The organism is Mucilaginibacter sp., assembly GCF_036568825.1.
In the GTDB taxonomy this organism is placed as follows: domain Bacteria; phylum Bacteroidota; class Bacteroidia; order Sphingobacteriales; family Sphingobacteriaceae; genus Mucilaginibacter.
This window is the reverse complement of the sequence record NZ_DATCRU010000060.1, coordinates 1-57,671: the sequence shown is the minus strand read 5'-3', so window position 1 is coordinate 57,671 and position 57,671 is coordinate 1. Positions and strand designations below refer to the sequence as shown.

Genomic DNA, 57,671 nt, shown 5'->3' with positions numbered 1-57,671 from the left:
ATTCCATTTAGAGGTATCAACGGTTGTGCCATCAAACTCATCCGACCATACCAGCGAGTAAGTTGGCTTTGTGGTTGTTTTTGTCGTATCAACCGGTTTAGTAGGAGTCGGATTATTTGGCGAAGTATTATCCTTTTTGCTGCAGGATATTAATGCAAAAAGCAACGCAATTGCTATCACTGCAATGATCCAGAATTTCTGTTTGTGGGGTAATAACATGTTGCTCAACCAAATAATATACAATGTATAAATAAATTGAGTTGCCGTTTTATTTTTTACCTAAACCCAAAGCCTCGATATAGCCTTTATTCGGCCTGCAATTTTCAAAGCGGCTGTTATTGATAAAATCATACAATGCCTTTTTGATCAGCTCGCGATCAGCGGGCGTGGCTTTGCGGATCTCCTCAAAACTTGCGCGTGGTTTTTCAGTATATTCAATGATCTTATCATATCCGGCAGGTACGTCAAAAGTGACAAAGCCCGCTGCATTATCCATCTTTTTATAAGGCCAGTAATGCCAGCCGATATTGTTTTCTTCCAGCACATTCTTGAAAGCGCCTACCCAGGCATCTTTGTTTTCGCCAGTTTCGCCGCAATAGATCGGCACATTGTATTTGTCGCGGAAATCGATATAATCCTGTATTACTTGTTTGGTTGGGTCGGTCCAGTATTTATGGAAGGTATATACCGCTTTTGAATCAAAAGGAGCACCAAATGCTTTAAAATTACTGTCCCATTGTGCACCGCCTAAAATCACCAGGTGATTTTTATCGACCGTCCGGATTGCTGCGGTGATTTTTTTATAAACAGGCTCGAGGTATGGATTTAATTCAGCTGCGTTAAAGTAGGTAGCAATAGGCTCATTTAATAAATCGTAGCCCATTACGATCGTTTCATTTTTATAATGATCGGCAATGCGTTTCCAGATATCAGCTACCAGTTGCTGACTGTCTTCGCTCTTAAACAGGAATGGATAACCATAACCATCGTCAATATTATCCCCGGTTTGGCCGCCCGGTGCACTGTGCATGTCCAATATTACATAAATGCCTTCGTGCTTGCACCAGCCGATTACACGATCAAGCAGTTCAAAACCCCTGTCGGGATTATTTTGACCGAGGTAGTTCTCTTTAGTAAATAAGCGATAACTGAATGGTATACGGATAGAATTAACACCCAGAGTTTTGAGATAATGAATATCACCTTCTTCAATATAAGTATGCAGGTATTTTTCCCAGAAAACTTTGGCTTCATCAGGGCCGATCAGCTCGGTTATAGCTTCATTGATCAACCGTGGAGAGTTCACACTTTTGAACTTGAACATATACCCCTCGGGGATAAGCCAGTTGCCCAGGTTGGTGCCACGCATCAGGAAATTTTTACCATCAGGGGTGACGATATCTTTACCTTTTACTCCAATAAAACCATTGGTTTGGGCACCCGAAAAGAGTGGAAAACAAAGCATCGCCAATAAGATAAGGCGTACGATATGTTTCTTCATGACTGGTTTTTAAAATCAATATGCCTGTTTTTACGCAGGCATATCTCAGGTTTGCAATTGGTTGATTAGTTGTTTGCAGATGCAATATAGGATTAATTTTACTTAGTGTACAAAATACATAGTAAAAAATATTTCTTTTTTGCCGAAATGTTAATTCAGGCTCGTATTTTTAAAAAGAAATGAAAAAATAATATCATTTAATAAGTCTATGAAAATAAAAGCTGCCTTTATTATAGTCCTATTTTTTCTTTTCGCCTCGATAACATCCTTTGCACAAGAGCTAAAAGTGGCGGTCGCCGCTAATTTGCAGGGAGTTATTAAAGTATTAGGAAAAGACTTTAAGCAGAAGACAGGTATTGACATACAGCCGATTGTCGGTTCATCAGGTAACCTATCGACCCAGATAAAAAACGGAGCCCCGTTTGACCTGTTTCTTTCCGCAGATATGGGTTTCCCCGAAAGCCTGGCTAAAGAGGGTTTCAGCACAAAAGAGCCGGTTGTTTATGCTTATGGCAGTCTGATCATTTGCAGCTCGCAGAATATTGGGTTTGAAAATTGGGAAAGACTGCTGTTAACCCGCCGCATTAAAAAAATTGCTATTGCGAATCCTGCCATTGCTCCTTACGGAAAAGCAGCGGAAGAGGCACTGAAATTAAAGGGCGTTTTGGATGATATACAATCGAAATTAGTGACGGGCGAAAGTATATCGCAGGTAAACACCTACATCACAACCGGTACTGTAGATGTTGGCTTCACAACCCGCGCGTTGGTAAAAGATGTAGAAGGAAAAACAACTATTTACTGGAAAGAAATCGACCCGAAAAGCTATACGCCGATAAAACAAGGCATGATTATCCTGAAACAAAGTAAGGAAACGGTTAATGCCGAGAAGTTTTATGAATACATGCTGAGCCCGGCTGCGAAGAAGTTATTGAAGGAATACGGGTATGGTGTTTAATAATAACTGGGAATTATTTACAGGTAGCGATGGTTTTACAGTCATCGCTATTATTTTTAATAAATGGACTTAACCCCGATATGGCTTACTCTAAAACTGGCGGCTATCACCACCGTGATATTGCTCATCATTGGTCTGCCATTGGCCTACTGGCTGTCAAAAGGCAGATCGATAGCTAAGATCATATTGGAGGCTATTATTACGATGCCGTTGGTTTTGCCGCCATCGGTGCTGGGATTTTATTTGCTGATGGCCTTTAGCCCTAAACATGGAATTGGTGAATGGCTGCATAATGCATTCGATATTCAGCTGGTATTTTCTTTTAAAGGATTGGTACTGGCTTCTATAATTTACAGCATGCCGTTCATGATCGGACCGATAAAATCAGCTTTGCAGCAATTGCCATTATCGCTTTCGCAGGCTTCGTATACCTTGGGTAAATCAGAAAGAGAAACTTTTATTAAAGTGTTATTGCCCAATATCCGGGCATCCGTATTAACGGCTGCCATCCTTACTTTTGCGCATACGTTGGGTGAATTTGGGGTTGTATTGATGATCGGTGGTAATATACCGGGAGTAACCAGGGTGGCGTCCATTGCAGTGTATGATTCAGTAGAGAATATGGATTATAGTTCTGCGAATGCCTATTCGTTGATTCTATTCTGCATCACATTTATCATGGTGATATCGGTGTTTGTGTTCAATAAATATAAAGCCAAAAGTCCTTTAGAATGATCAGCATTGATATACAGAAAAAGCTAAAGGCTTATCGTGGCGAACAAGTGCTGAAAATTGCAGCGCAGTTTGACAGCGGCAGCATCACCAAAATATATGGCCCTTCAGGTGCAGGGAAGTCTACCTTTTTAAAGATCATTGCCGGGTTGGTTGAACCTGAACGCGGTAAAATATTGGTTGATGATGCGGTTTGGTTAGATACCATATCGAAAATTTCCCTTTCACCACAAAAAAGAAAAGTGGGTTTTGTGTTTCAGAATTATGCGTTGTTCCCCAATATGACGGTACAGCAACACCTGGAATATGTATCGGATGATGCACAATGGATCAATCGCCTGCTTACTATAGGTAAATTGGAAACCTTTACTTCGCATAAACCTGAATATCTATCAGGCGGGCAGCAACAACGTTTGGCTATTCTAAGGGCAATGGCTATCCGGCCAAAACTAATGCTGATGGATGAACCATTCTCAGCGCTTGATCCTAAAATGAAATCGGAATTGATACCCGGATTAAAATCAATATGGGATGAGTTGAGAACGACGGTGCTTATTGTGAGTCACAATCCGCAGGAATTGGAAGGGGTGACGGCGAGGGAAATGTACGTGGAAAGTCAGTAGTCTTAAGTCGAAAGTCATAAGCCATTTGGTTCAACGATTTGTGACTTTCGACTTAAGACTTCCGACTTGAGACTTCTTTAATAAAATCCTTGCAACCCAATTCAATCAATTCAAAAACCGGTTCAAACTGGCTGTCGTCATAATATGGGTCGGGTACTTCCCTGTTGCCCAGCAGTAATTTTACTTTTGCAGCAGATTCTTCATCAGGAGCCATGTTCAACACATCCGACAGGTTGTATTTATCCATTACCAGGATATGATCGAAATCGCTGAAATCACGTCTCCTGAATTGACGGCACACCTGTTTACTAATATCAATACCATGATTACGGGCAGTACGGACTGAGCGTCCATCCGGTCCTTCACCCACATGCCAGCCACCCGTACCGGCTGAATCAACCTGCCAGCCAAGGCCCTGCTCATCAGCCAAATGCTGCATAACACCCTCCGCCAAAGGCGAGCGACAGATGTTTCCGAGGCAGACCATTAGTATTTTCATTTTGTTTGTTGTAAAGTTGAAAAGTTGGAAGGTTGTAAAGTTCACTTACCAACCTAATAAAATAACTTTTCAACTTTACAACCTTCCAACAGTATTAACCAAATATCTGATTCAATATCCCCGCCAGACGAACACCTGCTTTCAGCAATTGCTCATTAACAGTGGCTATATGCTCAAAATTGTATTTGTAGCCGTTTAGCGCATCACCGGTTTTGGTTTCGGTGTATAGTTTATTGGCAATTTGACTTGATTCAAATATCCACTGGCTGATCGGCGCTTTTTGCCATTCGGCGCGCTGTTCAGCAGTAGTATGATTGATCATTGCGGTATATTCGGTATAGCTTAATTGCTGAAACTCGATCAGCTGCGAATCCCATACCGAGTGCAGGTTGGTCGGATTATTGAACCAGGTTACTTTGATGTCATTGCCGCCTTTATCCTCGGTATGACCGACATGCAAAGGCTGGTGTACATCCTCCACAATATGGATTAGCATACGCAGATATAATAGCTTATTCTCTTTGCTAATATCTTTTTTCTTTAACTCAGCGATCAGAAAATTCAGTTTGGTGTAGGCGTCTGCTTTGGTATCCTGGTTTAAAAAGTCCTGTAATTCAGGCAAGGTGTATTCCTTGTCAAGGTCGACATAATGCCAGGCAGATAAGTAGTTGTAATTGGGATCAGATTTGATAAAATCGGCCCAGTTGCTGGTGATGGCAATGCTCTCATCGCCCAGGATAGCTTTGATGGCAGCGCGGGCTTTTGCGGTTAAATAGCTGTCGGCAATTTGTCCGGCTACGCGGTGGCCTTCAGTTCCCCACGCCATAGACTGCAGAGGTGCGTAGATGATAGCAGCGCCGATGATCAGTTTCTTTAGGAAATTCAGTTTCATTTTACAATGGTTTTGGATTACAGGTAGTATGTTTTATTAGATGTGCGTTGATAGGTATAATGTTGGATGTACTGGCAAATTGAATAAGTGAATCACTTTTTTTGCTCACCTTGAAGGCTTCTTCGTAAACTCCTATGCGGAGACACCCTGCATCTTCTTTTAATGAATAATCAGGGTCGCAGAATTGGCCTTTTATGAATAAAGTGTCGTTGCGCTGCCGGTAAGTACCTTTAAGGTATTCGGACCAATGCCCCGAATGCACACAAGTATCAGCGCTATTATTCACTTTACTGAATTCATTAATCTGAATAAAAAATGAATCGCAGCTAAACTTTAAATGATGCAAGGAATATTCGAGTAATCGTTTTTGGTTCGGAACAGAATCCTGTTGCCATTCGCCTTGCAGATAAACTTCACCTTTACCCTGAACATTTGGATTGAACCAGCAGCCGTTTAGTAAGGTGAAAGCTGAAAGGCAAAAGGCGAAAGGTAAAAGCCAGGAACTGAAGGTTTTTTGCATTATTATTTTTTAAAACAGGGTGTCATGCTGAGGCCCTCGAAGCATGGTGGGCAGGCCTTTACGCGCCGCACTTCGACTGAGCTCAGTGTGACACCCATCTTGTATGTTGTCGTATTTGCGAACCCTTATTTCAAACTTCCGATCATATCTTCAGGACGTACCCACTGGTCGAATTGCTCGTTGGTGAGTAAGCCTAAGCCAATAGCGGCTTCGCGAAGCGACGTGTTTTGTTTTAATGCGGTTTTGGCAATTTTAGCAGCATTCTCATAACCGATATGCGGGTTCAATGCAGTAACCAGCATCAGTGAATTTTCAAGATGTTTTTTGATACCATCGTAATTCGGCTCAATGCCTTTTGCGCAATGATCATTGAACGAAACACATGCATCACCAATTAAACGGGCAGATTGCAGGAAGTTAGCCGCCATTACCGGTTTAAATACGTTCAGCTCATAATGGCCGTTTGCACCGCCAATTGAGATGGCTACATCATTCCCCATTATCTGAGCAGCCACCATGGTTACCGCTTCGTTTTGTGTAGGATTAACCTTACCCGGCATAATGGATGATCCCGGCTCGTTATCCGGAATGTGGATCTCGCCGATACCGGAACGCGGCCCTGAAGCCAGCAAGCGGATATCGTTAGCGATTTTCATCAAAGAAACTGCGATTTGCTTCAAGGCGCCGTGGCTTTCTACAATAGCATCGTGAGCGGCTAACGCCTCAAATTTATTTTCAGCAGTGCGGAATGGCAGGTTGGTGAATTTGGCTATGTATTCAGCCACCTTCACATCATAACCTTTTGGCGTGTTGATGCCGGTACCGACAGCGGTGCCACCCAATGCCAGTTCTGAAAGATGATCCAATGTGTTTCTTAAAGCTTTCAGTCCATGATCCAATTGCGATACATAACCTGAGAACTCTTGTCCCAAAGTAAGCGGAGTGGCATCCATCAGGTGTGTACGGCCGATCTTCACAACACTTTTAAAAGCTTCTGATTTTGCTTTCAAGGTATCGCGTAGTTTTTCAACGCCGGGGATGGTCACATCAATCAGCATTTTGTAAGCTGCGATGTGCATAGCAGTGGGGTAAGTATCGTTTGATGACTGCGATTTATTCACGTCATCATTCGGGTGGATGAAGGTTTTGCCTTCGCCTAATTTATTGCCTTGTAATACGTGTGAGCGGTTAGCCACAACCTCATTCACATTCATGTTTGATTGCGTACCGGAACCGGTTTGCCAGATCACGAGCGGGAACTCACCGGCCAGTTTACCAGTCAGTATTTCGTCACATACTTGGGCGATCAGGTCGCGCTTTTCAGCAGGCAATACGCCCAGGTCAGTATTGGTGTAGGCTGCTGCCTTTTTCAGGTAGGCAAAAGCAGCTACAATTTCCTTCGGCATAGATGCCTCCGGACCAATTTTAAAATTATTGCGTGAACGTTCGGTTTGTGCTCCCCAGTATTTATCGGCAGGTACTTGTACCTCGCCCATGGTATCGTGTTCAGTTCTGAAACTCATGGTATTTGTATGAATTATTTGCAGGGCAAAGTTAGGGTTTTATACGAAGTGCGGGAATGGAAACCGTAATATTCTTGTGGTGATTCCTCCAATGCCTGTATCTTACCCTCCAATGTCTGTGTCCTCACAGACATTCCGTTAACTGATAGCAAAAGTTGGCTGTGGGGACACAGCCAACGGGAAGGAGTTAAAAATTTCTCTCCGTTGTTGCCAGCCAGCTATCCAGTGCTTTCACCTGATCGTCGTGCTCGCTCATCCATTTGATATTTTCATCTTTTTTGGCACTCAGGCTTACCAAACGGGTAAAGGCAGGCATATTATCGCTTTTGGCCAGTTTGTAGAAATAATCAGCAAAGAATCTATTATAAAAATCCTTATCGGTTTTCTTTTCAGAGGCTTCCCCGGCCATGGTAAATATGCTTTTCAGCTCATATTCCAGCAGATCCATTCCTGTCAGCTTCTTGTTTTGACCCGACAAGACGACCATAGATATAGCAAGATTTAATGCTCCGTTTTCTTTTTCATCGTTGGGGGAAAGCATAATCGTATTTTTTCCGCTGGCATCCTTCAACACACCACCCTGCAAAATGTGCTGAATATTGCCAAAAGCCTCAGCAGCCTGTGGTCCCTGCGGGTTTAATAACAAAAAACTGCAAAATCCCATCAAAGCATTTACACGTTTGTTTTGGTGAAAAGTAACCAGCGCATACATACGCAGACTGCTGCCATGCTTTGGATCGAGTTTAATAGCTTCGATGGCATTTGTTTCCGCTTCAGCAAATTGTTTGTTCCTGAAATAAGTAAGACCCAGGTTGTAATATAAGCGCTGATATTTTGGGTTGACCTGTATGCCATTTTGGTAAGCCTCAATTGCCCTTTGCGTTTGATGATCGTTATCATAAATACTGCCCAGCATATCATAACAAGCCGCTTTAAGCTGCGGACTATTGCTTTTTTCAATCGCTTTCTCTGTGTACGGGATCCCATCATTCCCTTTGCCTGATTGTACAAGCGTAAATGCCATTTTATAATTGGCCTGTGCATTCTCCGGGTCGAGTTTTAGTGCCTCGTTGTACTTGGCTATGGCATCGGCATACTTGCCCTGGTCGTTCAATTGCACGCCTTCTTTTATCAGATCGGGTACTGAACCTTTACCCTGTGCTAATACGTTTAAGGTAATTACGGTAAGTGCTAAAGTGACCAGGTTTTTATATAATCGGTTCATAATTTAAAAATATGTAAAGGTTATTAACTAAAACAACAAAAATGTTTAAAACTTTAATTTCTTACCGGTCGATAATTTACAAATTTCGCAGGCGTTAAAGTGTTTAGAATATATTTATGAGATTAGTGTTAAGAAAACTCCTGATAACTTCCGCACCCCTGTTAATGATAATGGCCTGCGGTAACAACAATGCAAAACCGGCAACTTCTACCGCACCAAAATACAGCAGTAAACCCTTTAATCCTTCTAAACTTTTAGAATATAACCCCAAAAATGCCGACAAACGCGTTGATGAATTCTTTCACAAGTTACATTCAAAAAGCGGATTTAACGGTAATATCCTGGTGGCCAAACATGGCAAAATAATTTATGAAAACGCTTTAGGCTGGGCCGACCACCTGAGACGTGACAGCCTGAAGATCAACTCGCAATTCCAGCTGGCGTCGGTTACCAAAACCATGACATCCACAGCGATAATGCAACTGCTGGAACGTGGCAAGATCAAATTAAACCAGGATGTAAAAGAGTTCTTCCCGAATTTTCCATATGATGGTGTGACGATCAAATTGTTGCTTACCCACCGTTCGGGAATGATGAACTATGTTTATTTTATCGATGACATCTATCGTAAACAGCATTTAAATCAACGCAAAGGCATCACCAATACGGAAGCGATGAATATGATCGCTCAATATAAACCAAGGCCTTTTAGCAAGCCTGACGCACATTTTTTATATAACAACTCTAACTTCATGGTGCTGGGCTCTATCATCGAGAAAGTAACCGGCATGAGCTACGCCGACTACATGAAGGAAAACATATTTAAGCCTGCCGGCATGACCCACACGGCTGTTTACTCCAAAGCAGCTTATGATAAAATCCCGGTGGATGTAGTTGGACACGACCGTAATAGCTGGAAATATTCTGTCGCTCCAAATTTCCTGGATGGCCCTGTTGGCGATAAAGGCATTTACAGTACCGTCGGCGATCTTTACCTGTTCGACCAGGCATTACGAGCCGGCATGCTGATCAAACCTGCTACTCAAGATTCTGCATATACACCGCGCAACCCGATGGTACGCGGCCACTTTAACTATGGCTATGGCTGGAGAATATTTGAAGCTCCGGGCCAGAAAGTAGTTTACCACACCGGCTGGTGGCATGGTTTCCGCCACATCTACGTGCGCGATTTGAAAAATGACGTAACAATTGTACTACTTGGCAACCTGGTTAACGGAAGCCTGCTACATTTGGACGAACTTTTTAAGCTGGAAGACATGCCGGTTATCCGCAAAGGCGCCTACAATGGTGCCGGGGATACAGCTGAAGATTAATTTTTGTTGGAAGGTTTTAAAGTTGAAATTTGCAATGTTGTTTAACTTTGCGGCCATAACTTTGTTATATCTGTAAGGTTGAATCGCTATAACTTTTCAACCTTAAAACATTTCAACTTTACAACAAAAGAAACATGTTCGATAAACTATTAGAAGCACAGCAAAAGGCAGGTGAGGTAAAGAAACGCCTGGATGGTATCACTGTTTGGGGTGACGCCGAAGGCGGCAAGATCAAGGTTACCTCCAATGGTAACAAAGTGATCCAATCCATTACGATTGATGAGGAGTTCCTGAAATCTGCCGATAAAGAAGAACTGGAAGAGCTTTTACAGGTCGCTGTAAACAAAGCACTAACCCAGGCCGAGAATGTAAGCCAAACCGAAATGGCTGCACTTAGCAAAGAGATGCTTGGCGGATTGGGTGGCATGTTTGGTAAATAATCGCCAAAAACAAGTTCGGCTTTGTAATTTTAATATGCATTTGTACTAAATTTAGGTTGACGTATCTTAATACTGCCACGTCACAGATACTTGACCTTAAACTTAGAATGCATATGAGTACGAAAAATTTTTTACGGATCGGCGTCTTTTATGATGGGACCTTCTTTATCAAAGCCCAAAATTATTTTTGGGGAAAGAAATACGGTTGGCTATCATTTCAAGAGTTTCATAAGCTTTTAGAGAATTTTATTCGAACAAAAGAGCAAGGGCATGTTTCTTACAAAGTAGTTTATTCTGCATGGTTTCAAGGTGTTCACAAGGAAAGTTTAGCTCAGGAAAACAATTTGAGATTAGACCGGAAAAGGCAAATTGATTTGTTACATGCGGGGATTGAGCCTAAGAACGTTCCAATGTCAGAAACTCAGGGAGAGAAAGGCATTGACGTTTATATGGCGGTAGAAACATTGCAGGTTGGACTGGATGATAAAATAGATATGGCAGTTCTTGTAACCGGTGACGGAGACTTTGTTCCTCTTGCAAGAGCTTTAATGAAAAATGGAATTAGAGTTTTAGTCGCATATTTTGAATATGAAGACGCAACGAATAAGAGCTTTGCAAACGAACGACTAATCAATGCAGCAAATTACTCGATCAATATAAATAGCCTTGAAAACGAAAGAGAATTCAAAGCAGAATTCAAGACAATTTTCAGGCAATCATCTGACAATAAAAAAGCAAAAGACAAATCATCAAACTAACAAAAAGCTTTTCATCAAAACAACTTTCCAAGCTTTCAACTTTTAATATTACAACAAAACTACCATTATGAAATTCACCTATTACGGACATGCCACATTCGAACTCGAAACGGGCGGTAAGAAATTATTGTTCGATCCATTTATTACACATAACGAACTGGCTAAGCATATTGACGTTAGCAGCCTGAAGCCAGATTTTATTCTGCTTTCACATGGTCATGGCGATCATATTGCCGACCTATTTGAAATCCAGAAAAACAGCGGCGCCAAAGTGATCTGCATTGCGGAGATAGCAGGATGGCTGGGCGGAAAAGGTATACCTGACGCTCATGGCATGAATATCGGCGGTGGTTTCAATTTTGATTTCGGACGGGTGAAAATGGTGAACGCCATTCACTCCAGCGGGTTGCCGGATGGTTCCTATGGTGGTAACCCTGCTGGTTTTGTTATTTACGCCGAAGGGAAAAAGATCTATTATTCAGGCGATACAGCGCTTACTTATGACATGAAACTTTTAGCTGATGAACAGCTCGACTGGGCCATTTTGCCCATAGGTGACAATTACACCATGGGTGCAGATGATGCGATAAAGGTTACTGAATTTATTAATTGCAAAAAAGTGATCGGAGTACATTATGACACCTTCCCGGTTATTAAAATTGATAAGCAGGCAATAGCAGAGAAATTTACTAAAGCTGGGGTAGATTTGAAATTGGTGCCTATTGGGGACAGCATAGAATTGTAACTAAACACCACTTAACAAAGAAGCCCCGCAGAATCTGCAGGGCGTCTTTGTTTCGAAAGGTTACATTTTTGCTGTAGTATCCTTTGTTTTCTTCTTGATCTTCTTCTTATCATCTTTCTTCTTCACTTTTACCTTGGTGGTATCCTGCTGTGCCCTTACCGGAGCAGCGCTGGCAACAGTTCCCACGCAGATCGCTGCTAAAGCGATCATTGCAATTGCTTTTTTCATGGTTAAAGATTTGTGGTTTGAATTATTAAAAGAGTAACAATCCAATTACAAATTGTTTTCAGAAAAAGTAATTAAATGGTCGTTCCGTTCGGAATAATCGCCCGCTTCTTAATCACTACGATACCATCCTGAACGGTGTGTGTACCGTAATCGCCATCTTCCAGCCTTTTGCCGCCACAGTTGATATTCACGTCGTTACCAATGAAAGTATTTTTATCGATAATCGCATTTTTGATCACGCAACGATCTCCTATACCCATGATCGGCGAATCACTTGCCCGCGACTCCTGTATTTGTTCCAGTGTTTGATAATTATCACTTCCCATCACGTAGCAGTTCTCGATAATGGTATCATGACCAATGCGTGTGCGGATACCGATTATAGAGCGATATATACGACTGGCATTGATAATGCACCCGTCAGCAATAATGGATCTTTCGATACTGCCTGAAACCTTTGATGGCGGCAACATGCGTGCACGGGTAAATATGTAATTCTTATCGAATAAGTTGAACTGAGGGATATCATCGGTCAAGCCCAGGTTAGCCTCAAAGAATGACGGAATGGTACCAATGTCGGTCCAGTAGCCTTCGTATTGATAGCTCAGCACCACGTGGCTTGGGATGGATTGCGGGATGATCTCTTTACCAAAGTCGGTGCGGTCGTTTCCTTCCAGCAGCTCGAACAATGTTTTGCGGTTGAACAGATAAATACCCATTGACGCCAGATAAAACCTGCCCTGTTTTACCATTTCATCGCTTACCTCGGATTTCAGGTACTCAAAATCCTTTTTCGGTTTTTCAACAAACTGGGTGATCAGGCTCTTCTCATCCGTTTGCAGAATACCGAAACCGGGTACATCATTAGCATGAACCGGAATGGTTGCGATAGATATTTCTGCATTATTGGTGATGTGATTTTTGATCATATCCTCGAAATCCATCTGGTATAGCTGGTCACCCGATAGGATCAGCACATAATCAAACTCATGTACCGCCAAATGGTGCAAGCTCTGACGTACCGCATCGGCTGTACCCTGAAACCAGGATACGCTTGAAGGTGTTTGCTCTGCTGCGAGAATATCCACAAACGCGTCACTAAAGCTGCTGAAATGGTAAGTGTTTTTAATGTGCTTGTTTAACGATGCCGAGTTGAACTGCGTCAGTACGTAAATTCGCGTAATGCCGGAGTGTAAACAGTTGGAGATGGGGATGTCAACCAAACGATATTTACCGGCGATAGGCACAGCCGGTTTTGAACGGGTGGCGGTGAGCGGCGATAAGCGGCTTCCCTGGCCACCTCCCAACACGATGCAAATTACTTTTGAGGTCATATAGCAGGATTTAAACTTTGATAGAGGTCAATATATTCTTTGGCCGAACGATCCCACGAGAAATCGAGCGCCATCATTCTTTTTCGTAACAATTGTAAAAGAGCAGTGTTCGCATATACTTCAACCGCACGTCCTACCGAGTGCACAATATCGGCTGCACTGGCTTGTAAAAAACGGATACCATATCCACCCTCATCACCAAAATCAATCACGGTATCTTTTAATCCCCCCGTCACGCGTACCATAGGCACGGTACCATATCGCATCGAGTACATTTGGTTCAGGCCGCAGGGCTCAACCCTGGAAGGCATTAGTAAGAAATCGGACCCGGCATATACCAAATGGGCAAGGCTTTCATCATAACCAATAAAGGCATTATATTGATTTGGAAATTGTTCTTTTAAGGCAACTAATTCTTCCTGGGTTTTTACCTCGCCTGCACCTAATATAATAAAATTTACGCCATCAGGATGCGCCTCTATGCTTTCTTTTAATGCTTCTGGCAACACATCGGCACCTTTTTCGATAACCAACCGGCCGATGAAAGATATCGTCGGTTTATCAGGCGATAGTCCAAACCTTTCGCATAGCAGCGCTTTATTTTTTTGTTTCCCGGAAGCTACTTGTCGCAGTGAGAATTTTTCCGGGATCATTGGGTCGGTCTTCGGGTTCCAGACTTCGGTATCGATACCGTTGAGTATGCCGATGCCTTTGGAGCGTTCCATATAGAAAAGGTACTCCATCCCATTCGAGTTGTAAGTCAGTTCCTCTAAATAACTTGGTGAAACCGCGGTATAACGCCAGCAGCATTTTACACCAGCAGCAAGCGGATTGATTCCGCCATTCCAGTCGAGCAGGCCAACTTTTGCCATGTCGACTTCAGGCAATAAACCAAGCTTAGTCCAGCTAAAGGCGCCGTGATACTGGCCGTTATGTATAGTTAATACTGTAGGTGTATTGGCAAAGCGCGTATACAATTTAGAGTTAGTTATAAGAAACGGCACCAATCCTGTATGATGATCATGGCAATGGATCAGGTCGGGCGATTGCTGCGACCAGTTGATCCAGTCAAGAAAGGCAATCTGGAAAGCAATAAATTGTTCGGTTTCGTCGGGATATTCGTACACATTTTCCCGGTCAAGTAGTCCCGGTATTTTTATCAGGAACAGCTCAAAGCCCAGTTTATTGGTACGTTCTTTTAGAATTTCGAAATAAAAACGTTCGGTACCAAGCAGGGATGAGGCCTGGAAAACAATGTCAAACTCATTTTCCTGGGTAAATTTCCGGTTGTAAAAAGGCATTACTACGGCTGCCTCTATCTCCAGCTTATTTTGATACTTGGGCAGGGCGCCTACAACATCGGCCAGACCGCCAACTTTAGCAACAGGATAGCATTCGGCACTTAGGTGGAAAACTTTCATTTATAGATGATATTACGGCTCAATTTAAGCAAAGAATTATTTAAATAATCAATGCTGAACGGTATAATCTATGCAAAAAGTTAATTTTTATTATTTGTATAGCCTAAAAGGCCATTCGTTTTTAAAATATGCCCTATAGAATGGTTTTATTAACAAATCAGCATTTTTTGAACCCGTAATCCCCTGTTTTTTGTTAAAGTGGTAATATTATGCTTTTAAATATCAATGTACTTTGCTTTTCATTTCTTTTAAAGCGACTTGTAATTCAGAGTCTGTTCCTTTCAGTACATCGTTTACGTTCTGCGGCACTTCAATATCAGGGATAACGCCAATGCCGACAAAGTCTTTCCCGTCGGGATAGGTGTCACGTTTGGTACAAATTCGTGCGTCGAGCCCCGGCAGTTTTAAAGGCATGGGTTGCCCTGTGCTGCCATAAGTGCGCTGACCTATTACTGTTGCGCGCCCCTTCAATTGACTCAGGATGATCAAGAAATCCTCTGCTGCCGAAGCCGTGTAATGATTTGTAAGTACAATAAGCGGAACATTTATTTTTTTATCGGTTACATTGTTTTCAAAGCGCATAGTGTCACCCTTGTACCAATAATTATTAAGTGCAGATAGCCTGATCTTTTGGTGCCAGGCGTCCATTTTTTCAAATTTGGTCGTGTCTTTCAGGCCATATATTCCCCATGCCTTAAATGCGGGCAAATTATCGCGCGTTTTCCATGCTGAGCCAATCAATATTTTCTGATCTGTAAAATATTTGAGTATTTCCGCTCCAATTCCGCTGTCGCCTCCGCCATTATTTCTTATATCGATGATTACACCCTTACAAGTATATAATTGCGGTAAAACAGCTTTAAACTTATCAATAAGTGAGTCATCGCCGAAAGAGCTGAGTTTCAAATAACCTATTCCATCAATGATCTTAAAGCTCAACAGCTGGTAAGGGGAAGTAGTGGTCTTCCTCTCCCATTTTGCCCTGTAGCTATGATATTGATAATCATGATCTATCATTTTACCGGCTGGCGAACGTAGTTTCAGATGCCATACCCGCGAAGTATCTTCACCATAGAACATCATACCGGCAGCTCTGTCCCAAAGCACATGATCAGTTGATGAGCTGATATACGGAATGATCTCTTTTTCAGCATACTGCTTTGCGGGAATACCGTCTACACTGATCAGTTCCGATCCAAGCGGAATCTTGTCTTTGTATTGAATCGGTATATCGGTTACAATAAGTTTTTTATCAAAGTTCTCGATATATATCCATTTATACCGAGATGATTTTGGGGCCATCAGTTGAGAGGGGAAATCAATATCGGTATGCCCATCTTTTAGCAAGGCACAAAACCGTGCCATGACCTTGTAATATTGCCAGGTATTTTTGGTTGCGATTACCTGGGGGATAAACGCACGATAGGCACTATCCCAGTTGATTTTGGCATGATCAAAATAGGCAAAATTCTGGCTTGCTTCTGACCAGAATTTACTTAAGCCGTAAAGCTTATCCGAGGTGGATAGATTGGCTATAGTATCAATTTGTGCAAAAGCAGCTTTTACACTCAGCAAAACGGCAAACGCCGTTACAAAGCAATGTTTCTTCATGATAAGTTTTGTATTTAGGTAAATTATTAAATGTTAATGCGCTTCCAGCCAGTTTGAACCGGTGCCAATTTCGACCATAATTGGCACTTCAGTCTTGATGGCGTTCTTCATGTTTTCCATGATGATCGGCTTTATTTTTTCCACTTCGTTATTTGGCACATCAAAAACCAACTCGTCATGCACCTGCATGGTCATGCGGGCATCCAGTTTTTGAGCTTTCATTTCACGGTGGATATTGATCATGGCAACCTTGATCATATCTGCTGCTGAACCTTGTATCGGCGCGTTGATGGCGTTTCGCTCAGCAAAGCCGCGTACGGTTGCATTCGCAGAATTGATGTCGCGCAGGTAACGGCGGCGACCTTTAAGCGTACACACATAACCATTTTCGCGGGCGAAGTTCATAGTATCGCTCATGTATTGCTTAATACCCGGATATTGTGCGAAATAGTTTTCAATGATCTCAGCGGCTTCCTTGCGTGGTATACCCAGGTTTTGCGATAATCCAAACGCGGACTGACCGTAGATAATACCGAAGTTAACCGCTTTAGCATTGCGACGCTCATCGCTGTTTACTTCGTGCAATTGCTTGCCATATACTTTAGCTGCGGTAGCGGTGTGGATGTCATAATTATTGACAAAGGCATCCATCATGTTTTTATCCTTGCTGATCTCGGCTATGATGCGTAGCTCGATCTGCGAATAATCCGCCGATACGATGGTATGGTTTTCGTCGCGCGGTATAAATGCTTTACGAATCTCGCGGCCACGTTCAGTACGGATTGGTATATTTTGCAGATTCGGATTGATAGAACTTAAGCGACCGGTTGCTGCGATAGCCTGGTTATAAGAAGTATGAACGCGGCCGGTTTTTTTATTTACCATCTGCGGCAGAGCATCCACATAAGTTGATTTCAGCTTTTGCAGCTGACGATAATCTAAAATGTCTCTTACAATATCACTCTTTGAAGCCAGGGCCAATAAAACATCCTCACCGGTTTGGTACTGACCAGTTTTGGTTTTTTTAGCTTTGGGGTCGAGCATTAGTTTCTCGAACAATACTTCACCCAATTGCTTTGGGGATGCAATATTGAACCTTACCCCTGCTTTTTCATAAACCGTCTTTTCATATTTTATGATATCAGCTTCCAGTTCTTTTGAGAACCCTTTCAGCATATCATGGTCGATACGCACACCTTCAAATTCCATATCAGCCAGCACATAGATCAATGGATATTCAATATCTTTTGCAAGTTTGTCGCCTTCTACTTCTTTCAGCTTAGGTTCAAAAACCGATCTCAGTTGTAAGGTGATATCCGCATCTTCAGCGGCGTAATCTTTTATCTTTTCAAATTCTACATCACGCATGCTGCCCTGAGCCTTTCCTTTGGCACCGATAAGTGTGGTGATGGACACAGGACTATAACCCAGATAGTTTTCAGAAAGCACATCCATATTATGGCGCGTATCCGGATCGATGATATAATGCGCCAGCATGGTATCAAATAACTCACCCTTTACTTCAAGCCCATACCATTTCAGTACCAGCACATCGTATTTAATATTCTGCCCTGTTTTGGCGATGGAGGCATCTTCTAATACAGGTTTAAACTCATCAACTATCGCCTTTGCTTCGTTCTGATCAGCCGGAACAGGGATATACCAGCCTTCACCGTGTTTTATGGAGAATGATAGGCCTACCAATTCACAATCGTTGGCATCGGTGCCGGTGGTCTCGGTATCAAAGCAAATGCTTTTTTGTTGCTTCAGGGTCTTGATCAGTTCAGCTCGTTTTTCGGCAGTATCTACTAAGTAATATTCATGCGGCGTGTTGCTGATGTTTTTACCGGGAACAACTTCCGGCTCATCTATATCGGTAATATCAACCTGCAGGGTTACCGGGCGTGCATCAGGGACAGGTTCTCCAAAAAGATCTGTCTGTATGCTTACCGCCTTCATTTCAGTAATACTGAAATCTTCGCCAAATACACGTTTACCTAATGTTCTGAATTCCAGTTCGGCAAATAATGGTTCTAATAAATCTTTGCTCGGTGCACATATTTCAAGTCCTGCTTCATCCAGTTCAACAGGTGCATTCAGGTTGATGGTAGCCAGTCGCTTAGACAACAGGCCTTGTTCTGCAAATTGCTCTACATTTTCACGCTGCTTACCTTTTAGCTCGTGACTGTTAGCAATGATATTCTCAACAGAACCATATTGCTTAATAAGGGCCTTGGCAGTTTTTTCGCCAATGCCCGGTATGCCCGGAATATTATCTACCGCATCACCCCATAGACCAAGGATGTCAATCACCTGCTCCACGCGCTCTACTTCCCATTTGGCCAGCACTTCTTTCACACCCATTATTTCCATCTCATTGCCAAGACGGGCAGGTTTATATATTTTTATCTTCTCAGAAACCAGTTGTGCAAAGTCCTTATCCGGTGTCATGCAATAAACATCATATCCTTTAATCTCTGCTTTTTTGGCCAGCGTACCAATGATGTCATCGGCCTCATAGCCATCAGAAGTAATAACCGGGATATTAAATCCTAGAATGATCTTGTAGATATATGGAATAGCAGCTGCAAGATCCTCCGGCATAGCTTCGCGTTGTGCTTTGTAATGCTCAAACTCAGTATGGCGTTCAGTCGGTGCATCGGTGTCAAACACGACAGCCATGTGAGTTGGTTTCTCTTTCCTCAGTACCTCCAGCAGAGTATTGGTGAAACCCAGCATCGCCGAAGTATTCAAGCCGCCTGATGTAAAACGAGGGGCTTTACTTAACGCAAAATGTGCCCGGTAAATAAGGGCCATGCCATCCAGAAGAAAGAGTTTTTTCATAATGATAATACACTAATTGCACAAATTAAGTCGAATTACACGAATTATTAACGATGCAATATTTTAATGCAAATTATAGGTTTAATTCGTGTAAACAGAAAAATTAAGAAAAATTAAATTCGCGCAATTAGCAAAAATTCGTGCAATTAGTGTCCTTCTATTTGAAGAAGCAATCGGGCAAGTGATCGTTTACCATGCCGGTAGCCTGCATGTGGGCGTAGCAGATGGTAGTACCAAAAAACTTGAAGCCACGCTTTTTCATATCCTTGCTTATGGCATCCGATATCGGCGTGCTTGCCGGAATTATATTAGTATGATTGACGATAGGTTTACCATCCGGCATAAAGCTGTAAAGGTATTTATCAAATGAGCCAAATTCTTTTTGCACTTCGATAAACTTTTGAGCATTGGTAATCGCTGAAAGAATCTTCAACCGATTACGGATAATGCCGGTATCCTGCATTAACCGTTCTACATCCTTATCGGTAAAAGCAGCTACCTTTTTTACATCAAAATCTGCAAAAGCCTTGCGATAGCCTTCACGACGACGTAGTATGGTGATCCAACTTAAACCTGCCTGAGCAGATTCAAGTATCAAAAATTCAAATAGCTTTTTGTCGTCGTGAACTTCCTTGCCCCATTCTTCGTCGTGGTATTTGATATACAGCTCGTCGGTTCCCGGCCAGATACAACGTTTTAAATCTTTCATAGTATTGAGATAAGTAAGATTACTAATTAACCTATTTATTTGCCAACTGCAAACTATTAACTGCCAACTGAACAAAGTTCATCCCAATACTCAACAGCCCTTCTATAATGCGGAATAACGATTGAACCACCTACCAAATTCGCTATCATAAATATCTCGTTCATCTCATCGTTATTAACGCCTGCTTCGTGGCATTTACCCAAATGGTATTTGATACAATCGTCGCAGCGTAATACCATCGAGGCGACAAGGCCCAGCATTTCTTTGGTTTTTACGTCAAGCGCACCTTCAGCATAACTGGTGGTATCGAGTGCGAAAAAGCGTTTGATATTGGTATTGGCGGATTCCATTATCCTGTCGTTCATTTTGGTGCGATAGGCATTGAAATCATCTGCTAATTTTCCCATGAGCGTATTTTCAATTAGTGAATGAGTGAGTTAGTGAATGAGTGATTGATGAATTATTGAATTGTTTTTGGAGGGTTAAAGGTATAAATCCTTTATCTTTAGCTGGTCATATCTTAGTAATAAACCTTCGAGAAATTTACAGATCATGGAAAGCTTGTCGCCTAATATTTTTGTGAGCAATATGCCCGAAACCATTGCATTTTACAAGATGCTTGGTTTTAATGTAATCATGTCAGTGCCTGAAAATGGAGACGACCTTGTTTGAGCGATGATGGTGAATGGCAGCGTGACGATCATGTTTCAGACTTATGAAAGTTTAGGCGAAAGCTTGCCGGAGATTCAGCGAAAAGATGGAGGCTCACTGTTGCTGTATATCAACCTGAAAAATATCAGGCAGTTTTTTGAATCGATTAAAGATAAAGTGAAAGTATTGGCTGGTTTGGATGTGACTTTCTACGGTGCAACGGAATTCTCCATCCTAGACAATAATAACTATGTGCTGACCTTTGCCGAACACGAATGATCAAGTTTAAGCGAGCCAATCACATCAATATTTGTGTAACACCGGAGCAACTGGAGGATGCAAAGGCCTTTTATACTGACGTTATTGGCCTGAAGCAGATACCGCGTCCCGATCATATTTTTAATAGTAAAGGTTACTGGTTTGATATCGGCGATATACAATTGCACATTGGTGTTGAGCCGAAAATGCCGAAATCGACCCGGCATACAGCATTTGAGGTTGAGGATGTAGCAGCTGCCAAAAAATTACTCGAAGCACGTCATGTTGAATTGGTAAAAGAGCCCGTTGTACCCGGTTGGGACAGGTTTGCTTTTTATGATCCATTTGGCAATAGGATAGAACTGATACAAATCGTCCCGGCTTTGTAAATAAATATGTTATAGCAAGTTTTGGGTTTAATACAGGTGCGAATAGTCGTATATTCGGTATATGAATTCAACCCAAGCCATCACTGAAACCAGGCCAACATTCACTAAAGTCAGGATAACCTCCATTGACTTTCTGCGCGGCACCATCATGATCATCATGGCGCTCGACCATGTGCGAGATTATTTATTCTTCGGATCATTTTATTTTGATCCGACCGATCTTACAAAAACAAGCGGCGTATTGTTTTTTACCCGCTGGATCACGCACTTTTGCGCCCCTATATTTTTGCTGCTGGCAGGCACATCCGCCTATTTGATTGGGCAAAGGAAAACCAAAAAGGAATTGTCCATCTTCCTGGTGAAGCGTGGGCTTTGGCTGATATTCCTCGAAATGTTTGTTACCAACTTCGGCTGGAATTTCAATATCGCCTTCCCCATGTTTTTCTTTATCACGATATGGGCGCTGGGGCTAGGTATGATCATACTGGCCGGGTTGATCCATTTACCAAAAAGGGTAATTCTTGTATTGAGCCTTGTTGTTATTTTCGGCCATAATCTGTTGGATAATATCCACTTCCCACCCAATACATTGGCCGAATTTGGTTGGTCGCTAGTCCACGAACAGCAATTTTTCTTTTGGCATAACGAGGCCCTCCTGGTAGGATATCCTATTGTGCCATTGTTTGCTGTGATGTCGTTAGGATATTGCCTGGGCGAACTGTACACTTCCAATTATGATGCTGAAAAAAGAAAAAGGATATTGATCATAGTTGGAGGGGCTGCCCTTATTTTATTTCTTGTACTTCGCTGGATCAATGTTTACGGCGATCCTGTGAAATGGAGTGGACAAAAGGATGGCTTTTTTACGTTCCTATCTTTCCTTAACGTGACCAAATACCCATTCTCGTTACTGTACGTTCTTTTAACCATAGGCTCAGCACTTTTATTTTTAGGATTTACTGAGCGAATCCAAAACAGCATAGTAAAAGTAGTTTCGGTTTACGGCAGGGTGCCTATGTTTTACTACCTCATCCATATTTATATTATCCATTTAATTGCGCTGATCGCCTCTGCGCTAACTCCGGGACAGAACTGGCATATATGGTTATTACAAAAACCTGTTTGGTTTACTACGGACCTGAAAGGTTACGGATTTTCGTTACCGGTAGCTTACCTGGTTTGGATTGCCATTGTTGTTGGGTTGTATCCGCTTTGTAAACGGTATGATCATTATAAGCAAAGCCATAAGGATAAATGGTGGTTAAGTTACCTATAACACGATTAAAGGATTGGTGAAAAGATTTTCAAGAATTAAGTTGAAGGGGTCCGAAAGATAAAAAAGATGTCATGCCGAATTTATTTCGGCACCCCACAGGACATTAACGCTTGCTTGGTCAACGATTTGCAAGTAGCAGATATGCCTATCTTACACCTTTCTGATGGGATGGCCGAAATAAATTCGGCATGACCGGAGGATAATCACATCCCCAATTCTATTGCCGGATCCCAAAACACTTTTTTAAAGTCGACCACTTTATCGTTCTCTACTTTTACGCCTTCCGATTCCAGTAATTGCTCCATCAAATCACCGCCGAAATGGAACTTGCCGGTTAGCAATCCGGCACTATTAACCACGCGATGCGCAGGCACAGGTGGGTTAGCAGCGCCACAAGCCTGCATGGCATAACCTACCATTCGCGATGAGCCTTTTGTGCCGAGGCTGTTGGCTATCGCGCCATAGGAAGTCACCCGTCCGGGCGGTATCAGGCGGACGATTTGATATACCTGGTCATAGAAATTCAGGTCGGGCATGGGAGTTTATAAGTTGTTTTAACAGACTATTAAGCTATGTCATTTCGACGAACTGCAGGGGTCATGTGACGTGGTGAGGAGAAATCTTATACGACATGCATAGCGAATATGCTTGATGTATAAGATTTCTCACCCGTTCCCCAACTCAACCCCTCTCGCGGGTTCGATGACATTGTTTTTTAACAGCTTCTAGAATGAGAACTTAAGATAGTTGATATTCTTATTATCCTGCAAATATTTCTTCTCGTAGTAGGTTTTTATAGATAGCACTTCATCCGCATATTCGGAATTGTAAAGATCCTCGGTTTTAATAACCAGGTTCAAGCCAAGCTCATCTATCTTTTCAGAAGTATAGGCATGCAGGCCATCGTTATCCGTTTTTAGATTGACGTGTCCTTTATGCTTTAATATCTGTTTATATTTTTCAAGAAAGCGCGGTGAAGTAAGGCGCTTCTTCTCACGACTTATCTGCGGTTGAGGATCAGGGAAGGTGATCCATATTTCATCGATCTCGCCATCAGCAAAATAATCCAGAATAGTTTCGATCTGAATACGTAAGAAACCGACGTTGCTTACACCATCTTCCAAAGCAGTTTTAGCTCCGCGCCAGATGCGGTTGCCTTTATAATCGATTCCAATAAAATTCTTTTGAGGAAACAGCCGGCCCAGGTTGACGGTATATTCACCTTTGCCGCAGGCTAATTCAAGCACAACTGGATTATTATTTTTAAAAAATTCGGATGCCCATTTATCTTTAAAAGGTTTGCCTGCATCTAACTGAACTACATTGCTGAAAGTGCTTACTTCAGCAAAACGTCTTAACTTATCTTTTCCCACTTAAAAAAATTAAACGGCAAAAATAAGTTTTCTTAAGATGTTATGATAATCAGAATTGTTTATGACGCTTCGCTTTCAGGAGGTATGCCGTAATCTTCCTGCTTAGGCTTTTTCTTTTCAAATATGGATTTCACCTTATCCCAAAGCCCTGTTACTGTGTCTTCACTTACAAAGTGGGATGCCTTTTGAGATAAAAAGCCAACCAACCCCTTAATCAGGAAATTGGAATTTTTGAATAAGGTTTTATTAAGTGTTAACGGTAAAAGTATGCGTGAAAGGAGGCCGAAAAAATCCTGGTGGAAAATATCGAATTTTAATCTTGATTCTTTTGGAAATACGGTCATCAGGCTGGATATAGCCGCGCCTGGTGAACGAAAGCGTGCTTTAAGCGCTTCGCCCTGTTCTTCCTTTAAGTGACGCAGGCGTAATATCTCCGCTCTCAGATCATCAACATTATTTATTTGTACGTCGGTCATATTATTGGAAAAACTTTTTGATAAACATATCGATCATCGGCTTCTGAATCTTGTCCTTAGCCAGGATAATAATAATAGCTATCAGCAGGTATATACCGGCCATACAGCCAAATCCCGCCCAGTAAGAACCAAGCCAAATTGATAGCAAAAAAGCCACTGCAAGACTTAAGAACAGAAAGGTGAGCACAAAAGCAACCGCTATTACTACATCGACAATAAAGCTTGACAGGAACTTTGAGCTGCGATCAATAGCCTCATACTTCGCCAGCTTAATCTGCGTTTCGGCATATTCTTTTAACTGGTCAATAATGGGAGGAGGCGTTTGTTTCTGTTCTTCCATAGGCTTATGTTATAGCCCTGAAAATGGTGTTATCCAGGGCCTGGTTATATTCATGCGTGTTCCAGGTCGTCCTGAAGTTCTTCTTCGGTGTTGTTTAATTTGCTTTTGAAATTATCTACCACCTTATCTTTCAAACCCACCAGGTTATCAATTTCATTGGCAGCAGTTTCTTTAATAGAATCTCCCAATCTCTTCAGCGACTCAGTAAGTTTATCACGCGTCTCGGTTCCTTTTTCGGGTGCAAATAATATTCCTAATGCTGCTCCTGCCGCTAGCCCTGCAAGCAATGCAACCACTACTTTTGAGTTATCGCTCATATCACTTATAATTTTATAGTTTCAAATTTGTTTTATTAACGGTTAAATATCTTGCCAATTATGCCTATCCAGACTTTTTGTCGTCTTGTAATTGGAAATATTTACCTATTAATATCGGTATTTTCTTTGGCTCAAGCAAAAAACATTCAATCAATATTATCCGTCGTTCCCTGTTTTTATGCGCGCGAGCCTGTCAGCCGCCATACGGTTAGTCTCGTAAATCTCAAGCAATAATAAGAAATAAGATAGTAATAACGGCCCAAAAACTAAACCTAATATGCCAAATAATGGAAGACCTATAAATACCCCGATTACAGAAATTATGGGGTGCGTATTCGCTATTCTCTTGTTAATGATCATCCTCAATACATTATCAATATTGCCAATAAATAACAAACCATACGCCAATAATAATATTCCTCTTACGGTATGATCATTGGCAAAAAGAATAATGCTTGCCGGAATAGTTAATGTCGGTGCGCCCACTACCGGCAGGAACGAAATAAAACAGCCGATAGTCCCCCAAAAGATCGGATCGGGTATACCGAATATCCAAAAACCGTTTGCAAGTAAAGTTCCCTGGGTAATGGCTATAATGCCCTGTCCAAGCACATTACTATAGGTTGAATCGCGCAGGGCCTTCGAAAATCTTAACGCATGCTGCTCACGGAAAGGGGCATATTTTAACAATCCAGCCTCGAACTCTTTTATCTGCGTAAACATAAAGTACAGCAGGAAATACATTACCAGCAACGTAAGCACTATATTGACTGCGCTGCCAATAATTGAAGGGAACAACTCAGTTACATAGGCCCCCAGTTTTTGCATCGTAGTTTCAGCCAATTTGGGTTGGTTAAGATGCGATGCAGCAAAAGTATCTATCTTATAAACCCACTCCTGTATTGGCAGAGAATCCTTATTGATGCCTGATATCTTATTGATAACCATTATACTCAGCGAGAGGAATGGTATAACGATAACGACAAGCGAAAGAAAAATGATCAGAAGAGCAACTATGCTTTTATGCCAGCCCCTTTTTTCGACAAGCTTTATATAAACCGGCCTGAAAATAGTAAACAACACAATTGCTCCCAGTATAGCGCTAAATAAGCCGCTTAATGCATAAACTAAAAAACAGCCCAGCACCACGATGGCTACCAGTATAATGTTGTTTCGCTGTTTATAGTTAAAAATCGACATCAGGGAGTAATTGCAATAAGTACGTTACATTAACAAAAAAGGCACTGAGATGTTTCAGTGCCAATATATAAATTAGGTTGTTATACAATCAATTATAAATCGTCAAGCAGCATATTTATTTTGGCGCAGCTTATGGCGATGGTATTAATGTAAAATTCGCTGTCGGAACCAGCATCATCCGGTATCTCGTATTTTAGCTGTTCAACGGCCAGGTTGATATTAGAAAGCTGGTTCCTGATATCATGGCGCAGCCTGCGTACCTTATCCTCTGTTTTCTCCCCTTCTATTGGCTCTTGCATGATCTTATTTGCCCAGGTTAATAGCCTTCATTTTATTATATAGCGTTTTCCGGTCGATATTTAAAATCTCTGCAGCTTTAGTTTTATTAAAGTTTACCTCGCGCAGCACTTTTAAAATAGTATCGTACTCTGCTTCCTGCGCTGCATTTTTCAGATCATTCCTGTTCTCCCTGTTAACGATTGCAGGTTCTGCTGCTACAACAGTAGTCGTAGCATATACAGGTGTTTCTACTACCGGATTCCTGTAGTTTGATATCTCCAAAGGTAGAGCTTTCATTGGTATCACATCACCTTCGGCAATTAACGTTGCACGGCGTACCACGTTTTTCAATTCGCGGATATTGCCCGGCCAGCGGTAATGCATAAAGCAATCGGTTACTTCCTGGGAAAACGCAGTGACATTACGCCCAAGTTCTGCATTAGCCATCTTCAAAAAGTGCTCGGCTAATAACATAATATCCGTTCCCAGCTCGCGCAGGGCAGGCATATAAATGGTAAACTCATTAAAACGGTGGTAAAGATCTTCCCTGAAACGGCCTTTTGATATCCCATCCTGCAAATTTTCATTGGTAGCGATGATAATGCGCACATCCAGGTCGATCTCCTTAGTGCTGCCAATCCTTTTCACTTTTCGTTCCTGCACAGTTCTTAATAGGGCAGCTTGTATATCGTAGGATAAGTTACCAACTTCGTCCAAAAACAGTGTACCACCATTAGCCATCTCAAAGTGGCCAATTTTGGTATATAATGCACCGGTAAATGAGCCCTTTTCGTGACCGAAGAATTCGCTTGCTGCCAATTCTTTGGTAAGCGAACCGCAGTCCATTGCAATAAACGGCATATTTGCCCGCTGACTGTTCAGGTGGATATTCTTTGCTGCTGATTCTTTACCTGTACCGCTTTCACCTAAAATAATTACGCTGTAGTTGGTAGGTCCAACCAATTCTATCTGCCGTGCCAGTTCTTTTGATGCCTTGCTACTACCCACAACAAATTCGCTGTTAGGCAATTGTTTCTTTACTTCCTTGCCATTGTTGCCACGTGCAATAGGCGTAATCTCTGGTTCATCAACTAAAGCATGGTGTGTTTCAAAGGCTTTATTGATGGTATTTAATATTTCGTCGGGATAAAGCGGCTTAGTGATATAGTCATATGCGCCCATTTTGATGAGCTCAACAGCCATTTTTATATCAGAGTAACCGGTAATGATGATCACACCGGTTTTTGGATATTGGCTTTTTATATTCTTAAGCATTTCACGACCGTCGGTATCTTCCAGGCGGAAATCGCACAAAACAAGGTCGAAACCTATCGTTTTAAGCAATTCCATGCCCCCTGTACCTGTGGCAGCGGTAGTAACGTCAAAACCATTCCGGGTTAAAAACTTCGAAAGCAGGAGAGACACATTAACTTCATCATCTATGATGAGTATTTTCTTCATAACCGGTATAAACTATTTCACAGGTAAACGTATTTATTGCACGTCAAGTTACACACAAATTTGCTATTTTTTTAGGTAAATTTAATTAAGGGGCTAATTTTTAAATTTTTTTTAAGAAATAAGAAAGACGAGAAGCTTATCGCCCCTCGTCTTTTCTAAAGGTAGTGTTTGTACGTAAAAATGATTATTTGGTGTCAAATGCGTAAGCTACGCGCAGACCAAAGAAGTTAACTTTGCTGTCATCAGCTACACTGCTGAATTTGGTTGTAGCTTCGTAGCGTACACCTGCATCAAGATAACTTTTGCCACCCAATGGGAACTGGTAACCTATTTGAGGAGCATACAGAAACGCTGCGCTCTTGTCAAAACCAACATCTGATTTGTTCAAAGCAAAAGCAGCACCGGCTTCACCCTGTACATAGAAATGGCTGATAGGGAAGTACTTTAAACCAGCTTTTACCGGCAATAACTGGATATTAGTAGCGTCTAATCCCTGTACACCGCCAATGTCCTTTTTACCCTGGATGCTGTTATAACCAGCATTAACGGTTACGAATAACTGATGTGGAAGAACGGGGATATCTGCTTGTACCGAACCGCCGATGTTCCAGTTATAGGTATTGTTTAAATTTCCTGTAGGGATACCGGCGTCAGCGCCGATGCTTAATACTACGCCATTAGGGCCGGTTGAAGTTTTAGTGGTAGTAGTAGATGTAGTTTGTGCTTTTGCGCCCAAAGCGAATCCGGCAAAAGCTAATACTAAGGCTGAAATTTTGAATGTAGTTTTCATTGTATTACTTATTAATTGTTCGTGTGTTTGGTTGAAACACGGAGCAAAGTAAAGCACGAAAAATACCTCAGCGTTTCATCTGAATGTCACGATTGTTCAATCGATTGATTAACAATAAGATAAATTTGACTATTTTCTTAATTTAGTCAGGGTATTGTCATAAAAAGTGGCTATTTGCGCTGGAAATCAGGCTTTCGCTTCTCGAGGAAGGCGCTGACACCTTCTCTAAAATCCGGAGTATCGAAGGATTTTGCGAAGCCTTGTATCTCTTTTTCGTAACCATCAACGCCGGACTGAGTAGCCGAATTGACCACTCCGATTGCAGTTTCGACAGCCATCGGGGAGCGGGTTAATATCTTATTTAGGATCTCCTCGGCTTTATTGATTAGCTCATCCTGTGGTACAACATAATTGACCAATCCCCATTGCAAAGCATCCTGTGCGGTGATCATATCAGCAGTGAGGATCATTTCAAAAGCCTTGCCTTTACCTACCAATTGAGTCAGGCGTTGCGTGCCACCGTAACCGGGTATCAAGCCCAGACTTACTTCGGGCAATCCCATTTTAGCATTCTCGGATGCGATGCGCATATGACAGGATAACGCCAGTTCCAATCCACCACCTAAAGCAAAACCATTTATGGCGGCAATGATCGGCTTTTTACCATTCTCGATCTGATTAAACACCAAGCGGTGACCATTACGCGCTAATTGCTCTCCTTGTGAAGAATCAAAAGAAGAGAACTCAGAGATATCCGCTCCTGCTACAAAAGCTTTTGATCCTGCACCGGTTATTATGATACCGCCGACACGATCATTGTTAAATGCGTCGTAAATAGCAGTGTGCAGCTCGGCAAGGGTGTTTTTATTTAGAGCATTCAGCTTGCTCTCGCGATTGATGATGATATGCTGGATAGCGCCGTTATAGTCGATAAGAAGATTTTCAAACATGGCATTTAAGTTTTATTGTAGTGGACTCACCCGGTCATTGCTTCGCTCGACCACCCTCTCTACGCTTCGCGCAAAGAGGGTTAGTTTTTGAAGACCCCTCTTTACGAAGTAGAGAGGGGCAGGGGTGAGTTAAAAGTTACGATGTTGCTTTACCCAATCGGTAATGTACTGAACAATATCCTTAGTATTCGTTCCCGGAGGAAATAGCTCTCCCACACCTAATTGCTTTAGCTCACGCATATCACTTTCAGGGATAATGCCACCACCGGTTACCAGCACGTCATCCATTTTTTTCTCTTTGATGAGCTGGAGAATTTTCGGGAAGACTGTCATATGCGCACCAGATAATATGGATATGCCGATAGCATCCACATCCTCCTGCAAGGCAGTATTCACCACCATCTCAGGCGTTTGCCGCAAACCTGTATAGATCACTTCCATCCCAGCATCACGCAGAGAGGTGGCAATGATACGTGCGCCACGATCATGCCCGTCGAGGCCCACTTTGGCAACTAAAACACGAATAGGTCGGTTAAAGGTATTACTCATGTAAAACCGTATTGGTTGGCGTAAAAGTAAGAAGAAAATGTTGAATGGTTAATTAGGTGAGTGGTTGATTGAGTTAAATGGTTGGTATTGGTTGTAGTAGTTGAAGTGGTTGTATTTGTTCGAAAAAGAAAGGGTGTCACACTGAACTCAGTCGAAGTGTGGTGCGTAAAGGCCTTTGCCCGCCAATGCTTCGACCGGCTCAGCATGACAAACCGCTATTTGTTCGTTCTAAAATCCAGCGTTAGCGATATCAGTGGATACCGGGAGAGGTAAAATCTACGCCATACTGACTCTTAACCTTTCCGCTTTCCCCTATAAATCCCTATTTTTGCGCTATTCTATTATATCATGAGCGAAGAAAGATCATTAAATTTTATTGAGGAGATTGTTGAAGAGGATATACGTGAAGGCAAACACAGCGGCCGGGTGCTTACCCGTTTCCCGCCGGAGCCTAACGGATACCTGCATATTGGCCATGCCAAATCCATTTGTTTGAACTTTGGATTGGCTAAACAGTATGGCGGTCAGACTAACCTCCGGTTTGATGATACCAACCCTGTAAAGGAGGATGTAGAATATGTTGACAGCATAAAGGAAGATGTCCGCTGGCTGGGCTTTGAGTGGGGCAGGGAACTGTATGCTTCTGATTATTTTGATCTGCTGTATGCATTCGCGATGACACTGATCCGTGAGGGTTTGGCTTATGTAGATGACAGTACGCCTGAAGAAATTGCCGCTCAGAAAGGTACACCTACCGAGCCGGGTAAAGGTAACGAATACCGTAACCGCAGCATCGAAGAAAACCTTCGCCTGTTTGAGGAGATGAAGGATGGAAAATATCCTGATGGCGCTAAAGTGCTGCGTGCCAAGGTCGACCTGGCATCGCCAAATATGCACATGCGCGACCCGATCATGTACCGTATTAAACATGCGCATCATCATCGCACGGGCGATAAATGGTGCATTTACCCGATGTATGATTTTGCTCATGGACAGTCGGATGCTATTGAGGAGATCACCCATTCTATCTGTACTTTGGAGTTTGTTCCGCACAGACCGCTATATGATTGGTTTATTGATAAGCTGGAGATCTTCCCGTCCAAACAATACGAGTTTGCCCGCCTGAACATGAATTATACCGTGATGAGCAAGCGCAAGCTGCTGCAACTGGTAACAGAAGGTCATGTAGATGGCTGGGATGACCCGCGTATGCCGACTATCAGTGGTTTGCGTCGCCGTGGTTACACGCCTAAATCCATTCGCGATTTTTGTGAGCGCATAGGTGTGGCAAAGCGCGAGAATATGATCGACCTGAGCCTGCTGGAGTTCTGTATTCGTGAAGATTTGAATAAAACCGCATGGCGCCGTATGGCCGTGCTCGACCCGATAAAGCTGGTGATCACCAATTATCCCGAAGGTCAGGTTGAAGAAATGTGGGGCGAGAATAATCCCGAAGTAGAGGGAGGCGATGGTGGTCGCAATATTCCATTCAGCCGTGAACTTTGGATAGAGCGCGAAGACTTTATGGAAGAACCGCCAAAGAAATTCTTCCGGCTGGGAGTAGGGTTGAGTGTTCGTTTGAAGAGCGCCTACATTGTAACCTGCGAAGGTTTTGATAAGGATGCCGATGGTAACGTAACCACGGTTTACTGCAAATATCTGCCCGAATCAAAATCAGGTCATGATACCAGCGGCATAAGCGTAAAAGGAACTATCCATTGGGTAAGCGTGCCTCATGCCAAAACTGCTGAGGTACGCCTGTACGACCGCCTCTTCCAGGTAGATGATCCATCCAACGAAGACGGCGATTTTAAAGAATACCTGAATCCGAATAGCCTGCAAATACTGCCAAATACTTATATAGAACCCGATCTGGCTAACGCCGTTCCTGGCAAAGGGTACCAGTTTATACGTAAAGGCTATTTCACTCTGGATAAAAACTCAACCACTGATAAGCTCGTGTTTAACCGCACGGTGACTTTGAAGGATGGCTGGGTAAAAAAATAAGTTTGCAGTAAGCAGTTTGCAGTGGGCACAATTTTCACTGCAAACTGCCAACCGGTAACCGCCAACTGAAAAATCCGTATACTTGCATAATGAAAACCTTATCACCCATGTATATCGCGTTAGCAGCTATCGCGCTTACATTCAGCTCTTGCAAAAAGAGCTCAAATAATCCAAAGCCAGACAATACTGCAAATTCTTCCATGAAACTTACGGCTAATGGTACCGACATCAGCTTTAATGATTGCGAAGAAATTGAGGTTGACGTGAACGACCAAGCTCAAACAACAATTACCGGTTACCAGGTTGTCAATGGTAAACATAGCGATGTTAGTTTCGGCTTAAGCGTAGTACACGATCCGGCCACCTTAAAGGCGGGGCAAACCTTCCAGGCATCGTCTTCTTTTGACCCGACAGATAGCGCATCGCTGGTTTTTTGGCCTAACAACACCGATAGTTATACCCTTGACGGCTCGGCCCCGCAGGGAACGGTAACTATTACCGCAGTTACGGCCACAACTATCTCAGGAACTTTTTCCGGAAAATTGTATGTATTTAAAATTGTATGTATTTAATGATGCCACGGCAGCTATCCAGGCTTATACCATTACTAACGGTTCATTTACAGCGAAGATTAATAAGTAGCAGTAGCACGGGCAGTGGCAGTGGCAGTTTTTTTATTGAAGAAAATACTGCCGTTGCTACTGCAACTGCTACTCAGAGAAAACCTGCCACTAATATTTCTGGTACACATTATACAGCACATTCAAATCCAGCTGCGTTAGCTGTGGCTTCACATCCGTTTGCACAAAGTGACGTTTGAACGCTACTATCGCTGCTGAGATATCGCGCGTGTCGTAGCCTATTAGTTTCAGGGCTGTGGTGTAGTCGAAGTTGTCGGGGGCCAGTTCCAGCACATCGTCGCTCCAGTAGCCGAAACCGTGTTGGGCCAATGTCTTCCAGGGGAAATACGGTCCCGGATCGGGTTTGCGCAGGGGGGCTATGTCCTGGTGACCAATAAAGTTGGTAGCCGGAATATTATATGTCTTTTTCAAATAACCCAGCAGCGCCAGCAAACTCTTTATCTGCGGACCGGTAAAAGGCTCGTTGCCGTTATTGTCGATTTCAATGCCTATCGAGCAGCTGTTCATATCGCTGATGCTGCCCCAGCGGCTCACGCCCGCATGCCATGCCCGCAGGTAATCGTTAAGCATGTGTACCACCTTGCCATCCTTGCCCACCACGTAATGCGCGCTCACCTGCGTTTGCTGAATGGTGAAAGTATGCAGCGTTTGCCCCAGCGAATCCTGCGCCGTAAAGTGGATGATCACATAATTGGGCTTGCGCAAATTAAAGTTCACCGTACCCACAAACTCACTCGGCACCTGCGCCCCCGTACTATCCACCAGCATAGCCGGCTGCTCCAGCTGAACCACCTTCACCGCCGAATCCGCATGGTTTTTATAAAACTTATTGGTAACTGCATAAGGCCCTTTCGGTGAGCACGACGCAACTATCAGGGCGAAAGGCAAAAGGTAAAAGACAGAAAGTTTTTTGGTGATCATAACAATGCTAATGTAGGCAATAACATTAGTTCACCCAAAAGTGTCAACCTTTTTCAGGACAAGATATATAGTATGTTTATTCAAACCTGCCGACTAAACATTAACATCTTTTTACATTTTTTGCGTTTTACATTATATACTTTTGCAGGAATGCGTTTATCCCAAAAACTAATATATTGTACTTTAATGCTTTGTTTATTGCATGGCTTAGGTTATGCGCAACAAACATTAACTATTAAAGGCATTATATTTAAAAAGAGTACACCCGACCGGATATCGCAAGCTGTAGTAACTGATCTTAAAACGCAGACAGTAATGATGAGCGATGAATTGGGGGGATTTGGAATTAAAACCGCAATCGGCGATACATTGGAGATAACCAAAACCGGTTATACCCCCCAGAGAATTACTATAACAAGTAATGATGATCTGGTAGTTTACATGCAGCCCGTCGTGGAGCTGAACCAAGTGACGATTAAGAGTCAATCCAAGCAACAGGAATTGAGTGAAGTAATGAAGGAATACCGAAGCCAGGGAATTTATAACGATGGTAAATCACTTCCGTTCTGGCAGTTTGTCAACTCACCTATTACGGCATTTTATAACCTCTTTGGCAAAACTCCTGCACAGGCCCGTCGTTTTGCCGAGTACGCAAAAAATGAGCAGGAGGCCAGTGTGGTTGATAAAAGGTACACCAAAGAATTAGTAAAAAGTGTTACCAAAATGTCCTCTGATGACGAGGTCGATAAATTCATGGTAGCTTACAGGCCGTCTTACCAGGATATGAAGGAGTGGAACGATTACCAGCTGATCCAGTTTATTAAAAAATCCTATAATTATTATCTGAAGACTAAGGATAGACCGGAGGCGAGGTTGCAGAAGTTATATTGACACGATTTTGGGATTTGTTCGATTAGCAGGAATTAAATAAATCCGAAATCGAGATTCCGAAATCCGACTTAAATAGACAGCGCTTCACAAGCCCGCTCAGCTGCCAGCTTCTCTGCATTCTTTTTATTGAATTCTTTGCCCTGACCCATAATCTCACCATCTATGCTGGCTTGTACGGTAAATAGTTTGTTACTTTCACCATCGCCGTTTTCAATAAGTTCAAAGGTGATATCCTTGCCGTGGCGCTGGCACCACTCGATGAGTTTGCTCTTGAAGTTGGTTTCGGTCTGCTCCAGCTTATGGATATCGATATGCGATTTGATGATATGGTTCACCAGGAAATTTTTGGTAAAATCGTAGCCTTTATCAAGGTATATAGCTCCGATCAAAGCCTCGAAGGCATCCCCTAATAATGAGCCCTGACGGGTGGAATTCACCATACGGTTATCGTACTGGATCAATTGCTCAAAACCCAGTTTACGGGCCAGTTGGTTAAGATTGCTGCGGTTTACGATTTTTGAACGGAGCTCGGTCAGGAAGCCCTCGTCTTCAAAGGGATATAATTTAAAGAGTACTTCGGCTACAACGCTCCCCAACACAGCATCGCCCAGGAACTCCAGGCGTTCGTTGCTGTTCTTTACGCCTTTCTTTACGTTTTGGGCTACGGATTTATGCCGGAAAGCCAATCGGTATAAAGACAAATTGCCCGGAACGAATCCGAGCAAATTCTTTAAAGATTTTACGTATTTTCTGTTGGGGGATAAATAAAGCTTATAAAACCGTCTGATTGGCATTCAATCTACTTATTCTTCGTACTTCTTAAATATAACTGAAGCGTTATGACCGCCAAAGCCAAATCCGTTGCTTTGTGCCACCCTAACTACTCTTTTCTGTGCAACGTTGAAGGTAAAGTTAATTTTCGGATCAAAAGCAGGGTCGTCAGTAAAGTGATTGATCGTTGGTGGAATCATATCATTTTTAACGGCCAGAATAGCGGCTATAGCCTCAACAGCACCGGCGGCGCCAAGCAAATGGCCCGTCATTGATTTGGTAGAGCTGATATTTATGCGGTAAATATCTTCTCCAAAAGTATCTTGTATTGCTTTAACTTCCTGCGGGTCACCAATCGGGGTTGATGTTCCGTGAACGTTTACATAATCAATATCAGCAGGAGTTAAGCCTGCATCTTCCAAAGCAGCTTTCATTACCAATGCAGCGCCTAAGCCTTCAGGGTGCGGAGCAGTCATGTGATAAGCATCGGCACTCATGCCGCCGCCTATCATTTCAGCATATATCTTGGCACCACGTGCTTTGGCGTGCTCCAGTTCTTCCAAAATGATCGTTCCTGCACCTTCGCCGGCAACAAAACCATCGCGGTCAAGGTCAAACGGACGTGAGGCAGTAGCCGGATCATCATTACGGGTTGAAAGAGCGTGCATCGCATTAAAGCCGCCAATACCTGCTTCATTAATGATTGCTTCAGAACCTCCGGTTATGAACATATTAGCTTTACCCAAACGGATATAGTTAAATGAATCGATAAGCGAATTGTTGGATGAAGCGCAGGCAGAAACTGTAGTGAAGTTGGGCCCTCTTAAACCATATTTAATAGAGATATGGCCGGGGGCGATATCCGCTATCATTTTAGGAATAAAGAATGGGTTAAAACGCGGTGTACCATCACCTTTGGCAAAAGCAACTACCTCGTCTAAAAAGGTTTTTAAACCACCAATGCCTGATCCCCATATCACACCGATACGGTTGGTGTCAAGCTTTGAAAAGTCTAATCCTGCGTCTTTTACCGCTTCCTCGGTCGAGTATAAAGCGTATTGAACAAAAGGGTCAAGTTTGCGGGCATCTTTGCGGCCCAGGAATGCGTCGGCATCGAAATTCTTTACCTCGCATGCAAACTTTGTCTTGAAATTTGTAGTGTCAAAACTCTTAATCAAGGCTGCGCCACTCACTCCATTGATCAAAGATTCCCAATATTCGGAAACGCTGTTGCCAATTGGAGTAAGTGCTCCAAGCCCGGTTACTACAACTCTTTTAAACTCCATTTAATAAGGTTAGGGAGTTTATTTAACGTTTTTTTCAAGGTAAGCGATAGCCTGGCCTACAGTACCTATAGTTTCAGCCTGATCGTCAGGAATAGCCACGTTAAATTCTTTTTCAAACTCCATGATTAATTCCACGGTGTCTAACGAGTCTGCACCAAGATCGTTGGTGAAGCTAGCTTCAGGTGTTACTTCACTTTCGTCAACACCTAATTTTTCTACGATAATAGCTTTTACTCTTGAAGCGATATCAGACATACTTTTAATGGTTTAATGATTAATAAAATTCAGTGCAAAGAAAAATAAAATCTATCAAATAACAAATCTAAAAACTTTTGGTATTTACAAGTAACAAATTTTTACCGTGAGAGTTTCTATTTTGTATTTTTGAGCCGGGCAAAATTAGTGATTTTGAACAGGAAAACATTAAAATTTGAGATCGATTTGGATTTTGTGTTGATCGCCATCACCACATCACTGAAGGATTACCGTATTTGCCATCACATAAACAAGCACCTGAGATTTGGTTTTACCCGCAGCGCCGACCTGGAAGTAGATCTATTACCCGGATCGGGTCCTGTTTATTTCTCCATGTTCCAATATTATTGGGAAGCCAGCGAAACAGACTTTTATTTTATTGCCAATAAAGGATCGGAAGGATACCTGGTTCCCGAAATGCGCAAAGCCGATTATTTCCTGATGATCAGGAATTATATAGATGATGTGGACCTGGAACAGCTGGTCACTGGGCTTAATCGCATACCCGAAATAGTGGCGGCAGTAAAGATTGATCCAAAAAAAATTAAATCACGGGAAAATCTTTTATTTTAGCGCCGATTTTAAGAAGTGTATGTGCTACACTAATTTAGATACCAAATAAGAAAACAGCCAGTTTAATCCTGATAAATATGAAATTATCTTACAACCGTACTAAAATTGTTGCCACAATGGGTCCGGCATCAACCAATAAGGACATCCTATTGTCAATGATAAAGGCAGGTGTAAATGTATGCCGCCTCAACTTTTCGCACGGAAGACCTTCTGATCATCAGAAAACTATCGATACCATTCGTGAAATAAACGAACAATATAAAGTAAATGTGGGTATCCTTGCCGACTTGCAGGGCCCTAAAATCCGTATCGGACTGGTAAAAGACGGTGGTATTCACCTGGTGAACGGTTCGCAGATACATATTACCACACATGAGTGTATTGGCGATGATAACCGTATATATATAACGTATGAAACTTTCCCTCAGGATGTAAGGCCAAATGAGATCATCCTGTTAGATGACGGAAAAATTCAAATGCGCGTAATCGAAACCAACCGTAAAGATTCTGTGCTTTGCGAGGTGGTTCACGGCGGTATCCTGACATCGCGTAAAGGTGTAAACCTTCCTAATACTAAAGTATCTATCCCAAGTTTAACCGAAGAGGATTTGGTAAACCTTGAATTCGCGTTGCAAAATGATGTGGAGTGGATCGGTCTTTCGTTTGTTCGTACTGGCGAGGATATTGTGGAGCTTAAACGCATCATCGCACGCAGCGGAAAAGCTGCCCGTGTGATCGCCAAAGTTGAAAAACCTGAAGCGATTGATAATATAGATGCCATTGTTGCTGCGACTGACGGTGTGATGGTAGCCCGTGGTGACCTGGGCGTTGAAATGCCATTGGAAGAAGTTCCTTTGTTGCAAAAAATGATCATCCGTAAATGCCGTGAAGCTTCAAAACCAGTTATCGTGGCTACCCAGATGCTGGAATCGATGATCACTACGCCACGTCCAACCCGTGCCGAGGTAAACGACGTTGCCAACTCAGTTCTTGACGGCGCCGATGCGGTGATGCTAAGCGGTGAGACTTCAGTTGGAGAGTTCCCGGTTATCGTTATCGAAACTATGGCTAAGATCGTACGTAATGTAGAAGAGCTTGGTTATCCTTATAATACTACTCTGGAACCTGCGATACCTCATGCACCTGCCAATTACCTGAGCGATGCCTTATGCGGATCAGCAGTTTACCTGGCTGAACATACCAATGCAGTGGGTATTATTTCGATGACCGTATCCGGCTATACCGCATTCGAAATATCAAGCCACCGTCCAAAAGCCGGGACTTACATATTTACATCGAACAAAACTCTGTTAAAGGCATTAAGCCTGGTTTGGGGTGTACGAGCTTTCTATTATGACAAACTGGAAAGTACCGATCAGACCATTGCTGATGTAAACGAGATATTAAAATCGGAAAACCTGATCGAGGTAGGAGATGTAGTGATCAACACTGCTTCGGTGCCTATCACTAAGCAGGGTAAAACTAATATGCTTAAGGTTTCTGTAGTAGAATAGTTTGCAGTTGGCCGTTGGCACAAATTGCAACGTATATATTTTCAGTTAGCAGTGTAAATATAATATTACTGCACACTGCTAACTGAAAACTGCCAACTCAATAAACCGCCGCTGCACAAACTTTCAGGAATAACTTGTCGAGATTGACAAAGTAATAGTCCCAATAAATTTCAATCATCTTCCTCATCTCAGTACGTTTTGGTATCGTTTATAAGAACCTCAAACGATGCCAGGGTTTAATTATTACTTAAATATTAAAGAAAAAATGGCGTTGCTTTGTCCCTTTGCCCTTTGCTAAAAATTTTCGTATCTTTAAAAAATCTACTACTTCATTATTAAGCGAAAAACATAACAAAATTAACTGAAAAATCTCCGATTTTTTTTCATTTTTTAGTTTTCCACAGATATAAAAAACTATAAATCAAATATTTATAGCGAAGCATTTGCGATAATCGTGTTACACTTCACATCGTGTGGAAAACTCCAAATTGATACCGATTATATTGAACAATAAATTTGATTAAAAACCCCTAAGGATTTTTTAACACTGTAATAACTTATTAGATATATAGATATGGGCAAAAACATTTCAAAAAAAGCAACCGCTCCAAGCGGAAAAGGCGGGCTAAAGGTCGGGAGATACTTTACCAAAGAAGGAAAGAACGTGTACGACCTGTTCAAGTACGAAAAACGCTCATCAGTGATACGTAACCCTTCGGGCGACGCTGTGTTTGAAATGAACGATGTTGAAGTACCGGCTGCATGGTCGCAGGTAGCTACCGATATCCTTGCGCAGAAATATTTCCGCAAGGCAATGGTTCCTCAGCCCGACGGAACAACAGGTTCTGAGAAAAGCATTAAGCAGGTTGCCCACCGTATGGCTAATTGCTGGAAAGACTGGGGAATGCGTTACGGCTATTTCGCATCAAAAAAGGATGCTGAAGTATTCTATGATGAGATCGTGTATACTATCGTTGGTCAGCTTGCTGCACCAAACTCACCACAATGGTTCAACACCGGCTTGCATACTTCTTATGGTATCACCGGAAAGCCACAGGGCCACTACTTCGTAGACCCCATCACCGAAGTGTTAAGCAAATCAACATCAGCTTACGAGCGTCCGCAGCCGCATGCCTGTTTCATCCTTTCTGTTGAGGATGACCTGGTAAACGAAGGCGGTATCATGGACCTGTGGGTGCGTGAAGCACGTATCTTTAAATATGGCTCTGGTGTAGGTACCAACTTCTCTAAGATCCGCGGCGAGAACGAGAAACTTTCAGGCGGTGGTTATTCATCAGGCTTAATGTCGTTCCTGAAAATAGGCGACCGTGCTGCAGGCGCAATCAAATCAGGCGGTACTACCCGCAGGGCTGCTAAAATGGTATGCCTTGACCTGGATCACCCTGAAATTGAAAGCTTCGTAAACTGGAAAGTAGAAGAAGAAAAGAAAGTGGCTGCTTTAATTGCTGCAGGATACTCTTCAGACTACGAAGGTGAAGCATACCGCACCGTATCTGGCCAAAACTCTAATAACTCTGTACGTGTTCCAAATGAGTTCTTCTATGCTTTGCAACAAGACAAAGACTGGGATCTGAAAGGCCGCATGAATGGCAAGACTGTAAAATCGATCTCTTCTCAGAAATTATGGGACGATATATCATTTGCTGCATGGGCCTGTGCCGATCCGGGTATACAGTTTGACAGCACCATCAACGAATGGCATACCTGTCCTGAAGGTGGCCGCATCAACGCGTCAAATCCATGCTCTGAGTACATGTTCCTGGATAATACCGCATGTAACCTGGCATCTATCAACCTGGCACACTATTTTGACGAAAAGACCCGCGTATTCGACGTAAAAGGCTTTGAGCATTCATGCCGTATCTGGACTATTGTTCTGGAAATATCTGTGTTGATGGCTCAGTTCCCGTCAAAAGAAGTGGCACAGCTTTCATATGACTACCGTACCCTTGGTTTAGGCTATGCCAACTTAGGCTCGGCCCTGATGGTGAACGGTATCCCTTATGATAGCGACAAAGCACGTGCTATCGGTGGTGCCATCACCGCTATCATGACCGGTACTGCTTATGCTACTTCAGCTGAAATGGCTAAAGAGTTGGGTACCTTCAGCCGTTACGAAGAAAACAAGAAACATATGTTGCGTGTAATGCGCAACCACCGCTATGCGGCATATAACTCACCTGAAAATTACGAAGGTTTGGATATCCTGCCTCCGGGAATTGATCAGAAACAATGTCCCGACTACCTGCTGTCAGCTGCATGCAATGCATGGGACAAAGCAGTTGAAATGGGTGAACAATATGGCTACCGCAATGCACAAACCACCGTTATCGCTCCTACAGGAACTATCGGTTTAGTAATGGATTGTGATACTACCGGTATTGAGCCAGACTTTGCACTGGTTAAATTCAAAAAGCTATCAGGCGGCGGTTACTTCAAGATCATCAACCAGGCTGTACCTGAAGCATTGCAGAACTTAGGTTACCAGGAGCATGAGATCACTGCTATTGTTAACTATGCTAAAGGAAGTGCAAGCCTGGAAGGTGCTCCGCACATCAATCCTGACAGCCTAAAATCAAAAGGCCTGACCAATGCTGAGCTTGAAAAACTCGATAAAGCAGTTGTATCAGCGTTCGAGATCAGCTTTGCATTCAACGTATGGACATTAGGAGAAGATGTTTTAAAACGCCTTGGATTCACTGCTGAGCAATACAATGCACAGGGCTTTGACCTGCTACGCGGTTTAGGCTTCACCAGGAAACAAATTGCCGAAGCAAACGAATATGTATGCGGCACCATGACTATCGAAGGCGCTCCATATTTAAAAGCAGAGCACTACCCGATATTCGATTGCGCTAACAAATGCGGTGCTAAAGGTGAGCGTTATATCCATGCACATGGCCACATCAAAATGATGGCTGCTGCACAACCGTTTCTTTCAGGCGCTATCTCAAAAACTATCAACCTTCCAAACGAGGCCAAAGTTGAAGAGATTAAAGATTGCTACGAACTGTCATGGAAATTAGGTTTGAAAGCTAACGCGCTTTACCGTGATGGTTGCAAACTGTCTCAGCCATTATCAACCAAATCTGACAAAAAAGAAGAAGCTGATGAAAAATTGGACAGCGTAGAAGAAGTATTGGGCGAAGCAGCTAACGTAAAGCTAAGCGACCTTACTCCTGAGCAAGTATTGGAAGCAGCAGTGGCTATTATGGAGAAATCCAAGGATACCCACTTCATGCGCCAGCTTTCCCGCGTAGTACAAAAGAAGAGCCTGCCATACAAACGCCGTGGTTACACTCAGAAAGCAAGCATCGACGGACAAACCGTGTTCGTTCGCACAGGTGAGTATGAAGACGGAACATTGGGCGAGATCTTCGTGGATATGCACAAAGAAGGTGCAACTTTCCGCTCGCTGATGAACTGTTTTGCTATTGCAGTTTCTGTAGGTTTACAATACGGCGTGCCATTGGAAGAATATGTAGAGAAATTCACCTTTACCCGCTTTGAACCTGCAGGTATGGTGATCGGCCACGCCAACATTAAAAGTGCGACTTCTATAATTGATTATATTTTCCGTATGCTGGGTTATGAGTATCTTGATCGCAGCGACCTGGTACACGTAATCACCGAACAAAGAGGTGTTACAGGCAACCCACAGATGGAAGATGAGGACTACAACCCTGATACTACCAACGTTTACGAGCCATCGCCTGCAAAAGTATCTTCGGATGCAACAGGCAGCAAAAAACAAGGCCTCAGTCTTGATTTGAGCATGGGCGTGCAAAGCGACGCACCGGCATGTAACGTTTGCGGTCACACTACAGTACGCTCAGGCACTTGCTACAAATGCCTGAACTGCGGTAACTCGATGGGTTGCTCTTAATAGCTGAAAAGGCAGCGTGAAAGCGTAAAGAAACAAGCTATTCGTAAAATTGGCTGTTAAGCTCAGTTTTATAATGGTTAATGTGTGTGAAGCCCCGGTCTTATGATCGGGGTTTTTTTGTTGGTGAATCTCACCATTTTAAAATACCTCATCTTACCGGAGAATATATTCTCTAACTTAGGTATAAGAAATCGCACACCTAAATATTTAAACCATGAAAAAACTAGCACTGTTATTTACGTTATTAATTGCCTTTGTGGGCGCCAATGCGCAAACCAAAGACCAGATGATTGCCGACTGGCAGCGGGCTAAAAATTACACTAAAGCCTATCTTGATGCGATGCCTGAAGACGGGTACGCTTTCAAGCCAACACCAGAGATGCGCACCTTTGCAGGGCAGATGCTGCATCTGGCTGACGGCAACTACGGCATAGTAGGCACTGCGAGCGGCAAAGCTAATCCGCTGGGAAAAAATTCTGCTGAAAAGACCATAGCTCAAACCAAAGAAGCTACCACCAAAGCAGTGATGGACAGCTATGATTTTGTGATCGCTGCCATACAGGGCATGACACCGGATCAATTACAGGCAACTATGAAAATGGGCGGAAAAGACCTGGCAAAAGCTACATTGATCAATAAAGCATTTGAGCACCAAACCCACCACAGGGGGCAGACAGTAGCTTATTTGCGTTTGAAAGGCGTTACACCACCGGGAGAAATGTTGTTCTAAACGAACTCCTCAAAAAAGAAAAAGGCAGATATTGAATAAATATCTGCCTTTTTTTATGCTGTTATAAATTTGATTATTCGTGTGCCATTGGCTCGTCAAGATCGGTAATGTTACCTAAGCCATCTTTAAACACGTGTTGTGGCTCATCAGTGAATGGGGATGTTCTGGTGAACACACCCAGGAAGAACACGATACCGCCCATCAGTAATTGTGGCCAGAATACGCGGTCTGCGAAACCATATACCCATGGTGATGCCAGCAGGAAAGATCCGCCTACAACATCGATAAAGCAATGCATAGGAACCGGGAACACATTCATAAAACCGAATTTATGCTTGCTGAATACAGCCATGATAAATTGCAACCACCCGAAGATCAATGGTAAAAAGAATGAGGCGCCACCGACATGATAAAATCCAAAAAGCCATGGAGAAGACATCAGGACAAAAGCCATCACCCAATTTAAAAATCCGTAAGTTGATGTTGATACAAAAGGTTTCATTTCTTAAATGTGTTAACAGCGCAAAATTAATGTTTATTCTAAAGTTTACAACTCAAACTTGTGAATTATGCTAATTACTTAATACGCCGCAGCCTTTTTCTTAACAATGAATGATGCGATGAAGCAGAACAGACCTAATATTAACCCACAGATTATGCCAATTCCCGCCCCTGTAATAAGCATAGCAAGGCGAGGATGTGTTGGCAGCATAGGGTGTTCAGCAGACATTTTTGCAACACTTGGGTGATTGGCAATGTAGGTGCTATAAAATAACATATGAGCCGCTGTTATCCAGATACAATTTACAAGGCTCACACAAAAGCCGTGTAAAAAGTGCCGCCTGCCAACTGCTTTGGCAATAATATAGGCAGAGAAAATAAAGATAAACAGCCAGAAGACGGGTTCTACTTTTTCAGGGATCAGGGATATGGTTGCAACGGCCATAATCAGTCCGAATACGGACAATTGAAAAATAATTTTCCAGTTCATAACAAGGGAATTTTAGTGAAAGGATGTCAGTTGATTTATGATTGGTTTATTAAATTTAATAAAATCCAATCAGAAAATCAAATAGTTAGCAACAGGCTGAGGCTTATTTTGGATTGCTGAGATTCGCCTGGGTCTTTTCGACAGCGTCCTTAGTTTTAATAACGACAACCCCATTCAAAGCTTTTTTGCCATAAATACCGGCATAAACTTCCTTGGCAGGTTGTTGTTTTAGCACCCTGATGGATGCAATATCATTAGGATTCAAGCTATTCAAATCAGACACGGCTTTTCCGTCTACCACATAAAGCGGATCCATATTTGGATCCAGGCCGATCAGAACGGTACCTGTATTCCGGATAGAATCTTTTGGAACGACATAAGTCACCTTATCAGGAATAACTACTTTGGTTTTTTCTTTTATAGCTTCTGATGTAGTATCTGGCGCAGGGCCTTTAGAAATATTGAAACTGATCGGTATAGTATACCTCACCCTTACTTTATTACCATTCTGATATCCCGGCTCCCATTTTGGTGACAACTTCAATACCCTGATCACTTCTTTCGCGGCCCCATTACCAAGGTCTTTTACTACTTTAATATCAGACAGAGATCCATCAGTTTCAATCGTCATTGCAATCAGTTCTTTGCCCTGAATGTTTTTGTCGAGCATGCCTTCAGGATAATGAATATTCTGGCCCAGGAAGCGATAAAATGCAGAAATTCCCCCTTTAAATTGTGGTTCTTCTTCTACTGTAATAAAAACAGGTTCTTCGGTATGCTTAATAGCAGTCGCAGGTTGGGTAGTGGGCGCTGGCTCCAGATCATTCAATGTATATGCTGAATCCTTTACAACAGGTTTTTCAACAATAACTTGATCAGGAACAACATGATTCACATGTTTTTTAACTGAAGCAGCATGCATAGAGGTAAATGAAATAGCCGTTGTTGCAAACAGATGTTCTGCTTTATTTTTGATCACTTTTACTACATTGGTTTTACCGATTGTCACCGAAGCAAGGATCATCATCAGTACAAACAAAGGTGCTGATAAACCGTATTTTAAAAGAGCAGTATATCTCGACCGGTCCTTTTGCAGCATAATGATCCGCTGTTTCAACAAACTGTGATTGAAAAACGGAGTCACCAGTTGATGCGGTGTTTTTAGTGTTTGGCTCAGCAGCAACATAGCGTAATCGGCTTTGTCGATACCGTTCTCTAAAGCATGCCGATCAGCAATGTACTCATGAATATGTTTGATCTCCAGCCGATACAGGTACACTATCGGGTTAAACCAGTTGATGATGGCAACCGCTTCTATTAACAGCACATCAACGGTATGCCATTGATTGGCGTGTGCCTGCTCATGAGCAGTTATGATTTCCAGGTTATCGAGATTGCCGCCAAGTTTAATTCTTCTGAAAAACGAAAATGCACCGGCTGTTTCTTCCGGTGTATCTATTATTTTTTTAAGGGATATGAGTTGTAAAATAAACCGGGTGATCAATATGGCAGCGCCTATAGCATAAATGATCACCAATATTTGGCCAATGGTAAGGTGGTGCTCTTCGATGTCTTTAAAACGATAAACCAATATTGGTTTGGCATAAGCATACAGAGTGTGCTGTACCTTTTGAGTAATGAATAAATTTTTTACCCAGTCAGAATGGATTACAGGAATAAAAAATGAAAAAATAGCTGTTGAAACTAAAAAAAGGCGATTCAGGTGGAAAAAAGTTTCCCTGCGTAGTAACAGATAATAAAAACCGTAGGATAATACCAGGTAAAGGTTTACCAGCAGTAAATATTGCCACCAGCTCATAGTTTCTATTTTTCTTTGAGTTTTTCGATCAGTTTCATGATCTCGTCAGCTTCTTTTAGGTCGATTTTTTCCTTCTTCACGAAAAAGGAAAACATGTGTTTTACCGAATTGTCAAAATACCCGCTTAAGAGTTTCTCGGTTGCAAATCCCTGGTATTGCTCTTTGCTGATGATAGGGAAATACTCGTGGCTTTTGCCAAAAGCGGTGTGATCAACAAAGCCTTTAGCTTCAAGAATGCGGATGAAGGTAGATACGGTATTGTATGCCGGTTTAGGCTCGGGCAGGGCATCTATTACATCCTTTACAAAACCTTTCTTAAGCTGCCAAAGCACCTGCATGATCTGCTCTTCCGCACGAGTTAATTCTTTAATTTCCATGATGTTACGAATTTATTTTAGCGTAATTAGGCGCTCAGTACAATTGGTTATATTAAAGATATAAAACTTAAATTCAAAATGCAACTAAGCGCTTAGTTTTTTGCAAAATAAAAAAACCTCCGTGATAACCGGAGGTTTTAAATTACCATTTATTATTCCACATTAGTTAGTGCTCTGTGCCTTAGGTAATTCCCCTCTCGGTATCATTTCTGTGCGCTGAGCGGTATTGTACACAAACGACGCAATGATCGTAGCGGCTTGTTTCAGGTCATCTTCACTCAAACGATCATATGTATCCTGGTTACTGTGGTGCGTGCGGGTACCGTAATCCATTGGCTCTTGAATAAACTGGAACCCCGGAATACCAACTGCTGCAAACGACAAGTGATCGGTACCACCGGTGTTGCTGATGGTAATAGTACCTGCGCCAAGATCTTTAAAAGGCTCAAACCATGGTTTAAACACAGCTCCGGCAAGCGAATCACCCTGCAGATAAATGCCGCGTATTTTTCCTGTACCATTATCCAGGTTATAATAAGCCGATACTTTGGCCTGCTCGGGTTTTAATTGCATTGTTTTAGGATCGCCAAAGTGGTTCAGTACATAATAGCGCGATCCAAACAAGCCTTGTTCTTCCGAACTCCATAAACAGATACGTATCGTACGTTTTGGTTTAAATCCTATCGCCTTTAAAATGCGCACCGCCTCCATCATTACAGCGCTTCCGGCAGCGTTATCCGTGGCCCCGGTAGCAGCATGCCACGAATCAAGGTGACCGCCGATGATTACGAGCTGGTCTTTCAATTTTTTATCTGTTCCTGGTATTTCGGCAACTACATCATATCCCTGCAAATCATCGGTAAAGAATTGCGTTTTGATGTCAGCTTCCATTTCTACTTTCTGCCCTGCTTTTACCAGGCGCAAAATGCGCAGGTAATCTTCGCCACTAGTTTCCAACTCAGGAGCAGCGATTTTTGCCGTATCAGCATAGGATGCACCGTTAGTAGTAAACACAGTGCCATCTGTTCCGCGGGCCAGGCTTAATATCAAACCCACGTTTTCTTCCTGCAAAAATTTACCAACAGCAGTGCGCAAGGCTCGTGCCTTTTGCATAGCAACAAATTGAGGTGAGTTACGATCAAAAGCCCTGCGTTGAGAAGGCTGCGATGTGGCTTTGGCCATCTTGTCGAGCTCTTCGTCGGTATAGCGGGTCAGATCTGGCTTTGTACCACCGGCCAATTTGGTCTTAGTATCGAATATTACAATTTTACCGGCAAGCTTTCCTTTGTATTGATCCAGATCGGTTATTGTATCAGCTTTAACCAACATTACTTCGCCTTTTATCGGGCCGTTTGTTCCGGCTGTCCAGGCTTTGGGGATTGCTATAATGGCATGATAATAAGGAACCGTTATCGCAGCATAATTCTTCTGCACTTCCCAGCCTTTGCCAAACTTGCCCCACGGCTCCCGTTTAGCATTCTCCAAACCCCAACTCTTTAATTGGTTTACAGCCCAGTCCTGCGCCCTTTTCAGACCCGGAGAGCCAGCAAGTCTCGGACCGGCAACATCGGTAAGATAAAAGGCGGTTTCCATTACTTTAGAATGGTTCAATCCCTCATCGCGTATCTTTTGGACCGCCGCGGCATCGGGTGCCTCCTGGGCAAAAACAGAACCCGCTATCCCGGCAAACAAAATGCCGGAAAAGAGTAATTTTCTTTTCATTATAAGATCAGTTAATAATTAAGTATAAACAAACCTATCTATTTTATATTGAATTTATTGCGTTGATCGCTTAACAAATTTGTTACACGGAATCACTATTTTAGGCCGATAAATCTATCTGAACATGCTCAAATCTGCCGTACCTATCCTGGCTTCATTAAATGAAGAAGAAACTATTAAATTTTATACTGAAAAACTGGGCTTTACCTTCCACTCAAGCTGGGAAGGCTATCTTATTTTAAGCAAGGAAAAAGTGCAACTGCATCTATGGCCGACTGATGATCCTGCCATACCTAAAAATACAGGATGTTATATCAACGTGACAGAAATTGACAAGCTATATGCGAAATATGAACCGCTCGGCATTATACATCCTAATGGTAAACTGGAAGAAAAGCCATGGCGGATGAAACAATTCAGCATTTTGGATAATAACGGGAATATTATCCACTTTGGTGAAGACATGAATGCTGATTAATTGATCAGTAGCTTATACCCGCGACCGTGCACATTGATGATCTCGACATTTGAATCATCCTTCAGGTACTTGCGTATCTTGCTCAGGAAAACATCCATGCTACGGCCGTTAAAGTAATTATCATCGTGCCAGATGTTTAGCAGAGCTTCTTCGCGGGTAAGTACCTCGTTTTTGCGCAGACAGAGCAGGCGTAGCAGTTCAGCTTCTTTGGTTGATAATTTCTGCTGTACATCGCCGGCCGAGATCATTTGTGAGGTATAGTCAAAATCGTATCGTCCGATCTTAAAGTGAGTTTGTTTTTCTTCTTCGCTTTTCTCGCTGTTGTTTACCCTTTTCAATAAGGCATTGATGCGAAGGAGTAGTTCTTCTATTCGAAAAGGTTTGGTGATATAGTCATCGCCGCCCAAGTTAAATGCCTGGGTTTTATCTTCTATCATGCCTTTCGCGGTAGCAAAGATGATAGGGACCTGGGTATTGAACTTCCGTATCTCTTTACCAAGCGTGAACCCATCCTTTTTGGGCATCATTACATCCAGTATTAGCAGGTCGAAATTTTGTTTGGTAAATGCCTTTAATCCTTCCTCGCCGTCTTTACACAAAACCACTTCAAATTTGCCCTTCAACTGCAGGTAGTCTTGTAAAAGTAAGCCAAGGTTGGGGTCGTCCTCTACTAATAATATTTTCTTCATGCTTTAGGATATATGAAATTTAAGCTCAAACTCAGAGCCTTTTTCCTTTTCAGATTTAACGCTTATCGTTCCGTTCAGTTTCTTTACAATCGTATTTACATAGCTTAAGCCAAGGCCAAATCCCTTCACATCGTGCAGGTTACCTGTCGGGATGCGGTAGAATTGCTCGAATATTTTGGACTGCTGGTCGCGGTTCATGCCTATGCCTTTATCGGCCACGCGGATAACCACCTCATCATTTTTGTTAAAGGTGCTTATAGTAATTTCAGGTACGTTCGGGCTGTATTTTATGGCATTATCGATCAGGTTATACAACACATTCGAAAAATGCAGTTCATCAGCCTCAATCATTGGGCTTTGAGCATCCAAATGCAGATTGGCAATCACCTGGTATTTCTGCAGCTTAAGCGACATGCTATCCAGTACGGTGGTCACCATCTCGTTTACATCCAGTTTTTTTATGTCGAGCTTGAATTCGTTCTTTTCAATACGGGCTATATTTAATACGCGTTCGATATGATTACCCAGCCGCTGGTTTTCTTCAAAAATGATATTCGCCAGTCGTGCCACACGGCCCTTATCTTCCATTATCTCCTGATCCTTCAATGCTTCACTGGCGATCATGATTGTTGATACCGGGGTTTTAAACTCGTGGGTCATATTGTTGATGAAATCCATCTTCATCTCTGATATCTTCTTTTGACGAAGGATGGAGAAGATGGTGTAACCAAAGCAAACGATCAGTACCAGCAACAAGGCACCCGAAGTGGCCATCGAGGCGGTCATTTTTTCGAGTATCAGCGAATTTTTTTGCGGGAAAGATATTTTGATCCTGCCAGGGTCGTTAATTACCTCTTTGGTAAAAATCGGCACCTGGTAAGAATTGGCCGGAATGATATTAGCGTTGCTGCCATCAGTGTACGAAACATTGGTGTAAAGCAGCGAATCGCTATTAAAGGTGCTTACCGAATAAGTAAAAGGCAGGAAAATTCCTTTATTATGTAATTCAAAACGCAACAGCGAATCAATCCAGAACGGGTTAAGTCGCTTGGCCAGGGGCTCGTTAGATTTTTGATATTCGTCTGCCAGGTTGGCAATTACATTTGCCGGTTGAATGGTTTTATGAAGATTTTCTATCGAGTCGTCCTCAAGCATTTTTTTCACTTCCTGAAACCTGCGTTCGCTTCTTTTTCTTTCCTGTTCACGCTGCCAAAGCGGATTAACCTGTACTACCGGTATCACCTGTTTGCCGAATTGCGGATCCATATAGTCAACCAGCAAAGTATCGTACTTGTGCAGTTTCATAGGCTTCCTCTTATACGAAGGACTGACAGGTACCCGTACAATTTTGGGGTCAGTCATACGCTGATGTATGTTGCCAAACTCATCGGTGTATTCTTCATAGCGAAAATGGAGGTTCAACTCACCGGATTGGGCCATAGTGTAGAATTCCTCGTCCAGCTGGTTACTCAGTATTACTTTCTTCAGACTATCGCGCAGCAAGTTTAATCTCTTTTCGCGTGCGGTAAGCTTCTTTTTGGCAGGCTTTTTAATACCAAAAACTACCTTAGTGTACTTGGTTTCAACCGATTTTACAAAACTGCGGTGACTGGTGCTATCCTTCTGGCTTTGTTGCTTGTCAAATACCTGCGCTTTCTTGTTCAGGAAATTGATCGCATCCTGTTTGGCGAGTTTAGATACGACATTACCTAGTGCGTCATTCACCGAGCGGTCAAACAGATCAGACTGCGTTTGATACGACTGGCGCAAAAAATAAAACTGCATAGACATTACACCCAAAAGTGCAAATCCCATCAAACCAATTATAAGGCCTATACTTTTCTTCTTCATCCCTGTAACAAAAATATTTCAAATACGCTTAAATCATCTGCATTTAACAATTTTTAACATATTGAGGCTTGGATTTAACACCTTGTAATTGAACTGCTTGTTAACTTTGACTTTATAAATTTAAGCAATATCGCATGAACAGGCATTGGACAAAACCAGGTTTCGAGCTAATATTTGCGCTAAGCATTATAGGAATAATGACTTTGCCGCTGTTAGTTTTTGCACAAGGTAACAAGAATATGGATATCACCATTATGAATGGCGATACGACCATTAACGGTAAAAATATTAAAGAACTTTCGCCTGCCGAGCGCGAGCAAGCACTGAAAGACATTGATAACCTGAGCGGCCCTGAAACTAATGGAAGACAGCACATTGTTCTCAGAAAACGGTCATTAACCGATACCGGAAGGAATATGATCTACAATCGCCGTTTTTTTAACGATGATGACCTGACTGAAAATCATCGCTTTTTTAATGACAGCGCAAAACATGTGTTTAAGTTCAGAATGAGAAGGCCTGATGGAGGCGATTCAACCTTTACATTTAATTACCGGATGAATGGCGATGGCGACCGGAATGAGTTCTTTAATGATCACATGCGCAATTTCAATTTCCGGATGCGCGAGCGGGAAAACTTCCGTCACCGTAATGTGCAACGTTTTGACTATACCAATACCGGCAACGACGGAATCAGCACGCATACTAGCTTCAGAGTAAGCGATGCGTCGCCTGAAAAAGTAAAGAATGTAACCGGTAGCGAAAAAGCCGATTTAGAATTACGTGATCTGAACCTGGTACCGGAGTTTTCTTCCGGCAAGACCCTGCTGATGTTCAACCTCGCTTCAAAAACTGCTGCCGAAGTAAAGTTTACCGATAGCGAAGGCAAACTGATCTGGAGCGAGAAAATGACAGCCGGCGAGTTTAGCAAGAGTTTCCCATTAGGATTAAACGGTGTGTATTTTCTGCAGGTGAAACAGGGTAGTAAAGTTGCTTTGAAGAGGGTGGTAAAGGAAGATTAATAATAATTAATAGAAACCCAATGTCATTTCGATGAGCCGGCAAGGCTGTGAATGGGGGCGAAGAGAAATCTTATGCACCATGCAAAGTCTGCGAGTCGCTTGTATAAGATTTCTCCTCACCCATCACCTTAGGCCAATCTGTTCGTCGAAATGACATACTTCATTAATTATATTACGTGAATCACTTCGCTTTCACAAACTTCAGCGCATACGAATCCAGGCAATAACGCAAGCCGGTTGGCGCAGGGCCATCATCAAACACGTGTCCCAAATGTAACCCCGTACTGCGTTCAACCACCTCATCGCGCACCATTCCGTCCGAGTAATCTTTAACGACCATGATCGCTTTCGGATCTATAGGCTTAAAAAAGCTTGGCCAGCCTGTACCCGAATCAAACTTGGCATCCGAACTGAATAAGGGCTTGCCGGTAGCCGCACTTACATAGATGCCTTTTTCGTGATTATTCCAATACGGATTGTGAAACGGGGGTTCGGTTCCCTTATTCACCATGATGTCATATGCGTCTGGAGATAATACTTTTTTCCAATAAGAACTGGGCTTTGCTTCAGGATAAATTTTTACATCTTCAGAACTTCCGGCAACAACTTTTTCCTTCGATTGTCCCTGTCCGCATGCGCTTAGCACCGAAAAAAGCAGCGCAGCAACGATCAGATTAACTTTTTTCATATTCATTATCAAAATGTTATATATTTTATGTATATTTATTTGTCGAATACAATGAATAACCCTTACAACTACTCCCTATAAAGTTTAATCTATTTCAATCTGCCGTTTTTATAAACGAATACGCTGACTAATAGCAATATAAGTATTAATAATTTGACGCTAAACTTACTTTAGTTACTTATAATATACTTCTGATTTTCAATATTTTATTGTGGAAAATTTTACACAAAATCCAAAAGTTTTCCACACTTTTTGCGGAATATAGTTCCCAATTGATTTGAGTGACAATATTTTAATTTATATAAAAGGGTTAAATTGTTAATAAACAGCAGGTTATTTAAAACAGGCACGGTATTTGCAGAAATAAAAAACCATAATTCAAAAACCAATGAGTGCGCAAACATTAAGCGGGGTAATCGTATGTGTTTTACCGATAGTGTTAATTATCGCTACGATAGTTGTTAGAGGTAGGAAGTTATTCGATTAACCGGACCAATTGCCTAAAAGTATTTTTTTAGGTTATGCAGTATTACAGTACAGCACAGGGGATAGTTATGTGCTCCTTCATCCCCTTTTTTAAAATCTTTTCTTCTCAAACGCAAATTAAGAATTGTTCATCACAGGCCACGTCTCATTGTCCTGCCTTTTGATTTTTCTGGTTTTCTTTGCTGCGTCTCTTCGTCAGGATCATAAGGTCTTGTCAACCGGGCAATACGTTCTTCCATCGTTTCAGTAGTAAGGCGCTCCCTGCCCAGGCTGTCTACCATGATAGGGAAGGCAAATGGCGTAGGCCGGTCTATTTGTTTCAAAATGATATTTTGAGTAACGATACGCTGCAAAGCCTCTCTTAATCTGAATTCCTCTAGTTGGAAAGCCAGGGCCTCATTATATGCCTGCCGTACCAAAAGATTATTCGGTTCATACTCGCTGAAGACGTCAAATAACAATGATGTAGATGCCTGCAAATGTCTGCTTTTTACCGGCTGGCCGGGATAACCAGTGAAAACCAGTCCGCCTATATGTGCAATATCCCTGAATTTTCTTTTTGCCATCTCGTTGGCGTTCAGGCTATGCAAAATATCATCCAGCAGGTTATCGATAGAAAAGAAACTGGCATCCTCCAAAGCCATCTCTATCGGGATCTCGTCATCAGCCAGCAGCTCAAATCCATAATCATTCATGGCGATGGAAAATGAGAACGGCTTGATCTTCGAAATCCGGTAAGCCAGTAATGAGGCCATTCCCTCGTGCACCAATCTTCCTTCAAAAGGATAAAATATCAAATGATGTCCTTCACGCGAATGAAAGGATTCGATCAAAAACTCATGGCTTTGAGGGAGATGCGATAGCTCCGTCTGTAAATTGAATAAAGGTTTAAGAGCGATCACTTCTTCATCATTTTCTATGCCGTGCGCCATTTCATCCAGCTTATCCCTAAACACAGCTGAGAGTTGTGATGATAAAGGCATCCGTCCGCCCATCCAGCTCGGTATTATCCCTTTTTTGGCAGTCGACTTCCTGACATAAGCGCTCATTTCCTTCACACGGATAAATTCCAGGCTTTGTCCCGCAAACCAAAAGTTATCTCCGGGTTTTAATTTTGAAATGAAAGATTCCTCAATAGTTCCCAAACTTTTCCCGCTCAGCCATTTTACCCTGATGCTCACGTCGCTGGTAATAGTACCAATGCTCAGCCGGTGCCGCATGGCTACCCGGCGACTTTTTACCTGGTATAAACCGTTCTCAACTTCTACTTTCAGAAACTCATCGTATTGGGCAAGCACATTACCGCCGTGGGTTACAAATTCCAGCAACTCGTTAAATTCTTTTCGGGTAAGATCAGCAAAAGCATAGGTGGTTTTTACTTCATGATACAGATCATCGGCCCTGAAACCATCCGAAACCGCCAGCGTAACCATGTATTGCACCAATACATCGTAAGTAAGCAACATTGGATCCCGGCTCTCATAGATACCTTGTTTGATGCCTTGTTTTAGTGCAGCGCCTTCCAGTAATTCCAAAGAGTGAGTCGGCACATAATAAGCTCTGGATATCGCTCCTGGAGCATGCCCGCTACGGCCTGCCCGCTGCATAAACCTTGCTACTCCTTTAGGGCTGCCCACTTGTATCACCGTATCCACCGGACGAAAATCAACCCCAAGATCCAAACTTGATGTACATACCACTACTTTCAATGCTTCTGCATGTAAGGCCTGTTCTACCCAATTGCGCAATTCATTATCCAACGAGCCATGATGCATAGCCATAATACCTGCATACTCAGGGTAATTATCCAAAATAGCATGATACCATATCTCCGATTGCGACCGGGTATTGGTAAATATCAGCGTCGTCTTGCTTTTAGCTACCAGATCCATCACCTGCGGCAGCAGCTTTATCCCAATATGCCCCGACCAGGAATAGCTCTCAATATTTTCAGGAATGACTGATTTGATCACCAACTTCTTATCAATGAATGCGCGAACCATCTTCACCTGTTCCTTCGGAAAATTATTGCCAAGTAGTACCTCCGATGCTTGTTCCAGGTTGCCGATAGTAGCACTGATACCCCAGATTTTTAGTTTGCAGTTGGAAGTTTGCAGTTTGCTGCTTTGCATTCTGTTACCTTCCGTGTTACCTGCCCACTGCTGACTGCCAACTGTAAACTGAGTTTTGCCCACTGCAAACTGAGAACTGCCAACTGAAGCAAGCCCCTTGAGCCTGGACATTCCCAACTCCACCTGGACTCCTCGTTTCGTTCCCAGCAACTCATGCCATTCATCGATCACTACTACTTGTAGTTGCGTAAATATTTTAGGATATTCTTTTTGCGCCATCATCAGGTGCAGGCTTTCAGGCGTGGTGAGCAGCACTTCGGGCAGTTTCTTTTTCAGGGCTTGCTTTTCTGCTGCGGGTGTATCACCCGTACGTGTGCCGATCTTCCAGGGCAGGCCGATCTCATCGCAAACTTCCTGCATCGCTTTCCTGATGTCATTTGTTAATGCGCGCAGTGGCGTTATCCAAAGCATCATCAGTCCGTTATTCAGGCGTGTGTGCCAGGTATCGGGATTCTTGTTGATGTAATCCGCCAGGAAAGGTAAAAACAGCGCGAAGGTTTTTCCACTACCGGTTGGCGCATTCAGCAAACCAGAATATCCGCCCAGGTAAGCCGCTTCCATTTCCTGCTGAAAGGGAAACTGCTCCCAGTTTTTCCGCTTATACCATTCGGCTATGATTTGCTGCCCTGTCGTGATCACAACTCAACATACAATTTTAATTAATAAATAGTTGTATCCATTGAAATAAAAAAAGTTGATAAAAGACGTGTTCACACTCACGATGTGAACACCGATTAGCATAAATGAACACCTCAAAATCAATTATTTGTATTTTTTTATTTGACGACAAAATGCTGTCACCACCTTGTTGAGGTAAGTGACGTAACTTAGTATAAATAAGCGACTTCCTGCTCGTCAAACCACTTCTCTCATACACTTCAATTTTAACATTAACCATACTTTTTAATAGCAAAAATTAACTTATTTTCTGAAAATCAGATTTTTATGTAACTATTGGTTAATTGACACCGTACAAAAGACCATAATTGATTTAACTATTATGATTCTAAAACGCAGACCAACCACCTCGTGGATGAGCGTAATGTTAGGCATTACAATGCTTTCCGCATCAGTTTTCACATCATGTCAAAAGGACAGCTCAGTTGTTCCAGCTTCAGTTAAAACCACAAGTTTAGATGACAACGGCAAGCCTACAGGAACCGGCACATCCGGCGGTACTACAGGCGCAACTGGAAGCACTGGTGCTACCGGAACAACCGGCAAAACGGGTACAACTGGAAAAACAGGTACAACCGGTACGACAGGAACAACCGGCAAAACAGGTACAACCGGAACGACCGGCACAACTGGAAAAACAGGCACGTCAAGCTCTTCAACAAAATTTATATATAAGGCCTCAGCAGCCATCAGCTTAAGTAATCAAAGTAATATTACTATTAGCGGCGACTCGATCAACCTGGGTAATGGTGGTTCTATAGGTATAAAGCTGAACAATTGCAGCAACGTACACATCACCAAATGTAAAGTTATGAATACGACCAACGATGGTATCCAGCTTAACAATTGCACTAACGTAACTATCGATAGCTGTTTTGTTACCAATGTAAGGGCCGGTGTTAACGCGATGCAGTGTAAAACTGTTAAGGTAAACAATAACCAGTTCCTGAACATGAACGGTCCATTCCCTTCAGGTAACTTCGTACAATTGAATAATGTGAGCGGCGGCGGTATCCAGGTAAATTATAACCATTGC

The 57,671-nt window shown here is 42.5% G+C and carries 57 protein-coding genes and 1 pseudogene (1 of these 58 running past the window's edge); 20 read left to right on the top strand and 38 right to left on the bottom strand.

Annotated features, from left to right (window positions below):
• Positions 1–219, bottom strand: partial view of a glycoside hydrolase family 16 protein gene (locus VIM89_RS12595; RefSeq protein WP_488156511.1) — the start only. 636 nt of this gene lie to the left of the window's left edge; 219 of the gene's 855 nt are visible here — the first part of the coding sequence; it begins with the start codon at positions 217–219; the stop codon falls past the left edge of the window.
• A gap of 49 nt (positions 220–268) precedes the next feature.
• Positions 269–1,501, bottom strand: coding sequence for a glycoside hydrolase family 5 protein (locus tag VIM89_RS12590; RefSeq protein ID WP_488156510.1), 1,233 nt, complete (start codon positions 1,499–1,501; stop codon positions 269–271).
• A 208-nt stretch (positions 1,502–1,709) separates the two neighbouring features.
• Here VIM89_RS12590 and modA point away from each other — a divergent pair, with 208 nt between their 5' ends.
• The 3 genes from modA to VIM89_RS12575 all read left to right on the top strand — a co-directional run bounded on the left by modA (position 1,710) and on the right by VIM89_RS12575 (position 3,814).
• Entirely contained in the window at positions 1,710–2,459 is a 750-nt protein-coding gene (gene modA / locus VIM89_RS12585) for a molybdate ABC transporter substrate-binding protein (RefSeq protein WP_488156509.1), read from the top strand.
• Positions 2,460–2,522: 63 nt separating this feature from the next.
• Complete coding sequence (modB, locus tag VIM89_RS12580; protein ID WP_488156508.1) at positions 2,523–3,194, top strand: molybdate ABC transporter permease subunit; 672 nt, start codon at positions 2,523–2,525, stop codon at positions 3,192–3,194.
• On the top strand, positions 3,191–3,814 hold the full coding sequence (locus VIM89_RS12575; protein WP_488156507.1) for an ATP-binding cassette domain-containing protein: 624 nt from the start codon (positions 3,191–3,193) through the stop codon (positions 3,812–3,814). The genes modB and VIM89_RS12575 overlap by 4 nt, the downstream gene beginning before the upstream one ends.
• Positions 3,815–3,866: 52 nt before the next feature.
• On the opposite strand, the gene VIM89_RS12570 is transcribed toward VIM89_RS12575, so the two are convergent.
• The 5 genes from VIM89_RS12570 to VIM89_RS12550 form a co-directional block, all read right to left on the bottom strand.
• Entirely contained in the window at positions 3,867–4,313 is a 447-nt protein-coding gene (locus VIM89_RS12570) for a low molecular weight protein-tyrosine-phosphatase (RefSeq protein ID WP_488156506.1), read from the bottom strand.
• Between the two features lie 94 nt (positions 4,314–4,407).
• A complete protein-coding gene (locus VIM89_RS12565) occupies positions 4,408–5,205 on the bottom strand; it encodes a S1/P1 nuclease (RefSeq protein WP_488156505.1) in 798 nt (265 codons plus the stop codon).
• 1 nt (position 5,206) lies between these two features.
• Positions 5,207–5,725 (bottom strand): fumarate hydratase, encoded by a 519-nt coding sequence (locus VIM89_RS12560; protein WP_488156504.1) that lies wholly within the window; start codon positions 5,723–5,725, stop codon positions 5,207–5,209.
• 125 nt (positions 5,726–5,850) lie between these two features.
• A complete protein-coding gene (gene fumC, locus VIM89_RS12555) occupies positions 5,851–7,248 on the bottom strand; it encodes a class II fumarate hydratase (RefSeq protein WP_488156503.1) in 1,398 nt (465 codons plus the stop codon).
• Between the two features lie 187 nt (positions 7,249–7,435).
• Positions 7,436–8,473 (bottom strand): tetratricopeptide repeat protein, encoded by a 1,038-nt coding sequence (locus VIM89_RS12550; protein ID WP_488156502.1) that lies wholly within the window; start codon positions 8,471–8,473, stop codon positions 7,436–7,438.
• Between the two features lie 170 nt (positions 8,474–8,643).
• Here VIM89_RS12550 and VIM89_RS12545 point away from each other — a divergent pair, with 170 nt between their 5' ends.
• The 4 genes and pseudogenes from VIM89_RS12545 (at position 8,644) to VIM89_RS12530 (ending at position 11,750) form a co-directional block, all read left to right on the top strand.
• The gene (locus VIM89_RS12545) at positions 8,644–9,807 is read left to right on the top strand and encodes a serine hydrolase domain-containing protein (RefSeq protein ID WP_488156501.1); all 1,164 of its coding nucleotides are present in this window, start codon (positions 8,644–8,646) and stop codon (positions 9,805–9,807) included.
• Positions 9,808–9,932: 125 nt separating this feature from the next.
• Positions 9,933–10,247: pseudogene (locus VIM89_RS12540) on the top strand (YbaB/EbfC family nucleoid-associated protein); the annotation flags it as partial.
• 113 nt (positions 10,248–10,360) lie between these two features.
• Positions 10,361–11,005 (top strand): NYN domain-containing protein, encoded by a 645-nt coding sequence (locus VIM89_RS12535; protein WP_488156500.1) that lies wholly within the window; start codon positions 10,361–10,363, stop codon positions 11,003–11,005.
• 67 nt (positions 11,006–11,072) lie between these two features.
• Positions 11,073–11,750, top strand: coding sequence for a metal-dependent hydrolase (locus VIM89_RS12530; protein WP_488156499.1), 678 nt, complete (start codon positions 11,073–11,075; stop codon positions 11,748–11,750).
• Positions 11,751–11,810: 60 nt separating this feature from the next.
• On the opposite strand, the gene VIM89_RS12525 is transcribed toward VIM89_RS12530, so the two are convergent.
• The 7 genes from VIM89_RS12525 to VIM89_RS12495 form a co-directional block, all read right to left on the bottom strand.
• A complete protein-coding gene (locus VIM89_RS12525; protein WP_488156498.1) occupies positions 11,811–11,978 on the bottom strand; it encodes a hypothetical protein in 168 nt (55 codons plus the stop codon).
• A gap of 71 nt (positions 11,979–12,049) precedes the next feature.
• Positions 12,050–13,312 (bottom strand): glucose-1-phosphate adenylyltransferase, encoded by a 1,263-nt coding sequence (locus tag VIM89_RS12520; protein ID WP_488156497.1) that lies wholly within the window; start codon positions 13,310–13,312, stop codon positions 12,050–12,052.
• Positions 13,309–14,733, bottom strand: a complete 1,425-nt coding sequence (locus VIM89_RS12515) for a glycogen synthase (RefSeq protein WP_488156496.1) — start codon at positions 14,731–14,733, stop codon at positions 13,309–13,311. Before VIM89_RS12515 ends, VIM89_RS12520 begins: the two co-directional genes overlap by 4 nt.
• A gap of 222 nt (positions 14,734–14,955) precedes the next feature.
• Positions 14,956–16,344 (bottom strand): S41 family peptidase, encoded by a 1,389-nt coding sequence (locus VIM89_RS12510; RefSeq protein ID WP_488156495.1) that lies wholly within the window; start codon positions 16,342–16,344, stop codon positions 14,956–14,958.
• Positions 16,345–16,377: 33 nt separating this feature from the next.
• Entirely contained in the window at positions 16,378–19,188 is a 2,811-nt protein-coding gene (gene polA / locus VIM89_RS12505; RefSeq protein ID WP_488156494.1) for a DNA polymerase I, read from the bottom strand.
• A 157-nt stretch (positions 19,189–19,345) separates the two neighbouring features.
• A complete protein-coding gene (locus tag VIM89_RS12500) occupies positions 19,346–19,897 on the bottom strand; it encodes a DNA-3-methyladenine glycosylase I (RefSeq protein WP_488156493.1) in 552 nt (183 codons plus the stop codon).
• Between the two features lie 56 nt (positions 19,898–19,953).
• Positions 19,954–20,304: a carboxymuconolactone decarboxylase family protein gene (locus tag VIM89_RS12495; protein WP_488156492.1), complete on the bottom strand. Its 351-nt coding sequence runs from the start codon at positions 20,302–20,304 to the stop codon at positions 19,954–19,956.
• Between the two features lie 295 nt (positions 20,305–20,599).
• Between VIM89_RS12495 and VIM89_RS12490 the strand changes: the two genes are divergently transcribed.
• The 3 genes from VIM89_RS12490 (at position 20,600) to VIM89_RS12480 (ending at position 22,471) form a co-directional block, all read left to right on the top strand.
• Positions 20,600–20,827 carry a hypothetical protein gene (locus VIM89_RS12490; RefSeq protein WP_488156491.1) on the top strand — a complete coding sequence of 76 codons (228 nt, stop codon included), beginning with the start codon at positions 20,600–20,602 and terminating at the stop codon, positions 20,825–20,827.
• The gene (locus VIM89_RS12485) at positions 20,824–21,195 is read left to right on the top strand and encodes a VOC family protein (protein ID WP_488156490.1); all 372 of its coding nucleotides are present in this window, start codon (positions 20,824–20,826) and stop codon (positions 21,193–21,195) included. Before VIM89_RS12490 ends, VIM89_RS12485 begins: the two co-directional genes overlap by 4 nt.
• Positions 21,196–21,256: 61 nt before the next feature.
• Positions 21,257–22,471, top strand: a complete 1,215-nt coding sequence (locus VIM89_RS12480) for an acetyltransferase domain-containing protein (RefSeq protein WP_488156489.1) — start codon at positions 21,257–21,259, stop codon at positions 22,469–22,471.
• A 203-nt stretch (positions 22,472–22,674) separates the two neighbouring features.
• Here VIM89_RS12480 and VIM89_RS12475 read toward each other — a convergent pair whose 3' ends face one another.
• The 11 genes from VIM89_RS12475 to VIM89_RS12425 all read right to left on the bottom strand — a co-directional run bounded on the left by VIM89_RS12475 (position 22,675) and on the right by VIM89_RS12425 (position 30,206).
• On the bottom strand, positions 22,675–23,007 hold the full coding sequence (locus tag VIM89_RS12475) for an MGMT family protein (protein ID WP_488156488.1): 333 nt from the start codon (positions 23,005–23,007) through the stop codon (positions 22,675–22,677).
• A 189-nt stretch (positions 23,008–23,196) separates the two neighbouring features.
• Positions 23,197–23,844: a tRNA (guanosine(46)-N7)-methyltransferase TrmB gene (gene trmB / locus VIM89_RS12470; RefSeq protein ID WP_488156487.1), complete on the bottom strand. Its 648-nt coding sequence runs from the start codon at positions 23,842–23,844 to the stop codon at positions 23,197–23,199.
• Positions 23,845–23,903: 59 nt separating this feature from the next.
• Entirely contained in the window at positions 23,904–24,320 is a 417-nt protein-coding gene (locus VIM89_RS12465; RefSeq protein WP_488156486.1) for a hypothetical protein, read from the bottom strand.
• Between the two features lies 1 nt (position 24,321).
• Entirely contained in the window at positions 24,322–24,660 is a 339-nt protein-coding gene (locus VIM89_RS12460; protein WP_488156485.1) for a phage holin family protein, read from the bottom strand.
• A 50-nt stretch (positions 24,661–24,710) separates the two neighbouring features.
• The gene (locus tag VIM89_RS12455) at positions 24,711–24,977 is read right to left on the bottom strand and encodes a YtxH domain-containing protein (RefSeq protein WP_488156484.1); all 267 of its coding nucleotides are present in this window, start codon (positions 24,975–24,977) and stop codon (positions 24,711–24,713) included.
• 156 nt (positions 24,978–25,133) lie between these two features.
• Positions 25,134–26,177, bottom strand: a complete 1,044-nt coding sequence (locus VIM89_RS12450) for an AI-2E family transporter (RefSeq protein WP_488156483.1) — start codon at positions 26,175–26,177, stop codon at positions 25,134–25,136.
• A 92-nt stretch (positions 26,178–26,269) separates the two neighbouring features.
• A complete protein-coding gene (locus VIM89_RS12445; protein WP_488156482.1) occupies positions 26,270–26,476 on the bottom strand; it encodes a hypothetical protein in 207 nt (68 codons plus the stop codon).
• Positions 26,477–26,480: 4 nt separating this feature from the next.
• Positions 26,481–27,917: a sigma-54-dependent transcriptional regulator gene (locus tag VIM89_RS12440; RefSeq protein ID WP_488156481.1), complete on the bottom strand. Its 1,437-nt coding sequence runs from the start codon at positions 27,915–27,917 to the stop codon at positions 26,481–26,483.
• Positions 27,918–28,101: 184 nt separating this feature from the next.
• The gene (locus VIM89_RS12435) at positions 28,102–28,707 is read right to left on the bottom strand and encodes a hypothetical protein (protein WP_488156480.1); all 606 of its coding nucleotides are present in this window, start codon (positions 28,705–28,707) and stop codon (positions 28,102–28,104) included.
• 170 nt (positions 28,708–28,877) lie between these two features.
• Positions 28,878–29,657 (bottom strand): enoyl-CoA hydratase/isomerase family protein, encoded by a 780-nt coding sequence (locus tag VIM89_RS12430; RefSeq protein WP_488156479.1) that lies wholly within the window; start codon positions 29,655–29,657, stop codon positions 28,878–28,880.
• A gap of 129 nt (positions 29,658–29,786) precedes the next feature.
• Positions 29,787–30,206 carry a cobalamin B12-binding domain-containing protein gene (locus tag VIM89_RS12425; protein WP_488156478.1) on the bottom strand — a complete coding sequence of 140 codons (420 nt, stop codon included), beginning with the start codon at positions 30,204–30,206 and terminating at the stop codon, positions 29,787–29,789.
• A gap of 348 nt (positions 30,207–30,554) precedes the next feature.
• Here VIM89_RS12425 and VIM89_RS12420 point away from each other — a divergent pair, with 348 nt between their 5' ends.
• On the top strand, positions 30,555–32,213 hold the full coding sequence (locus VIM89_RS12420) for a glutamine--tRNA ligase/YqeY domain fusion protein (protein ID WP_488156477.1): 1,659 nt from the start codon (positions 30,555–30,557) through the stop codon (positions 32,211–32,213).
• 89 nt (positions 32,214–32,302) lie between these two features.
• Positions 32,303–32,785, top strand: a complete 483-nt coding sequence (locus VIM89_RS12415; RefSeq protein WP_488156476.1) for a hypothetical protein — start codon at positions 32,303–32,305, stop codon at positions 32,783–32,785.
• A gap of 159 nt (positions 32,786–32,944) precedes the next feature.
• Here VIM89_RS12415 and VIM89_RS12410 read toward each other — a convergent pair whose 3' ends face one another.
• Complete coding sequence (locus VIM89_RS12410) at positions 32,945–33,775, bottom strand: N-acetylmuramoyl-L-alanine amidase (RefSeq protein WP_488156475.1); 831 nt, start codon at positions 33,773–33,775, stop codon at positions 32,945–32,947.
• Positions 33,776–33,961: 186 nt separating this feature from the next.
• Here VIM89_RS12410 and VIM89_RS12405 point away from each other — a divergent pair, with 186 nt between their 5' ends.
• On the top strand, positions 33,962–34,666 hold the full coding sequence (locus VIM89_RS12405; RefSeq protein ID WP_488156474.1) for a peptidase associated/transthyretin-like domain-containing protein: 705 nt from the start codon (positions 33,962–33,964) through the stop codon (positions 34,664–34,666).
• A gap of 68 nt (positions 34,667–34,734) precedes the next feature.
• Here VIM89_RS12405 and rnc read toward each other — a convergent pair whose 3' ends face one another.
• From rnc to VIM89_RS12390, 3 genes are read right to left on the bottom strand one after another with little or no spacing between them, the layout of a single operon-like run.
• Entirely contained in the window at positions 34,735–35,460 is a 726-nt protein-coding gene (gene rnc, locus VIM89_RS12400) for a ribonuclease III (RefSeq protein ID WP_488156473.1), read from the bottom strand.
• A gap of 9 nt (positions 35,461–35,469) precedes the next feature.
• Positions 35,470–36,723 carry a beta-ketoacyl-ACP synthase II gene (gene fabF, locus VIM89_RS12395; RefSeq protein ID WP_488156472.1) on the bottom strand — a complete coding sequence of 418 codons (1,254 nt, stop codon included), beginning with the start codon at positions 36,721–36,723 and terminating at the stop codon, positions 35,470–35,472.
• An 18-nt stretch (positions 36,724–36,741) separates the two neighbouring features.
• Positions 36,742–36,978, bottom strand: a complete 237-nt coding sequence (locus tag VIM89_RS12390) for an acyl carrier protein (RefSeq protein ID WP_008508386.1) — start codon at positions 36,976–36,978, stop codon at positions 36,742–36,744.
• 153 nt (positions 36,979–37,131) lie between these two features.
• Between VIM89_RS12390 and VIM89_RS12385 the strand changes: the two genes are divergently transcribed.
• From VIM89_RS12385 to VIM89_RS12370, 4 genes are all read left to right on the top strand, one after another.
• The gene (locus tag VIM89_RS12385; protein ID WP_488156471.1) at positions 37,132–37,551 is read left to right on the top strand and encodes an IPExxxVDY family protein; all 420 of its coding nucleotides are present in this window, start codon (positions 37,132–37,134) and stop codon (positions 37,549–37,551) included.
• Positions 37,552–37,628: 77 nt separating this feature from the next.
• Positions 37,629–39,065: a pyruvate kinase gene (gene pyk, locus VIM89_RS12380; protein ID WP_488156470.1), complete on the top strand. Its 1,437-nt coding sequence runs from the start codon at positions 37,629–37,631 to the stop codon at positions 39,063–39,065.
• Positions 39,066–39,639: 574 nt separating this feature from the next.
• Positions 39,640–42,972 (top strand): vitamin B12-dependent ribonucleotide reductase, encoded by a 3,333-nt coding sequence (locus VIM89_RS12375; protein WP_488156469.1) that lies wholly within the window; start codon positions 39,640–39,642, stop codon positions 42,970–42,972.
• 214 nt (positions 42,973–43,186) lie between these two features.
• Positions 43,187–43,702 carry a DinB family protein gene (locus VIM89_RS12370; RefSeq protein ID WP_488156468.1) on the top strand — a complete coding sequence of 172 codons (516 nt, stop codon included), beginning with the start codon at positions 43,187–43,189 and terminating at the stop codon, positions 43,700–43,702.
• Positions 43,703–43,775: 73 nt separating this feature from the next.
• On the opposite strand, the gene VIM89_RS12365 is transcribed toward VIM89_RS12370, so the two are convergent.
• The 5 genes from VIM89_RS12365 to VIM89_RS12345 form a co-directional block, all read right to left on the bottom strand.
• Positions 43,776–44,204, bottom strand: a complete 429-nt coding sequence (locus VIM89_RS12365) for an SPW repeat domain-containing protein (protein WP_488156467.1) — start codon at positions 44,202–44,204, stop codon at positions 43,776–43,778.
• Between the two features lie 78 nt (positions 44,205–44,282).
• The gene (locus tag VIM89_RS12360; RefSeq protein WP_488156466.1) at positions 44,283–44,693 is read right to left on the bottom strand and encodes a hypothetical protein; all 411 of its coding nucleotides are present in this window, start codon (positions 44,691–44,693) and stop codon (positions 44,283–44,285) included.
• A gap of 103 nt (positions 44,694–44,796) precedes the next feature.
• Positions 44,797–46,512, bottom strand: coding sequence for an energy transducer TonB (locus VIM89_RS12355; protein ID WP_488156465.1), 1,716 nt, complete (start codon positions 46,510–46,512; stop codon positions 44,797–44,799).
• A 5-nt stretch (positions 46,513–46,517) separates the two neighbouring features.
• The gene (locus tag VIM89_RS12350) at positions 46,518–46,889 is read right to left on the bottom strand and encodes a BlaI/MecI/CopY family transcriptional regulator (protein ID WP_488156464.1); all 372 of its coding nucleotides are present in this window, start codon (positions 46,887–46,889) and stop codon (positions 46,518–46,520) included.
• A 162-nt stretch (positions 46,890–47,051) separates the two neighbouring features.
• On the bottom strand, positions 47,052–48,611 hold the full coding sequence (locus VIM89_RS12345; RefSeq protein WP_488156463.1) for a M28 family metallopeptidase: 1,560 nt from the start codon (positions 48,609–48,611) through the stop codon (positions 47,052–47,054).
• 124 nt (positions 48,612–48,735) lie between these two features.
• On the opposite strand from VIM89_RS12345, the gene VIM89_RS12340 reads away from it, so the two are divergent.
• On the top strand, positions 48,736–49,089 hold the full coding sequence (locus tag VIM89_RS12340) for a bleomycin resistance protein (protein ID WP_488156462.1): 354 nt from the start codon (positions 48,736–48,738) through the stop codon (positions 49,087–49,089).
• On the opposite strand, the gene VIM89_RS12335 is transcribed toward VIM89_RS12340, so the two are convergent.
• A complete protein-coding gene (locus tag VIM89_RS12335) occupies positions 49,086–49,778 on the bottom strand; it encodes a response regulator transcription factor (protein ID WP_488156461.1) in 693 nt (230 codons plus the stop codon). The two genes, VIM89_RS12340 and VIM89_RS12335, sit on opposite strands and share 4 nt — an antisense overlap.
• 3 nt (positions 49,779–49,781) lie before the next feature.
• On the bottom strand, positions 49,782–51,629 hold the full coding sequence (locus tag VIM89_RS12330; RefSeq protein WP_488156460.1) for a sensor histidine kinase: 1,848 nt from the start codon (positions 51,627–51,629) through the stop codon (positions 49,782–49,784).
• A gap of 134 nt (positions 51,630–51,763) precedes the next feature.
• On the opposite strand from VIM89_RS12330, the gene VIM89_RS12325 reads away from it, so the two are divergent.
• Positions 51,764–52,651, top strand: a complete 888-nt coding sequence (locus VIM89_RS12325; protein ID WP_488156459.1) for a T9SS type A sorting domain-containing protein — start codon at positions 51,764–51,766, stop codon at positions 52,649–52,651.
• Between the two features lie 181 nt (positions 52,652–52,832).
• Here VIM89_RS12325 and msrB read toward each other — a convergent pair whose 3' ends face one another.
• Both msrB and VIM89_RS12315 read right to left on the bottom strand, forming a co-directional pair.
• Entirely contained in the window at positions 52,833–53,339 is a 507-nt protein-coding gene (gene msrB / locus VIM89_RS12320) for a peptide-methionine (R)-S-oxide reductase MsrB (RefSeq protein WP_488156458.1), read from the bottom strand.
• 617 nt (positions 53,340–53,956) lie between these two features.
• On the bottom strand, positions 53,957–56,596 hold the full coding sequence (locus VIM89_RS12315) for a ligase-associated DNA damage response DEXH box helicase (RefSeq protein ID WP_488156457.1): 2,640 nt from the start codon (positions 56,594–56,596) through the stop codon (positions 53,957–53,959).
• A gap of 361 nt (positions 56,597–56,957) precedes the next feature.
• Here VIM89_RS12315 and VIM89_RS12310 point away from each other — a divergent pair.
• A partial coding sequence (locus VIM89_RS12310; RefSeq protein WP_488156456.1) for a right-handed parallel beta-helix repeat-containing protein occupies positions 56,958–57,671 on the top strand: 714 nt, incomplete at its 3' end.

Excerpts from the sequence above, each read along its gene's own strand:
- VIM89_RS12340 (WP_488156462.1), top strand. The coding sequence starts at position 48,736 with ATGCTCAAATCTGCCGTACCTATCCTGGCTTCATTAAATGAAGAAGAA.
- VIM89_RS12440 (WP_488156481.1), bottom strand. The coding sequence starts at position 27,917 with ATGAAGAAAATACTCATCATAGATGATGAAGTTAATGTGTCTCTCCTG.
- VIM89_RS12325 (WP_488156459.1), top strand. The coding sequence starts at position 51,764 with ATGAACAGGCATTGGACAAAACCAGGTTTCGAGCTAATATTTGCGCTA.
- VIM89_RS12520 (WP_488156497.1), bottom strand. The coding sequence starts at position 13,312 with ATGACCTCAAAAGTAATTTGCATCGTGTTGGGAGGTGGCCAGGGAAGC.
- VIM89_RS12565 (WP_488156505.1), bottom strand. The coding sequence starts at position 5,205 with ATGAAACTGAATTTCCTAAAGAAACTGATCATCGGCGCTGCTATCATC.
- polA (WP_488156494.1), bottom strand. The coding sequence starts at position 19,188 with ATGAAAAAACTCTTTCTTCTGGATGGCATGGCCCTTATTTACCGGGCA.
- VIM89_RS12575 (WP_488156507.1), top strand. The coding sequence starts at position 3,191 with ATGATCAGCATTGATATACAGAAAAAGCTAAAGGCTTATCGTGGCGAA.
- VIM89_RS12485 (WP_488156490.1), top strand. The coding sequence starts at position 20,824 with ATGATCAAGTTTAAGCGAGCCAATCACATCAATATTTGTGTAACACCG.
- VIM89_RS12405 (WP_488156474.1), top strand. The coding sequence starts at position 33,962 with ATGCTTTGTTTATTGCATGGCTTAGGTTATGCGCAACAAACATTAACT.
- VIM89_RS12545 (WP_488156501.1), top strand. The coding sequence starts at position 8,644 with ATGGCCTGCGGTAACAACAATGCAAAACCGGCAACTTCTACCGCACCA.
- VIM89_RS12465 (WP_488156486.1), bottom strand. The coding sequence starts at position 24,320 with ATGACCGACGTACAAATAAATAATGTTGATGATCTGAGAGCGGAGATA.
- VIM89_RS12410 (WP_488156475.1), bottom strand. The coding sequence starts at position 33,775 with ATGATCACCAAAAAACTTTCTGTCTTTTACCTTTTGCCTTTCGCCCTG.
- VIM89_RS12370 (WP_488156468.1), top strand. The coding sequence starts at position 43,187 with ATGAAAAAACTAGCACTGTTATTTACGTTATTAATTGCCTTTGTGGGC.
- VIM89_RS12515 (WP_488156496.1), bottom strand. The coding sequence starts at position 14,733 with ATGAAAGTTTTCCACCTAAGTGCCGAATGCTATCCTGTTGCTAAAGTT.
- VIM89_RS12510 (WP_488156495.1), bottom strand. The coding sequence starts at position 16,344 with ATGAAGAAACATTGCTTTGTAACGGCGTTTGCCGTTTTGCTGAGTGTA.
- VIM89_RS12500 (WP_488156493.1), bottom strand. The coding sequence starts at position 19,897 with ATGAAAGATTTAAAACGTTGTATCTGGCCGGGAACCGACGAGCTGTAT.
- VIM89_RS12480 (WP_488156489.1), top strand. The coding sequence starts at position 21,257 with ATGAATTCAACCCAAGCCATCACTGAAACCAGGCCAACATTCACTAAA.
- VIM89_RS12475 (WP_488156488.1), bottom strand. The coding sequence starts at position 23,007 with ATGCCCGACCTGAATTTCTATGACCAGGTATATCAAATCGTCCGCCTG.
- VIM89_RS12455 (WP_488156484.1), bottom strand. The coding sequence starts at position 24,977 with ATGAGCGATAACTCAAAAGTAGTGGTTGCATTGCTTGCAGGGCTAGCG.
- VIM89_RS12365 (WP_488156467.1), bottom strand. The coding sequence starts at position 44,204 with ATGAAACCTTTTGTATCAACATCAACTTACGGATTTTTAAATTGGGTG.
- VIM89_RS12355 (WP_488156465.1), bottom strand. The coding sequence starts at position 46,512 with ATGAGCTGGTGGCAATATTTACTGCTGGTAAACCTTTACCTGGTATTA.
- rnc (WP_488156473.1), bottom strand. The coding sequence starts at position 35,460 with ATGCCAATCAGACGGTTTTATAAGCTTTATTTATCCCCCAACAGAAAA.
- VIM89_RS12490 (WP_488156491.1), top strand. The coding sequence starts at position 20,600 with ATGTTTCAGACTTATGAAAGTTTAGGCGAAAGCTTGCCGGAGATTCAG.
- VIM89_RS12390 (WP_008508386.1), bottom strand. The coding sequence starts at position 36,978 with ATGTCTGATATCGCTTCAAGAGTAAAAGCTATTATCGTAGAAAAATTA.
- fabF (WP_488156472.1), bottom strand. The coding sequence starts at position 36,723 with ATGGAGTTTAAAAGAGTTGTAGTAACCGGGCTTGGAGCACTTACTCCA.
- VIM89_RS12360 (WP_488156466.1), bottom strand. The coding sequence starts at position 44,693 with ATGAACTGGAAAATTATTTTTCAATTGTCCGTATTCGGACTGATTATG.
- VIM89_RS12450 (WP_488156483.1), bottom strand. The coding sequence starts at position 26,177 with ATGTCGATTTTTAACTATAAACAGCGAAACAACATTATACTGGTAGCC.
- VIM89_RS12430 (WP_488156479.1), bottom strand. The coding sequence starts at position 29,657 with ATGTTTGAAAATCTTCTTATCGACTATAACGGCGCTATCCAGCATATC.
- VIM89_RS12445 (WP_488156482.1), bottom strand. The coding sequence starts at position 26,476 with ATGCAAGAGCCAATAGAAGGGGAGAAAACAGAGGATAAGGTACGCAGG.
- VIM89_RS12525 (WP_488156498.1), bottom strand. The coding sequence starts at position 11,978 with ATGAAAAAAGCAATTGCAATGATCGCTTTAGCAGCGATCTGCGTGGGA.
- VIM89_RS12420 (WP_488156477.1), top strand. The coding sequence starts at position 30,555 with ATGAGCGAAGAAAGATCATTAAATTTTATTGAGGAGATTGTTGAAGAG.
- modA (WP_488156509.1), top strand. The coding sequence starts at position 1,710 with ATGAAAATAAAAGCTGCCTTTATTATAGTCCTATTTTTTCTTTTCGCC.
- pyk (WP_488156470.1), top strand. The coding sequence starts at position 37,629 with ATGAAATTATCTTACAACCGTACTAAAATTGTTGCCACAATGGGTCCG.
- VIM89_RS12335 (WP_488156461.1), bottom strand. The coding sequence starts at position 49,778 with ATGAAGAAAATATTATTAGTAGAGGACGACCCCAACCTTGGCTTACTT.
- VIM89_RS12495 (WP_488156492.1), bottom strand. The coding sequence starts at position 20,304 with ATGGGAAAATTAGCAGATGATTTCAATGCCTATCGCACCAAAATGAAC.
- VIM89_RS12330 (WP_488156460.1), bottom strand. The coding sequence starts at position 51,629 with ATGAAGAAGAAAAGTATAGGCCTTATAATTGGTTTGATGGGATTTGCA.
- VIM89_RS12345 (WP_488156463.1), bottom strand. The coding sequence starts at position 48,611 with ATGAAAAGAAAATTACTCTTTTCCGGCATTTTGTTTGCCGGGATAGCG.
- VIM89_RS12535 (WP_488156500.1), top strand. The coding sequence starts at position 10,361 with ATGAGTACGAAAAATTTTTTACGGATCGGCGTCTTTTATGATGGGACC.
- VIM89_RS12570 (WP_488156506.1), bottom strand. The coding sequence starts at position 4,313 with ATGAAAATACTAATGGTCTGCCTCGGAAACATCTGTCGCTCGCCTTTG.
- modB (WP_488156508.1), top strand. The coding sequence starts at position 2,523 with ATGGACTTAACCCCGATATGGCTTACTCTAAAACTGGCGGCTATCACC.
- VIM89_RS12435 (WP_488156480.1), bottom strand. The coding sequence starts at position 28,707 with ATGAAAACTACATTCAAAATTTCAGCCTTAGTATTAGCTTTTGCCGGA.
- VIM89_RS12460 (WP_488156485.1), bottom strand. The coding sequence starts at position 24,660 with ATGGAAGAACAGAAACAAACGCCTCCTCCCATTATTGACCAGTTAAAA.
- VIM89_RS12550 (WP_488156502.1), bottom strand. The coding sequence starts at position 8,473 with ATGAACCGATTATATAAAAACCTGGTCACTTTAGCACTTACCGTAATT.
- VIM89_RS12415 (WP_488156476.1), top strand. The coding sequence starts at position 32,303 with ATGAAAACCTTATCACCCATGTATATCGCGTTAGCAGCTATCGCGCTT.
- VIM89_RS12560 (WP_488156504.1), bottom strand. The coding sequence starts at position 5,725 with ATGCAAAAAACCTTCAGTTCCTGGCTTTTACCTTTCGCCTTTTGCCTT.
- fumC (WP_488156503.1), bottom strand. The coding sequence starts at position 7,248 with ATGAGTTTCAGAACTGAACACGATACCATGGGCGAGGTACAAGTACCT.
- msrB (WP_488156458.1), bottom strand. The coding sequence starts at position 53,339 with ATGAAAAAAGTTAATCTGATCGTTGCTGCGCTGCTTTTTTCGGTGCTA.
- VIM89_RS12375 (WP_488156469.1), top strand. The coding sequence starts at position 39,640 with ATGGGCAAAAACATTTCAAAAAAAGCAACCGCTCCAAGCGGAAAAGGC.
- VIM89_RS12425 (WP_488156478.1), bottom strand. The coding sequence starts at position 30,206 with ATGAGTAATACCTTTAACCGACCTATTCGTGTTTTAGTTGCCAAAGTG.
- VIM89_RS12590 (WP_488156510.1), bottom strand. The coding sequence starts at position 1,501 with ATGAAGAAACATATCGTACGCCTTATCTTATTGGCGATGCTTTGTTTT.
- VIM89_RS12350 (WP_488156464.1), bottom strand. The coding sequence starts at position 46,889 with ATGGAAATTAAAGAATTAACTCGTGCGGAAGAGCAGATCATGCAGGTG.
- VIM89_RS12530 (WP_488156499.1), top strand. The coding sequence starts at position 11,073 with ATGAAATTCACCTATTACGGACATGCCACATTCGAACTCGAAACGGGC.